Origin of the sequence: Ectopseudomonas khazarica (genome assembly GCF_004521985.1) — a bacterium.
In the GTDB taxonomy this organism is placed as follows: Bacteria; Pseudomonadota; Gammaproteobacteria; order Pseudomonadales; family Pseudomonadaceae; genus Aquipseudomonas; species Aquipseudomonas khazarica.
Window position 1 is genome coordinate 227,222 of sequence record NZ_SBHZ01000001.1, and the last position, 55,928, is coordinate 283,149.

Here is a 55,928-nt window from a genome sequence, read left to right on the forward strand (position 1 = left end):
CCGGTCTTTGCCGGTCTGGACAACCGGAAGACGCCGGTCGCACACGACCTCGCCACGCGCTCGTTTAACCTGCCCAGTTACCACGACTTGAGCGTGGAGGATCAGCAGTATGTCATCGCCACAGTTGTGGCTGCCGTGCGTGCCGAAGGGGAGAATGCATGATGTCCCGGCTCTTGCTGAGCGACAGTCAGCGTCAAACCTTCGAGCGAGATGGCGTACTGGTGATTCCCGGGTTCTACGACCTTGAGCGTGACATTCTTCCGATTCAGCGTGGGATCTACGACATCATCGGTCTGGTACTGGACAAGTATCGTCTGGCTGTCGAGCGTGCACCGTTCTCCGCCGCCACCTTCGACAGTGGTTACCAGGATTTGATTGCGGCCAATCGGTCGTACGGTGGTGAAGTCTACGATGCGGTCAAACAGATTCCAGCTTTCGTCCGCCTAGTCGTCAACCAGAGGCATGACCAACTGCTCTGTGAGCTGCGCGGGCCTTCTGCGATCCCTGGTGTGGCTGCAGGTGGATACGGCATTCGTATCGACAATCCAGGGGAGGACCGTTTCCGAGCGCACTGGCACCAGGAATACCCGGCTCAGTTGCGTAGCCTAGACGGCTTGGTCTACTGGAGCCCGCTGCTCGTCGTGAGTGAGGAAATGGGACCGGTACGATTCTGCCTGGGCTCTCATCACCTGGGTCCGGTTGCGGTGACCAGCAAAGAGGAGGACGGGCGTAGCGCTGCCTATGCACTGGTTCTGCACCAAGAACAGAAGTGCATTGCACCTTTCACCCAGATCGCCCCGCTGACTTCACCAGGGGATCTGGTCGTGGTGGACTTTCTCGTACTGCATGCCTCTGGCTACAACCGGGCACAACGTTCGCGCTGGTCGATGCAGCTGCGTTACTTCAATTTCAGTGAACCCACTGGGCGAGCCCACGGTTGGAAGGGTTCTTATGCTGCTGGAGTGGATTTTCGCGACGTCCATCCGGAGCTTTTCACAAAGCAGGAGGGGGAATGACTCTGACCCGTTGCCAGGTATGTGGGGGCACTGATCTGGATCTGCTCTACGAGATGAGGTCTGGATTGGCGCTCACCTCCCTTGGCGAGACCTATCCCGCCTCTACGCGCGTGTGGGCATGCGTCGACTGCTCTCACCTGCAGACCGACGAGATGGAGCAGGTCGAGCAATACTATTCCGAGCAGTACAACATCCTCTCCGACAGCGAGGAGGAAGATCAGATCTACGAGGTGCGCGATGGCAAACCGCTGTATCGTACCGAACACCAGTTACGAGTACTGCTGGACAAGCTGCCACTGCCAGCAGGGGCGCGAGTGCTGGACTATGGTTGCGCCAAGAGTTCGACCATGCAGGCGTTGCTCAGGGTGCGTGGCGACCTGCAGGTCCATCTATTCGACGTGAGTGACAACTATCGTCGGTTCTGGGAGCGCTTTTTACCTGAGGAGCGCTGTGCGACCTTCGAGCCACAGAGGCAATGGATCGACAGCTTCGATTTGGTGACGTCTTTCTTCGCCCTTGAGCACATCGTCAAGCCATTGGATGCTCTCCAGGCGATCTTCCGCCAGGTGCGCCCGGGTGGGCACTTCTACTGCGTCGTGCCGGACGTCGAGTCCAACATTGCCGATTTCATCGTTGTGGATCACGTCAACCATTTCACTGAGCTGTCCCTTGCGTATCTCCTGCAGCAGTCCGGTTTCGAGGTGGAGGTGATTGATCGTTCCAGCCATCGTGGTGCATTCGTCGTGCTGGCCCGGCGTCCTCTTTCTGTGCTGCCTCAGGTCGAGCCTGAGGCGGAGAGGGTGGCGGTCCAGCTCCAAGCGTTACGCAGTATCGCCGCGTTCTGGCAGGGGGCAGTTGATCGCGTTACATCGTTTGTCGCCGAGCAGGCGCCGGATCGACCTCTGGCCGTTTATGGGGCTGGTTTCTATGGTTCGTTCTTGACTGCTTGCCTCGGTGGTGCAGACAGGATCAGTTGCTTCGTCGATCAGAACCCCTTCCTCCAGGGGCGAACCCTATTCGGTAAGCCCGTAGTGGCGCCGGCAGACCTCTCACCGCTGATCGATACCCTGCTGGTGGGGCTCAATCCTGCCCATGCGGAGCGGATCATCGCCGAGATTCCAGCATTTCATTCGCGCGCGCTGCGCTGCTTCTTTCTTTGAGGTTCCAATGCTTGAAGGACAAGGTATCGAGTTGCGTGCTTGGCGAGAGAGCGATCTGAATACGCTCTGCGCGCTGCGCAACGATCTGGCATTGCAGGATTTACTGCTGACCCAGGCGCGACCCGGTTCGCTGGAGCGGGTGCGGCGCTGGCTCGTCGACAAGAGTGACCAGGAACAGGTGTTGTTCTTCGTGGTCGGCAGGCAAGGGACGGGCCAGTGCCTGGGCTATATCCAATTGGTGAACCTCCGGGTACTGCACGGTACTGCCGAGCTGGGCATCTGCTTGGCGCCGGAGGCACAGGGTAAGGGGGTCGGACGCGCAGCACTGCAACTGCTGGAAAACTATGCGCAGCAAGTGTTCGCCTTGCGCAAGATCGTCCTGCAGGTTCTGGCGGAGCAGGGTGCGGCCGAGTTCTATCGACGGGTCGGTTACCGGGAGGTTGGGTGTCTGCAAGCCCACGTATTCCAGAATGGCCAGTACCGTGACGTACTCGTCATGGAGAGGCTCCTCGAACCATGAAGGTGGTGATTTCCCAGGCCATGTTCTTTCCCTGGCCGGGCTTCCTTGAGCAACTGTGCCTGGCCGATGTGTTCGTTCATTACAATGACGTGCAGTTCTCCAAGGGCAGCTTTGCCAATCGTGTGCAGGTCAAGACCTCTGCGGGGGTTAGATGGCTCACGGCGCCGCTGTCTGGTCTGGAGTTGGGGCAGCGCATCGAGGACGTGCGCCTGGATACGCGTACTGACTGGCGTGCACGGCACCAGGAACTCATGCGTCAGGCGTATGCCGTCGCCCCCTATCGCGACGATATGCTGGCGTTGCTGGCAGACGTCTATGCCAGCCGATGCGAAACCGTCGCTAGCCTGAGTGACCGCTCACTGAAAGCCCTGTGCGATTACTTCGCCATCGGAAGCCGGACTCGCTTCATGCATGTTGGGGACCTGGGGATTGGTGGGGTTGGCAGCCAGCGCGTGCTGGATATTGTCCTGGCGCTTGGCGGCGATACTTATATAACAGGACTTGGCGCCCGCAATTACCTTGATCATCGAGCCTTCGAGCGCGCCGGGATCGAGGTGCGTTATATGAATTACAGCAAGACGCCCTATGCACAGTTGCATGGTGCTTTCACCCCCTTCGTGTCCAGTCTCGATCTACTCGCCAATTGTGGCCGAGAGGGCAACGGGCTGATTCAACCCAGTACAGTATCCTGGCGGGAGTTCCTTGAAAATGAATGAGCTAGAGCGTTTTGCGGCCGAGGTAGAGGCCAATATCGAGGGGTTGCACAACGATCATGATGTGCAGGCGCTCTCGCGTATCTGGCTACGTGAGATTACCCGGCACAAGTACGCCTACAACTTCCGCTGGATGGGACGGCCGATCATCCAGTTCCCGCAGGACATGATGGCGATGCAGGAACTGATCTGGCAGATCAAACCGGATCTGATTATCGAAACCGGTATCGCCCATGGTGGTTCGGCGCTCTATTACGCTTCCTTGCTGGAATTGGTCGGTGGTGATGGCTATGTCCTGGGGATCGATATCGACATTCGCGAACACAACCGTGCGGAAATCGAGAGCCATCCCATGAGCAAGCGTCTGAAGATGATCCAGGGATCGTCCATTGATTCCGAAACGGTTCGCCAGGTCGCAAGTCATGCGCGTGACAAAGAGCGTGTGCTGGTCATTCTCGATTCCAACCATACTCATGATCACGTACTTGAGGAGCTGCGTGCATACTCCCCGTTCGTAACGTCGGGCAGTTATCTCGTGGTGTACGACACTTTGATCGAGGACATGCCTGAGGACTTGCAATCGTCAGATCGACCGTGGGGGTTGGGCAACAATCCGAAAACAGCTGTCAGAGAGTTTCTTAAGGAAAATGACCGATTCGAGGTGGATCAACGTCTGGTCAATAAGCTGCTCATCACCGTTGCGCCAGAGGGCTATCTGCGCTGTGTAGGTTGATACGTTTGGCGAGAGAGTGCCATCAAGCATTTCGCCAGCAGACCGACAGTGTCTTGCGGCGTACATCACTATTGCGGTTGCGGGGAAGCCCATGTCAAAGCTGGAACACAAAATCGTCGTTACGGTGCCGGTCTACAACGAAGGGCCTTACATCCTGCAGACCCTGGAATCCGTGGCGGCACAAACCTACTCGGACTTTCAGGTTCTGATTGCCGATAACGCGTCCACGGATGAGACGGAGCGCATCTGTCGCGACTTCTGCGCTCGCGATGCCCGCTTTCACTATGCTCGCCATGAGAGCAACCTGGGCGCCACCGCAAACTTCAAGTACTGCTTTGACCACTCGGAGTCAGAGCTCTTCATGTGGCTCGGCGGTCACGACATGCTGCACCCCGAGTTCCTCCAAGAGGCGTGTGCGCGGATGGATGCTGATCCGAGCCTCAGCCTCGTATACAGTCAGACCCAGTGGATCAACGAGCACAATCAGGTGCTTGGGAACACCAATGGCGGCAACTATGTATTTCAGGAACCGCTGACTCCGCACGCGCGCTTTATCAAAATGCTGAATGCGCTGGATCGCTGCGAGGCCATTAATCAGATTATCCGGCGCAAGTTCGTCGACTTGCCATTTCGGCCCATCGTCAGTGCGGATCTGGTTTTCCTTTGCCACCTTGCGGCTCACGGGCCTTTCGCTCGCATAGAACGCCCTCTTTATATCCGACGGGAGATCAGCAAGCGCACGTCCACCATGATGGAGCGCATCACTGGCAAGCGGGTTGCCCCCCAATACGAGGAGTTGGCAGCTTTCTTTACCGAGAGCATTTGCTCCCATCGTGATATCGCACCGGCAGCCAAGCCGGAGTTGATCACGGAAACCTTGACCTGGCTGAACAATCGCTTTTCCATCTTCACCCCTGCGAAAGTAGCGCCGGCAGCCGCCCCGCAGGCTGAAACACCTCCTCCATTCTTCAGCGTGATCATGCCTGTCTACAACCGCGAGCGTTATGTGCGCGAAGCGATCGACTCGGTACTGTTGCAGGACGACGGGGATTTCGAACTGATCGTGGTTGACGATGGCTCGACCGATCGATCCCTTGAGGTTATCTGCTCGATTTCGGATCCGAAAATCCGACTGCTGCATAACGACCACGGTGGAGGTGCTTCGGCGCGTAACTGCGGGCTTTCCGCAGCCCGCGGGCAGTTCGTGGTATGGATCGATAGTGACGATAGGCAGGCCAAGGGGGCGCTCAGCGCAATCCGTCGTAGCATCGCGGCAAACCCTGATGCGGATGTGTTCTATGGCGATCTGGAAATCTTCGACGATCAATCCAGCAACGAAAAAACGCTGCGTACCCACTACCCCGATTACCAGGGGCAGTCGTTACTGCCTTTGCTGATTCAAGGCAACTGCCTGCCCAATCCGGGTACCGCTGTGCGTCGCTCGCTTTATGAAACCTATGGCGGCTACGACCTCGCTTTCACGCGCTGTCATGACTATCAGATTTGGACTCGTCTAGCGGATGCTGCCCAGTTCAAGAAGGTTGATGCAATTCTCTGCCATTGGCGTCAGCACGATGAGAGCTTGTCCAGTGCCAAGACCAAGGCCTTCGAGGCCAAGGTCGTCCTGGATGCCTTTGCCCGCTACCCGGTAAACCGGTTGTTCCCTGATCTGGGGGCAGCTGCGGATGACCAGGCGCAGGCGTGCTGGCGGATTTCACAAATCCTGCGGGCACTGGGGGAGCACTCGACAGCACTACGTGTCGCCTACAAGGCAAGTGCGTTGGGGAATGTGAGTGTTCAAGCTCTTTCCGAGTTGGAGCAACTAGCTGGGACGGCATACGCACCGCTGTTCTCCATCATCCTCACCACCTACAACCGCGCCGATCTGCTCAAGGATGCCCTGGCCAGCGTCGGCAGCCAGACGCTGCGCGATTTCGAAGTCATCCTGGTCAACGACAATGGCGAGCCGGTCGAGCAGTTGCTGGCGGCCTGCGACTTTCCTGTCACCTATATCCGCCAGGGGCGCAACCAGGGGCTGTCGGCGGCACGCAACGCGGGGCTTGCGCTGGCGCGTGGGCGTTACATCGTCTATCTCGACGACGACGACATCTACCTGCCCAACCACCTGGCCGTGCTGGCCGAGGCCTTCGAGCAGCATCCGGGGAGCGTCATCTATACCGGGGTCGAGTACGTCAACGAGAAGCTGGAGGACGGGCAGCGCATCGAGCTGGAGCGCGGCCAGCCGTTCAAGCACGAGACGTTCGACCGCGACCGGCTGTTCGTGCAGAACTACATCCCGGTGAACACCTGGGCGCATCCGCGCGAGATGCTCGCCACGGTCGGTGAGTTCGACACCGATCTCGCCGCATTCGAAGACTGGGACATGCTGCTGCGCCTGGCCACGCGCTACCCGTTCGTGCATGTCCCCACCGTTACCAGTGAAGTGCATACACGGGCGCCTGGCGCCGGTGGCGACCACATGCTGGGACGTGAGCGCAAGAACTTCCCGGCACTCTACCGAGAACTCTATGGGCGTTATGTCGGCTCCTCCAGTGACGGCTTGCAGCGTGATCGCGAGAAGATGCTGCGCAGCCTCGGCGAACCGGTCAGGAGCGACCTGGCTCAGTGGCTGGCCGAACGCCTGCCAACGGTCAGCGAGAACCGCCAGATCGGCGAGTACCTGCAGCATCATCAGGGCGGGCCGCTGATCGGTGTGGTGGTGGTCGATGCGCAGGGGCAGTCCGAAGCGTTGATGGTGACGCTCAAGAGCCTGATCGGCGAGCACTGCCTGTATGCGACGTTGCGCATTCTGGTGATCACCCCAGCGGACGTGCCGGCCACCTCGGCGACGGACAAGCTGCATTTCCTGCGCATGACCGACGAGCCCCTGGCTGCGCAGGTCAATCGCGCGGTCGAGGCGAGTGACTGCCAGTGGTTCATGCTGGCGAGCGCGGGCGACGAGTTCACCCAGAGCGGGTTGATGGTGGCGGGGCTGGAACTGGCCCGCAATGCGGACTGCCGTGCGGTTTACGGCGACCAGTTGCAGCGCCTGCCGGACGGTAGCCTGGGCGGGGCTTTCCTGCCGGGGTTCAATCTCGATCTGCTGCTCAGCTTCCCCATGGTGATGGCGCGCCACTGGTTGTATCGCCGCGATCTGTTCCTGGCCTGTGGCGGCTTCGACTTGGCGTTCCCTGAGGCCTTCGAGTTCGAGTTGCTGACCCGGCTCATCGAGCAGGAGGGCCTGGCCGGGCTGGGCCATATCGATGAGCCGTTGCTGATCGCTCATGCCCCGGCGCTGCGTGACAACCCGGACGAGCGCAGGGTGATCGAGCGCCATCTGGGCAATCGCGGATATGAGGCCAAGGTACTGCCGGGCCTGCCGGGTCGCTATCGGGTTCACTACGGCCATGCGGCCACGCCGCTGGTGTCTATCATCCTCGGCACGGACGTGCCGCTGGCCGCCCTGCAGCGTTGTATCGAGAGCCTGCTGGAGAAGACCGCTTACGCTCGCTACGAAGTGCTGCTGGCCGATGCCGGCAGCCACCCGGATGTCAGTGCCTGGCTGAGTGAAGTGGCGGCGCTTGGCGATGACAAGGTCCGGGTGATCGCAGGAGGCAGCGGGTTGGCGCAGAATCGGGCGGCGGAGCAGGCGAGGGGAGAGTACCTGTTGCTGCTTTGCGGTGACGCCGCCATCGTCAACGCCGATTGGCTCGACGAATTGCTCAACCATGCCCAGCGTCCCGAAGTCGGAGTGGTGGGCGGCAAGTTGCTGACGCCTGGCGGGCGTATCGCCCAGGCCGGCCTGCTGCTCGGGCTCAATGGTCCGGCAACGCCTGCCTTCGCGGGCGAGTCCATGGAGGCTGCGGGATACCTGCATCGTCTCCAGGTCGATCAGAACTACAGCGCCGTTGGCGAAGCCTGCCTGATGGTTCGCGCGGAGCTCTTCCAGCAGCTGGGTGGCCTCGATGCACAGCTGGCCGCCTTCCGCGATGTGGACCTGTGCCTGCGGGTTCGCGCGGCAGGCTACCTGACGGTGTGGGCCGCGAATGCGATCGTGCTGCATGAGGCCGAACAGGTGCGAGCAGGCGCCGCTGCGGAGGATCAGCTGTACGAGCGTTACCTGCCGCAGCTGGCTAACGATCCGGCCTACAACCGCAACCTGGCGTTGAGCGGGCGTGGTTTCGATCTGGAGAGCGACGTGTCGCTCACCTGGCGCCCCTTGAGCTGGCGGCCCTCGCCCGTGGTGCTGGCGCATCCGGCCGATCCCTGGGGGTGTGGCCACTACCGGGTGATCCAGCCCTTGGCGGCGCTCAAGGCGCAAGGTCTGGCCGATGGCACCCTGTCCATGGGGCTGCTCTCGGTGACCGACTTCGAACGCTACGACCCCGACGTCGTGGTGCTGCAGCGGCAGATCGGCGACGAGCGTCTGGAGGCCATGCGTCGCATCCAGCGGTTCTCGCGTGCATTCAAGATCTACGAGCTGGACGACTACCTGCCCAACCTGCCACTAAAGAGCGTGCACCGCGCGCACATGCCGCGTGACATCCTCAAGTCGCTGCGTCGCGGGCTGGAGTTCGTCGATCGCTTCGTGGTCTCCACGGCGCCGCTGGCCGATGCATTCGCCGGGCTGCATGGCGATATCCGGGTGATCGAGAATCGTCTGCCGGTGAAATGGTGGAAGGGCTTGGAGAGCCAGCGCCGGCGTGGACGCAAGCCGCGTGTCGGCTGGGCGGGCGGGGTCAGCCATACCGGTGACCTGGACCTGATCGTCGATGTCGTGCGCGAACTGGCGGGCGAGGTCGAGTGGGTGTTCATGGGCATGTGCCCGGACGTGATCCGGCCGTTCGTTAATGAAATCCACGCGGGTGTCGATATCGAGTCTTACCCGGCTGCTCTGGCTGGTCTGGATCTGGACCTGGCCCTGGCGCCCGTGGAGCAGAACCTGTTCAACGAGTGCAAGAGCAATCTGCGTCTCCTCGAATATGGCGCCTGTGGTTTCCCGGTGGTGTGCAGCGACCTGGTGTGCTACCGCGGCGACCTGCCGGTGACCCGGGTGAAGAATCGCTTCCGTGACTGGGTCGACGCCATCCGCATGCACATCAACGATCTCGATGCGGCAGCGGTTGCGGGGGATCGTTTGCGTGACGCGGTCTACCGCGACTGGATGCTAGATGGAGAGAATCTGCAGCGTTGGCGCCAGGCCTGGACGCCTGATTGATGCGCAAATGGGCCGTCGGACCCCTCGCTTGGTCCGACGGTTTTCAGTCAAAGCCGGCCTTTGGCTATCAAGGATCGGTTAAGTGACTGAGTAGAAAGAATAAAAAAAAGCTGAAAATTGTCTCTAAAGCTCCTTAGGCAAGCGCCGATAAAGAGATCGAATGCGAACTCTCTGGGCGTCTGAGCATGCAGGCCCGAGCTCGCAAGCTCAGACAAACGGTTCTACGGTCATCTGGAGGCAATACCATGGCCCTTACAGTCAACACCAACGTTGCGTCCCTCAACACTCAACGTAACCTGAACAGCTCGTCCAAAGGCCTGGATACTTCCCTCCAGCGCCTGTCCACCGGCTATCGCATCAACAGCGCCAAAGACGACGCTGCCGGCCTGCAGATCGCCAACCGCCTGACCAGCCAGATCACCGGCCTGGGCGTCGCGACCCGTAACGCCAACGACGGTATCTCCCTGGCGCAGACCGCTGAAGGTGCTCTGCAGCAGTCCACCGGCATCCTGCAGCGTATGCGTGACCTGGCGCTGCAATCCGCCAACGGCTCCAACGGCGCTACCGAACGTGCTGCACTGCAGGGCGAAGTCGCCCAGCTGCAACAGGAACTGAACCGTATCGCCGACACCACCAGCTTCGGTGGTCGCAAGATCCTCGACGGCAGCTTCGGTTCGCAGAGCTTCCAGGTCGGTGCCAATGCCTACGAAACCATCAGCGTTTCCATCGGCTCGGCCGCTACCGATCGCATCGGTATCAACCGCTTCACCACCGACGGTGGTGCCGCTCAGGCCATCGCTTCCGGTGCCGCGTTCAGCGCCACCTCGGGCAGCGCCTACGGCAGCTCCTCGTTCAACATCAACTCCAAGCTGTCCGACGGCAACGTCGCCATCTCGGGCGCGGCCAGCGGTGCCGCCAGCGAAGTGGCTCGCGCTGTCAACGCGAAGAGCGATGAAACCGGCGTGACCGCCAACGCACGTACCGTTGCCGAGCTGGGTGGTATCACCGTTTCGGGTACTGTGTCCTTCGACCTCACCGGCCTGACCAGCAAGTCGCTGTCCACCGATGCTGTCAGCATCTCGGCAGTGGTGACTGACCTGACCGACCTGTCTTCCCTGGCAGATGCGATCAACCGTGAAACCGGCAAAACTGGTATCTCGGCTGTATCCAAGGGCGACACCATCGAACTGGTCAGCTCTCGCGGTGATGCGATCCAGGTCTCCAACTACGCGGGCTCCGGTGGTGCGACTCTGCAGGCCAAGAGCTTCGACGGCGAGACTACCGTCGGCACTGCAGCTACCATCGCTGTTGGCGGCGGTGCGCGGGCTGATGGCCAGGTGCAGCTGGAAGCAGCCGACGCCTTCCAGGTTAGCGGTCTGACCGGTGGTCTGGGTACCGACGGCTTCAGTGAGCTCGATGCGGTGAACACGATCGATATCAGTACCGCGACGGGGGCTCAGGATGCACTGGGTATCATCAACGGTGCGATCTCCAACATCGACAGCCAGCGTGCTCAGCTCGGTGCCGTGCAGAACCGCTTCGAGAACACCATCTCGAACCTGCAGAACATCGCTGAGAACTCCTCCGCTGCTCGTAGCCGGATTCGTGACACCGACTTCGCTGCCGAAACTTCGGAACTGACCAAGAATCAGATCCTGCAGCAGGCCGGTACCGCAATCCTGGCTCAGGCCAACCAGTTGCCGCAGGCAGTACTCAGCCTGCTGGGTTAAGGCCAAAGGCGCTAGACTACGGGGGGAAGGGCCAGGCTCTTTCCCCCGTTACCTCATTGTGAGGAGAAATTTATGGACGTCAGCTCAATCAAGCCTCAGGTCAGCTCCACGGTTGTCCGCGATGGTGGCGTCTCCAACGCTGCTGATTCACGCCCGAAACAGGGTCTCGCCGGTGTCGCTGCGGCTAGCGTGACTGACGAACAGTCAACCGCTCGCCCCGTACCACCCGCTCAGGATGTCAGTCGTGAGCAGGTCGAGGACGCGGTGGCGACCATTCAGGAATTCGTCCAGTCGGTCCGTCGCAATATCAACTTCGCGGTGGACGATGGTTCCGGACGAGTCGTGGTCAAGGTGACGGATTCCGGGTCCGGTGATGTCATCCGGCAGATTCCGTCCGAGGAAGCGCTCAAGCTGGCAGAGAATCTGTCGGAGGTGCGCAGTCTGTTATTCAAGGCCGAGGCATAGCGTCACGTCTTGGCATGAGTTTTGACTGTATTCCCTTATCGATAGGATGCAGTCGAATTTTTGACGAGGTACAGGATCATGGTAGGTATCACTGGGCTCGGTTCGGGGATTGACATCGACTCAATCGTCAAGACTCTGGTCAATGCCGAAAAAGCACCGAAAACCAACCAGCTTGACCTTCTCGAGAAGCAGACCACCACGCGCATCTCGGCATTGGGCACGCTCACCGGGGCGCTGAACACGTTCAAGACGGCGATCGATGCGCTCAACAAACCTGCCTTGTTCGAGTCGCGCACGGCCAGTTCGTCGAGCAGCAGTGTGCTCAAGGCAACCGCCACCACTACTGCCTCGGCGGGCACCTACAGTGTTCAGGTCCAGCAGCTGGCGGCCAGCAGCAAGGTCGCGCTGCAGTCAGTGTCTGCGTCCGGCAGCACGCCGGCCACGTTCAATAGCGGCACGCTGGAGATCTCGGCGGGCACCAGCAGTATCAGCGTCGACATTACCGAGGCCAACAACACCTTGGCCGGTATGCGCGATGCCATCAACGAGGCCGGCAAGACTAGCGGCATCAGCGCGGCCATCATCACCGATGACTCGGGCTCGCGCCTGGTACTCAGCTCGACCAAGACCGGCGCGGGCAACGATATCCAGGTGGCGGTCACCGAGGATGGTGTTACCACCGGCAGTAACGCGCTGACCAGCCAGGCCTTTACGCCGACGGTCGATCCCGGAAACGCCGATGCGTTTCTCAAGCCCAGTTCCGATACCGGTGCAGGTGGTGTGATCACTCAGGCCAAGTCCGCCAAACTGACCATCGACGGTCTGCAACTGGTGCGCAACAGCAACAAGATCGAGGATGCGCTCGAGGGCGTGACGATCGATCTGGTTTCGGCCCAGAGCGCTACCGACCTGACCGATGGCAAGACCATCAGCCTCACGGTGGGGGTCGACAAGGCCAGTGTCAAAAGCAACCTGCAGAAATTCGTCGACGCCTACAACGCCCTGATTTCGTCGTCTGCGCAGTTGACCGCAGTCGTCGAGGTAGAGGGCTCCGATCCGGTGGCAGGGCCGCTGGTGGGGGACTCCACGGTGCGTAGCGTGATGTCCGGGCTGCGCAACGAAATCGTGAAGATGACCGGTGGCAGCGAGGACAGCGTCAAGGCGCTGGCCAGTCTCGGCATCACCACCGACGAAGATGGCAAGCTGTCTATCGACGACACCCTGCTGACGACCGCGCTCGACAGCAATTTCGACCAGGTCGGCAGCTATCTCACGGGCGAAGACGGTCTGATGGGGCGCCTGTCGGGCTTCGTTTCGGGCTATGTGGCGACCGATGGCGTACTGAAGCAGCGTGACAGCGCCCTGCGTGGCACCTTGCAGAACATCGACAAGCAGCGCGAGTCGCTGGACAAGCGTGTGGAGAGCCTGCAAACGCGCCTCTACGCTCAATACAACGCCATGGATTCCCTGGTGGGGCAGCTCTCGCGAACCAGTGAAAGCCTGGGCAGCATGCTGGCCAACCTGCCTGGTTTCGTGAAGAAGGACAGCTAAACGATGAGCAAGAATCCGATTGATGCCTACAAGCAGGTCAAGACCAGCCAGGAGGTATCACCTTACCGCACGGTGCAGCTGTTGCTCGAAGGTGCGCTGCAGCGCGTGATGCTGGCCAAGCAGGCCCTGGCCGAAGGCGATACCGAGATCCGCGGGATGGCCGTGGGCAGCACCATCACCATCCTGGGCGTGCTGCAGGCTGCGCTCGACAAGGAGCTGGGCGGGGAAATCGCCGAGAACCTGGATGCGCTCTATGACTACATGACGCGCCGTCTGGCAGGTGTCGCCCTGGATGACACGCCGCGTACCCTCGATGAAGTTCAGGCACTGCTGGGTGACATCAAGGGTGCCTGGGATGCCATCGGCCCGGAAGTCGAGCCCGCCCCGGCAAGTTGAGATTGCGGCTAAAGCTTTTCTCGCCAGCGCCGATACCTTAGGTATCAGCCCATCGGTAGAGCGAGAGCAACTATGAACGCAATGGCGGCCCTCAGGCAGTATCAGACCGTCAACAACCAGGCCCAGGCTGCGGAAGCCAGCCCTCATCGTCTGATCCAGATGTTGATGGAAGGTGGCCTGTCTCGTATTGCCCAGGCGCGCGGCGCCATGGAGCGTGGCCAGACCTCCCTGAAGGGCGAGCTGATCGGCAAGAGCATTGCCATCATCTCGGGGCTGCGCGAAAGTCTCGATCATCAACAGGGTGGCGAGCTGGCGGGTAATCTCGACAACCTGTACGAGTACATGATTTCCCGTTTGACCGAGGCCAACGTCAGCAATGAGCCCGAGCTCCTCGAAGAGGTGTCGGGATTGCTGCGCAACGTCAAACAGGGTTGGGATGCCATCGCCCAGTAGTGGCCGGCATCGGAGGAGAAGCGAATGAGTTCATCCGTTCAGCGTTTGCAGGCGACCGGCTCGGCCATGCGTGACGCCCTGGCCAAGCAGGACTGGGCTGCCATCGGCGAGCTTGACCTGCAATGCCGCATGGCGGTCGATGCGGCGATGATCGACAGCCGCGACGAAGAGGAGCTGCGTGTCAGCATGGAAAACCTGCTCGGCCTGTACCGTGAGCTGGTTGCCGTCTGTCAGGCGGAGCAGCGCCGTCTCGCGGGTGAGCTGGTGCAGCTCAATCAGTCCCACCAGGGCGCCAAGGTCTATCAGCTTTTCGGTTGATTTCCCGGTGTTACCGAGTTTAACCAGCAGGTTCGACTCGGTTTGCCTCTTTCCGCTTTTCCTGCCTCTCTCTGTTTCATCGGTTGCCACTACCCGGCTTCGCCGGCAAGTGCTTAGCTAGAGCCAGGCGCGAGTGAAAAAAGTTACGTCATAAAATTGACTGGCTTCAATTTTTTGACTTTACTAGTGGCCAATTGCCGGATCGCGCCGGGCATCTGGCGCGTCGTTCCCTACACTCTTCGGGTCAGACAAACACAAGATGTGGCGTGAAACCAAAATCCTGTTGATCGATGACAACGCTGCGCGTCGTCATGAGTTGGCGATCATCCTGAATTTCCTCGGTGAAGAGCACCTGGCCTGTACGAGCCTGGATTGGCGCAGCGCCGTTGCGGACCTCGACTCCAGCCGTGAGGTGCTCAGCGTGTTGCTGGGTGACGTCGAGGCCAAGGGCGGCGCGCTCGAGCTGACCAAGCAGATCGTCGGCTGGGACGAGTTCCTGCCGTTGCTGACGGTCGGGGAATCGTCGATCGGCGAGTGGCCGGAGGACCTGCGCAGGCGCGTGCTGGCCAGCCTGGAAACCCCGTTGAGCTACAACAAGCTGCTCGACTCTCTGCATCGCGCCCAGGTCTACCGGGAAATGTACGATCAGGCCCGTGATCGCGGGCGTCAGCGCGAGCCCAACCTGTTCCGCAGCCTGGTCGGCACCAGTCGCGCCATTCAGCAGGTGCGGCAGATGATGCAGCAGGTCGCCGATACCGAAGCGAGCGTGCTGATTCTGGGCGAATCGGGTACCGGCAAGGAGGTGGTGGCGCGCAACCTGCACTACCACTCCAAGCGCCGTGAGGCTCCTTTCGTGCCGGTCAACTGCGGGGCCATTCCGGCCGAGTTGCTGGAGAGCGAGCTGTTCGGTCATGAGAAGGGGGCGTTCACCGGCGCCATCACCAGCCGGGCAGGGCGCTTCGAGCTGGCCAACGGCGGTACCCTGTTCCTCGACGAGATCGGCGACATGCCGCTGCCGATGCAGGTCAAGCTGCTGCGTGTGCTGCAGGAGCGCACCTTCGAGCGTGTGGGCAGCAACAAGACCCAGACTGCCGATGTGCGCATCATCGCGGCCACGCATAAGAACCTGGAGAAGATGATCGAGGATGGCAGTTTCCGTGAGGATCTGTACTACCGCCTCAACGTCTTCCCCATCGAGATGGCACCGCTGCGCGAGCGCATCGAAGACATCCCGCTGCTGATGAACGAGCTGATCTCGCGCATGGAGCACGAGAAGCGTGGCTCGATCCGCTTCAACTCGGCGGCCATCATGTCGCTGTGTCGCCATGACTGGGCGGGCAACGTGCGCGAGCTGGCCAACCTGGTCGAGCGCATGGCGATCATGCATCCCTATGGCGTGATCGGCGTTGGCGAGCTGCCGAAGAAGTTCCGTCACGTGGATGACGAGGACGAGCAACTGGCCGCCACCCTGCGCGATGAAATGGAAGAGCGCGCCGCGATCATGGCCGGGTTGCCGGGGCTCGACACGCCGGCCATGCTGCCGCCCGAGGGCCTGGACCTGAAGGACTACCTCGGCAACCTCGAGCAGGGGTTGATCCAGCAGGCGCTGGATGATGCCGGCGGCGTCGTCGCGCGGGCGGCCGAGCGCCTGCGCATTCGTCGTACCACGCTGGTGGAGAAGATGCGCAAGTACGGCATGAGTCGTCGTGAAGAGGAAGGTCAGGACGACGACTGAGGCGTCATCGATACGTCCATTGATGCAGGCGTTTCATCCAATAAAGCCGGGGCTTTGACACAGCACCCGGCTTTATTTTTCAAGTTATTGAAAAATAAGAACAAAAAAATAGGCACAGGGATTGCTAGGTCTCCTGCATCTGACCGTCTTCTGACGGTGCGTCATGCGAGAGAAGCAGATGGAAGCCAACCGCCGTCCCACCGAATCCACCGAGCCCAGCCTGTCGGCGCCGCTCGAGCAGGCCAGTCGTGCCGGTCTGGAACAGGCCTTTGCCCTGTTCAACCAGATGTCCAGCCAGCTCAGCGAGTCGTACAGCCTGCTCGAGGCGCGGGTCAACGAGCTCAAGGGCCAGCTGGCATTGGTCAGCGCCCAGCGCATGCAGGAACTGGCGGAGAAAGAGCGCCTGGCGCATCGCCTGCAGAGCCTGCTCGATCTGCTGCCGGGTGGCGTGATCGTGATCGATGGGCAGGGCGTGGTGCGCGAGGCCAACCCCGTGGCCCGGGCACTGCTGGGACAGCCCCTGGTCGGCATGCTCTGGCGCCAGGTGATCGCGCGCAACTTCGCCCCGCGTGAAGACGATGGCCACGAGATTTCCATGCGCGATGGCCGACGCCTGTCGATCGCCACGCGGTCGTTGCACGGCGAGCCCGGTCAGTTGGTGCTGCTGACCGACCTGACGGAAACCCGTCGCCTGCAGGATCAGCTTTCCCGTCACGAGCGACTCTCCGCGCTGGGGCGCATGGTGGCCTCGCTGGCGCATCAGATTCGCACGCCGCTGTCCGCGGCGCTGCTGTATGCCAGTCACCTGAACGAGCAGGTCCTGCCCGCCGAGCAGCAGCAGCGCTTCGCCGGGCGTCTCAAGGAGCGTCTGCACGAGCTGGAGAACCAGGTGCGCGACATGCTGATCTTCGCCCGCGGTGAGTTGCCGCTGCCGGATCGTCTGTCGCCCGCCGAGCTGTTCGCTGCCCTGCGCGCGGCCGCCGAGGCCCATGTCGGCGACATGGCGGTCCGTTGGCAGTGCGACGTCCGCGAGGGTGAGCTGCTGTGCAATCGCGACACCCTGGTCGGCACGGTGCTCAACCTGATCGACAACGCCATCCAGGCCGGCGGGCGCGATGCTCGTCTGAAGATCCATCTGTATCGTCGTGATGGCCAGCTGCGCCTGTGCGTCAGCGACAACGGCCCGGGCATGTCACGCGAAACGCTGGCGCGCCTGGGCGAGCCCTTCTTTACCACCAAGACCACCGGAACCGGCCTGGGGCTGGCGGTGGTCAAGGCCGTGGCGCGTGCCCACCAGGGCCAGCTGCTGCTGCAATCGCGTGCGGGTCGTGGAACCTGCGCCATCGTTTCCCTGCCGCTGCTCAACGCGGCACCTCATTCGAAACAGGAGTAACCCATGGCTGCCAAAGTCCTGCTGGTTGAAGACGATCGCGCCCTGCGCGAAGCCCTGGCCGATACCCTGTGCCTGGGCGGGCACGACTATCGTGCGGTCGATTGCGCCGAAGCGGCGCTGGTCGCACTGAGCGAGGAGCCGTTCGGCCTGGTGGTCAGCGACGTCAACATGCCGGGGATGGACGGGCATCAGTTGCTGGCGCAGATCCGCACTCGCCACCCGCAGCTGCCGGTGCTGTTGATGACCGCGTTCGGCGCGGTGGAACGTGCGGTCGATGCGATCCGTCAGGGCGCCGCCGATTACCTGGTCAAGCCCTTCGAGCCGCGCACCCTGCTGGAGCTGGTCGCCAAGCATGCGCTGGGCAAGCTGCCGGCCGGCGATCGCGACGGCCCGGTGGCGCTGGAACCGGCCAGCGTGCAGTTGCTCGAGCTGGCGGCCCGCGTCGCGCAGAGCGATTCGACGGTGATGATCACCGGCGAGTCCGGCACCGGCAAGGAGGTGCTGGCGCGCTACATCCATCAGCAGTCGCCGCGCGGCAATGGCCCGTTCATCGCGATCAACTGCGCGGCGATTCCCGACAACATGCTCGAGGCCACCCTGTTCGGTCACGAGAAGGGTGCCTTCACCGGCGCCGTCACGGCCCAGCCAGGCAAGTTCGAGCTGGCGGATGGCGGCACCATCCTGCTCGACGAGATTTCCGAGATGCCGCTGGGGCTGCAGGCGAAGTTGCTGCGCGTGCTGCAGGAGCGCGAAGTGGAGCGGGTCGGGGCGCGCAAGCCCGTCAGCCTGGATATTCGCGTGCTGGCGACCAGCAACCGCGATCTGGCCGGCGAAGTGGCGGCCGGGCGTTTCCGTGAGGATCTCTACTATCGCCTGTCGGTGTTCCCGCTGGCCTGGCGTCCGCTGCGCGAGCGACCTGCCGACATCCTGCCGCTCGCCGAGCGGTTGCTGGCCAAGCACGTCAAAAAAATGAATCAGTCTCCGGTGCGTCTCTCCGAGTCGGCGGCGCAGAGCCTGGTACAGCATCAATGGCCCGGCAACGTGCGGGAACTGGACAACGCCATCCAGCGCGCCCTGATCCTGCAGCAAGGCGGGGTGATCCAGGCGCAGGACCTGTGCCTGAACGCCTCCATCGGCCAGTCCGTGCAGAGCGCCGCGCCGCGCCTGGCCGTGGTGCCCAGTGCGCCGGCGGCCGTGGTCCCGGCGGACGAAGCGCTGGGCAGCGGTGACGGTGGCGCGCTGGGGGAAGACCTGCGGCGTCGCGAATTCCAGGTCATCATCGACACCCTGCGTGCCGAACGTGGCCGCCGCAAGGAGGCCGCCGAGCGCCTGGGCATCAGCCCGCGCACGCTGCGTTACAAGCTGGCGCAGATGCGTGATGCCGGCATGGATGTCGAGGCCTATCTCTACGCCAGTTGATTCCTGGTACCACCGCGTTCGCCATCGCCTGGCTCCTCGTGCAGGAGCCTTTCATTCGCGATTCCGGCGGGCGCGGTGCTGTCTCTTTTCGCGGATGAATCCGCTCCTGCCGGCCATACCTCCCCGTCGCCCGCTCTTGCTCTTGCTCTTGCTCTTGCTCTTGCTTGAAGCTGCTCTCTTGGCACCCTTGTTGCAGATACCCCTGCAAAGCACCGCTAGCGTCAAAAAGCGGGCAGTGGAGGATGTCATGAGTCAGGGTGTTGAATTCAATCGCTTGATGCTGGAAATGCGTGCCATGCAGGCCGAGGCTATGGCCCGGCAGAAGCCTGCTGTCAGCGAGCCAGTGGCCGGGGCGCCGAGCTTCTCGGAAATGCTTGGCCAGGCGGTGAGCAAGGTCAACGAAACCCAGCAGGCTTCCAACAAGCTGGCTACCGCTTTCGAGATGGGCCAGAGCGGGGTCGACCTGACCGACGTGATGATCGCCTCGCAGAAAGCCAGCGTATCCTTCCAGGCCATGACCCAGGTGCGTAACAAGCTGGTCCAGGCTTATCAAGACATCATGCAGATGCCGGTCTGAGGGTTGATTCATGGCTGAAGCAGCAGTAGCAAACGTCCCGGCCAAGGCTGACGCAGGCGAGCCCAAGAAGCCGCTGCTGGGTCTTAGCTTCCTGGAAAACCTCGCGGAAATGTCGGTGCTGCGCCAGCTCGGCCTGCTGGTCGGCCTGGCCGCCAGCGTGGCGATCGGCTTTGCCGTGGTGCTCTGGTCGCAGCAGCCGGACTATCGTCCGCTGTACGGCAGCCTGAACGGGATGGACGCCACCCAGGTGGTCGACACGCTGGCGGCGTCCGGCATCGACTACACCATCGAACCCAACTCCGGCGCACTGCTGGTCAAGGCCGACGATCTGGCGCGTGCGCGCATGCGCCTTGCCGCCGCCGGAGTGGCGCCGACCGACACCAGCGTCGGCTTCGAGATTCTCGACCGTGAGCAGGGCCTGGGCACCAGCCAGTTCATGGAAGCGACCCGTTACCGCCGTGGCCTCGAGGGCGAACTGGCGCGCACCGTGGCCAGCCTCAACAACGTCAAGGCTGCGCGCGTGCACCTGGCCATGCCCAAGGCCTCGGTGTTCGTGCGTGACGAGCGCAAGCCTTCCGCCTCGGTTCTGGTGGAGCTGTACCCGGGCCGCGCGCTGGAGCCCAGCCAGGTCATGGCCATCGTCAACCTGGTCGCCACCAGCGTGCCGGAACTGGACAAGGGCCAGGTCACCGTGGTCGACCAGAAGGGCAATCTGCTCTCCGACCAGCAGGAGCTGTCCGAGCTGACCATGGCGGGCAAGCAGTTCGACTACACCCGTCGTATGGAAACGCTGTTCACCCAGCGCGTGCACAACATCCTGCAGCCGGTGCTGGGCACCGGGCGCTACAAGGCCGAAGTGTCTGCCGACGTGGATTTCAGTGCGGTCGAGTCCACCTCCGAGATGTTCAACCCGGACCAGCCGGCCCTGCGCAGCGAACAGCAGGTCAACGAACAGCGCCAGAGCAGCCTGCCGCCGCAGGGCGTGCCGGGCGCACTGTCCAATCAGCCGCCGGGTCCGGCTGCCGCGCCGCAGCAGGCCGCTGCCGCCGCTGCACCTGCCGGGCCGGTAGCCGCCGGGCAGCCGCTGGTGGATGCCAATGGCCAGCAGATCACCGATCCGGCCACCGGCCAGCCGATGCTGGCGCCTTACCCGGCGGACAAGCGCGAGCAGTCCACGCGCAATTTCGAGCTGGATCGTTCGGTCAGCTACACCAAGCAGCAGCAGGGGCGCCTGCGTCGCCTGTCGGTCGCGGTGGTGGTGGATGACCAGGTGCGTGTCGACCCGGCGACGGGCGAGACCACCCGCGTTCCGTGGAGTGCCGACGACCTGGCGCGTTTCACCCGTCTCGTGCAGGACTCGGTCGGCTTCGATGCCAGCCGCGGGGACAGCGTCAGCGTGATCAACACCGCGTTCACCGCGTCCATCGGCGAAGAGATTCCGGATATCCCGTTCTACACCCAGCCCTGGTTCTGGGACATCGTCAAGCAGGTGCTCGGCGTACTGTTCATCCTGGTCCTGGTATTCGGCGTGCTGCGCCCGGTGCTGAACAACATCACCGGCGGCGGCAAGGGCGGCGAGCAGGGCAAGGGCGGCGACGTGGAACTGGGCGAGATGGCCGGGCTGGATGGCGAGCTGTCCGACGACCGTGTCAGCCTGGGCGGGCCGCAGAGCATAATGCTCCCCAGTCCCAGTGAGGGGTATGATGCACAACTGAACGCCATCAAGAGCCTGGTGGCGGAAGATCCGGGCCGCGTTGCCCAGGTAGTGAAAGAGTGGATCAACGCCGATGAGTGACAATCGTACCGCTACCAAGCTGACCAAGGTCGACAAGGCCGCGATCCTGCTGCTGTCGCTGGGTGAGACCGATGCCGCGCAGGTGCTGCGCCATCTCGGGCCCAAGGAAGTGCAGCGCGTCGGCGTGGCCATGGCCGGCATGCGCAACATCCACCGCGAGCAGGTCGAACAGGTGATGGGCGAGTTCGTCGAGATCGTCGGCGACCAGACCAGCCTGGGCGTCGGTTCCGACGGCTACATCCGCAAGATGCTCACCGCGGCACTGGGCGAGGACAAGGCCGGCAACCTGATCGACCGCATCCTGCTCGGCGGCAGCACCAGTGGCCTGGACAGCCTCAAGTGGATGGAGCCGCGTGCGGTGGCGGACGTGATCCGCTACGAGCACCCGCAGATCCAGGCCATCGTCGTCGCCTACCTCGACCCGGACCAGGCCGGCGAAGTGCTCAGCCACTTCGATCACAAGGTGCGCCTGGACATCATCCTGCGCGTGTCCTCGCTCAACACCGTGCAGCCTTCGGCGCTCAAGGAACTCAACCAGATTCTCGAGAAGCAGTTCTCCGGCAGCGCCAATACCTCGCGCGCCACCATGGGCGGGGTCAAGCGTGCGGCGGACATCATGAACTTCCTCGACAGCTCGGTGGAAGGCCAGCTGATGGACTCGATCCGCGAGGTGGACGAAGACCTGTCGACGCAGATCGAGGACCTCATGTTCGTGTTCGACAACCTGGCGGACGTCGACGACCGCGGCATCCAGGCGCTGATGCGCGAGGTGTCGTCCGAGGTGCTGGTACTGGCCCTCAAGGGCGCCGACGATGCGATCAAGGAAAAGGTCTTCAAGAACATGTCCAAGCGCGCCGCGGAACTGCTGCGCGACGACCTGGAGGCCAAGGGGCCGGTACGCGTCAGCGACGTCGAAGCGGCGCAGAAGGAAATCCTCACCATCGCTCGCCGTATGGCCGAAGCCGGCGAGATCGTGCTCGGCGGCAAGGGCGGCGAGGAAATGGTCTAAGCCATGTCGGTGACCAAGGAGCCGGAGAGCGAGCTGATTCGTGCCAAGGATCTTGGCACGTTCGACCGTTGGGCATTGCCCAGTTTCGACCCGCCCGGAGATGCGCAGGCCGAAGCCGAGCCAGCCGTCGAAGAGCCGGCGCCGGCTGCCGAAGCGGACGTGGACGAGGCGGCGCAGGTCGAAGAGGTGGCGCTCGAGGATGTCAAACCCCTGACGCTCGACGAGGTGGAGGCGATCCGCCAGGACGCCTACAACGAAGGGTTCGCCACCGGCGAGAAGGACGGTTTTCATGCCGGCCAGCTCAAGGCCAAGCAGGAGGCCGACGCCGCCCTGGCGCTCAAGCTCGACGGCCTCGAGAAACTCATGCAACAGTTGCTGGAGCCGATCGCCGAGCAGGACCAGCAGGTCGAGGTCGCCCTGGTGCGCCTGGTCAGCCACATGGTGCGCGAGGTGATCCAGCGCGAGCTGAACACCGATTCCAGCCAGATTCGCCAGGTGTTGCGCGAGGCGCTCAAGCTGCTGCCAATGGGCGCGGACAACATCCGTATCCAGATCAACCCGCAGGACTTCGAGACGATCAAGGCCCTGCGCGAGCGCCATGAAGAAGACTGGCGCATTCTCGAGGACGATGGCCTGCTGCCTGGCGGCTGCCGCATCGAGTCCGAGCACAGCCAGATCGACGCCAGCGTCGAAACGCGCATGGCACAGGCGCTCAAGCAGCTGTTCGAGCAACAGCGTGCACAGGCGACCCAGCCGCCCGAGGCGGACATCAACCTGGACCTGGACAACCCCGATGCGCCTTGACCGGGTGAGCTTCGCGCGGCGCCTGGAGGGCTACAGCGACGCCATCAACCTGCCCAGTCAGCCGATCCTCGAAGGCCGCCTGCTGCGCATGGTCGGCCTGACGCTGGAGGCCGAGGGGCTGCGCTCGGCAATCGGCAGCCGCTGCCTGGTGATCAACGATGACAGCTACCACCCGGTGCAGGTCGAGGCCGAGGTCATGGGCTTCTCCGGCGGCAAGATCTACCTGATGCCGGTCGGCAGTCTGGCCGGCATCGCGCCGGGCGCACGTGTCGTGCCGCTGCCGGATGCGGGCCGCCTGCCGATGGGCATGTCGATGCTCGGCCGGGTGCTCGATGGTGCCGGCAGGGCCCTGGACGGCAAGGGCGGCATGAAAGCCGAGGACTGGGTGCCGATGGATGGCCCCATGATCAACCCGCTCAACCGTGACCCCATCAGCCAGCCACTGGATGTCGGCATCCGCACCATCAACGGCCTGCTGACCGTCGGGCGTGGCCAGCGCCTGGGCCTGTTCGCCGGTACCGGCGTGGGCAAGTCGGTGTTGCTCGGGATGATGACCCGCTTCACCGAAGCCGAGATCATCGTCGTCGGCCTGATCGGCGAACGTGGGCGCGAGGTGAAGGAGTTCATCGACGAAATCCTCGGCGAGGAGGGGCTCAAGCGTTCCGTCGTGGTCGCCTCGCCTGCCGACGATGCGCCGCTGATGCGCCTGCGTGCGGCGCAGTACTGCACGCGTATCGCCGAGTACTTTCGCGACAAGGGCAAGAACGTGCTGCTGCTGATGGATTCGCTGACCCGCTATGCCCAGGCCCAGCGGGAGATCGCCCTGGCCATCGGCGAGCCGCCCGCGACCAAGGGCTATCCACCGTCGGTGTTCGCCAAGCTGCCCAAGCTGGTCGAGCGTGCCGGCAATGCCGAGGCCGGCGGTGGTTCGATCACCGCGTTCTACACCGTGCTGAGCGAAGGCGATGACCAGCAGGACCCCATCGCCGATGCGGCGCGCGGTGTGCTCGACGGGCACTTCGTCCTGTCCCGCCGGCTGGCCGAGGAGGGGCATTATCCGGCCATCGACATCGAGTCCTCCATCAGCCGGGTGATGCCGCAGGTGGTGCCCGCCGAGCAGCTCAAGCAGGCGCAGCGCTTCAAACAGCTGTGGTCGCGCTTCCAGCAGAGCCGCGACCTGATCAGCGTCGGTGCCTACGTCCCTGGTGGCGACGCCGATACCGACCTGGCCATCGCGCGGCAGCCGCAGATGGCCCAGTACCTGCGTCAGGGGCTCGGCGAGAGCGTCGGCATGGCGCAGAGTCGCGAACAACTGGCCGGTGTGCTGGGGCAGTGACGGGGCAAGACATGGTTCCTGAGCCGACGCTGCGCCGCCTGGACGCTGCCGCAGGGGGCGCTGCGGCATGAGCCTGAGTCGGGCCAAGCGCCTGCAGCCGGTGGTCGACATGGCGGAGAAGGCCGAGCGCGAGGCCGCCCGCCAGCTGGGACACTGCCGGGGCCTGGTCGGCCAGGCCGAAGCCAAGCTGGGCGAGCTGGAGCGCTTTCGTGGCGATTACCAGCAGCAGTGGATCAGCGAAGGCAGCAAGGGCGTCTCCGGGCAGTGGCTGATGAACTATCAGCGCTTTCTCTCGCAGCTGGAGACGGCCGTCGGGCAGCAGCAGCAGAGTCTCGAATGGCACCGCGCCAACATGGAGAAGGCTCGGGCGCTCTGGCAGCAGCGCTACGCGCGGCTGGAAGGGCTGCGCAAGCTGGTCCAGCGCTACATCGATGAGGCGCGTCTGGCCGAGGATCGACGCGAGCAGAAGCTGCTCGATGAGCTGGCGCAGCGCCTGATCGATCGCGGCGAACCCTGAACGGAGTTGTTTCGGCGCCGGGCAGGTGCTACACCTTGAGACGTGAACCACCTTATCTGGCAGAGTCTCGACAAAGGAGTAGACATGGCCATTACCTCGCAACCGTCCGCGGACGGGCAAGAGCTGACCATCGTGATTCGAGGACGCTTCGACTTCGCCTCCCACCAGGAATTCCGTGACGCCTACGAGCGCGTCAACATCACGCCCAAGCGCTATCAGGTCGACCTGCGCGACACCAGCTACCTGGACAGCTCGGCGCTGGGCATGCTCCTGCTGCTGCGCGACCATGCCGGTGGCGATGCTGCGGAGATCCGCCTGCTCAACTGCAGTAGCGATGTTCGCAAGATCCTCGCTATTTCCAACTTCGAGCAGTTGTTCCAGATCACCTGAGCATGCCTGATCGTCTGTCGATCCTGATTGCCGAGGACAACGCGGCCGATCGCATGCTGCTGTCGACCATCGTCAGTCGCCAGGGGCATCGCGTGACGACCGCCAGCAATGGCCTCGAGGCGGTCGCCCTGTTCGAGCTGGAACGTCCGCACCTGGTGCTGATGGACGCGCTGATGCCGGTGATGGATGGCTTCGAGGCGGCCCGGCGGATCAAGCAGAAGACCGGCGAGGCGCTGGTTCCGATCATCTTTCTCACCTCGCTGACCGAGGGCGAGGCGCTGGTTCGCTGCCTGGAGGCCGGTGGCGACGATTTTCTCGCCAAGCCCTACAACCGGGTGATCCTGGAGGCCAAGATCGGCGCCATGGATCGCCTGCGCCGCCTGCACGACACGGTGTTGCAGCAGCGCGACCTGATCGCCCGGCACAACGAGCACCTGCTGCGCGAGCAGCACGTGGCCAAGGCGGTGTTCGACAAGGTGGCGCACTCCGGCTGCCTGGCCGCGCCGAACATACGCTACCTGCAATCGCCCTACGCGCTGTTCAACGGTGACCTGCTGCTGGCGGCCTACAAGCCGTCGGGCGGCATGCACGTGATGCTTGGCGATTTCACCGGCCACGGATTGCCGGCGGCCATCGGTGCGATGCCGCTGGCCGAGGTGTTCTATGGCATGACCGCCAAGGGCCATGCGCTCGCCGAGATCCTTCGCGAGATCAACGCCAAGCTCAAGCGCATCCTGCCGGTGGGGGTGTTCTGTTGCGCCACCATGCTCAACATCAGCAGCAAGCGCGGTCTGCTGGAGGTGTGGAACGGCGGCCTGCCCGACGGCTACCTGCTGCATGCCGATGGCCGGCCGCGGCAGCCGCTGGTATCGCGCCACCTGCCGCTGGGCATTCTCGACCCCGCCGCGTTCAGCGATCGTTGCGAGGTCTATCCGCTGGAGCTGGGCGATCGGGTCTTCCTGCTCAGCGACGGCGTGCTGGAGGCCTGCGATCAGCAGGGCGAGCTGTTCGGCGAGCAGCGCCTGCTCGAGCTGCTGGACGCCAACCGCCAGCCACCGGCGTTGTTCGAGGAAATCCAGCGGGCGCTGGTGGCGTTTCGTGGCGAGCAGCAGGACGACGTCAGCATGGTTCAGGTCGGGATGCCCGAGGATGACGGGCGCCCCCGGCCGCTGGCGTTCGCCGACAGTGGCTTGAGCAGTGCGCAGGACTGGTCCGCGACTTTCGAGTTTCGGGCGCACAGCCTGCGGCATTTCAATCCCTTGCCGTACCTGCTGCAGCTGCTGCTCGACGTGCAGGCGCTGAGGCCGCGTGGTGGCGAGCTGTACACCGTGCTTGCCGAGCTCTACTCCAACGCGCTGGAGCATGGCGTGATGGGCCTGGACTCCTCGTTGAAGCGCGATGCCAGCGGTTTTGCCGAATACTACCGCGAGCGCCGCCTGCGCCTGGGCGCGCTGCAGGATGGCTACGTGCGTTTTCACCTGCAGATGCTGCCCGAAGGGGCCGGTGGTCGGCTGATCATCCGGGTCGAGGACAGCGGGCCGGGATTCGACCCGGACGAGGTCGATGCGGCCGGTGATGAAGCCCTGTGTGGGCGCGGTCTGGGCCTGGTTCGCCAGCTCAGTGATGGTTTTGGCCTTTGCGCGGATGGCCGGGGCGTCAGCGTGGAGTTTTGCTGGTCTGCTGAGGCATAATGCCAGTCCTGTCGTTCAGGGAGTGACCCGTTGTCCGATATCCATCTCGACGATGCCGTCCTGGCAGCCCTGCAGGACGTTATGGAAGCCGAATATCCGGCGTTGCTCGATACCTTCGTGGCTGACTCCGAGGAGCGCGTGCGCCTGCTGCGCGAGGCCGAGGCGCAGGGCGACCCGCAGGGGCTGCGCCTGGCTGCGCACAGCTTCAAGGGCAGCTGCAGCAACATGGGCGCGGTGATGCTGTCCGGCCTGTGCAAGGAGCTCGAAGACGCCGGGCGGCGCGAGGCGATGGAGCTGGCGCCGGCCTTGATCGAGCAGATCGAGCGCGAGTTCGCCATCGTCCGCATCCTGCTCAAATCCGAGCGCCAGCGTTATCGCGTCTAGGCGATTGCACGAGTTGGCCCGTCCTTTGCTCTGATACCGTCACGACCCATTAGACGGAGAGCGTCCATGTCCGCGTTGCCCGATCTGCGCCTGCAGGCCACGCCTGAGGTTAAGAGCAAAGCGAAGCAGCCGGCTAAAGCGCCGGAGCCCAGCAAGAACGGTGCTTCCAGCTTTGCCGAGGTATATGCCAAGGAGCGCCAGGCCAAGCCTGGCGAGCGTGCTGGCAATGCCGAGAAGCCCAAGCAAGAGCAGAGCAACGGCCCGGCTACGGCCGAGGCCGACGCTGCCACGGCTGCCGCTGAGCAGCCGGAGGTTGCCGCCTCCGGCAATTCCTTGCCGAGTGAGGAAACCGGGGAGGAGGAACTCGACCCGTTGCTGGCGATGGCCCTGGGCGGTATGCAGCCGCAAACCGAGGAGGCCGCGCTCCCCGATGAGGAGCTGGAGCCCGCGGCGCTGGTGATAACCGGTGCCGCCGCCGCTGCCGCTGGCGAAGAGGCCGGGCCGGTGACGGAGGAAGAGGGGCTCGACCCGCTGGCGCTGCTCGATTCGCAGCCGGAGGAACTGGCGGTCAAGCCTACGCCGGTGCAGGAGGCTGTCAGCAAGAGCACCAAGACCGTGGCCAGTGCCGATTTCGCCGCCGCCATGGCCGCCATGGGCAAGGGCGAGGAGTCGACCACGACGACTGACGAGTCCACCCTGGACCTGCCGCTGGAGAGCCTGGCCAAGGATGTCCAGGACAGCCTGAAGGACAGCGTCCAGCCCAATCGTCCGGATCAGTTCGTCAGCAAGCTCAGTGCGCTGACCCAGGCCCTCAACCAGCAGACCAACGCTGCGCAGCGTCTGCCGCTGGTACCCGGCCAGCCGGTGGCCATGCAGCAGGCCGGCTGGAGCGAGGCGGTGGTCGATCGGGTCATGTGGCTGTCCAGCCAGAACCTCAAGTCTGCCGAGATCCAGCTCGACCCGGCGGACCTGGGGCGCCTCGAAGTGCGGGTGCACATGACTCAGGACCAGGCCCAGGTCACCTTCGCCAGCCCCAACGCCGGTGTGCGTGATGCGCTGGAAGGGCAGATGCATCGCTTGCGCGAGATGTTCGCGCAACAGGGCATGAACCTGGCCGATGCCAACGTTTCCGACCAGTCGCTGAACCGTGGCTGGCAGGGGCAAGGCCAGGGCGAGGGCGGGCGCGGCGGTTCCGGCGCGCGCGATGGCCTGTTTGGCGGTGACGAGGGGCAGGCCGTCGGTCATCAGGAAATCCGCAGCGATCGCCTGAGCAGTGGTCGGGGGCTCGTCGATTACTACGCGTGATACGTAGCCGAAACGCTGCGGTCCTGGCCCGCTGCGCGGCAGCGGCGGCCGCCTGGCGGGAGCGAAACGAGCGCCACGCCACAAACCGCCGGCTCCGATGTTCGGCGTGACTCCGCTAGACTTGCAATCGCCCGGGTAGCCATTCAGGCAACCCGGGCGATTGCATTTGAGGTGACAGCAAGAGGCTGGCGCTGTTAAATCCGCAGCCCGGAGTTAGACAAGCCTGCTCATATGCTGGCATAACACTTGCTCTTAACCCTTTGAAAGCGGACAAAACTCCGACAAGTGACGGATTATTGGCATGGCTAAGAAAGAAGCGGCACCTGCGGCCGAGGGACAACCCGCCGGCAAGAGCAAGCTCAAACTCATCATTCTCATCGTGGTGGGCCTGTTGCTGGCTGTCGGCCTGTCCGTTGGCGGTACCTGGTTCATTCTCAGCAAGGGCGACAAGTCCGAGGAGCATGCGGCCAGCGAAGCCGAGGCGCCTGCCGCCCCGGGGCACCAGCCGGCGCTGTATCAGGACCTGATGCCGGCCTTCGTCGTCAACTTCAACTACCAGGGGCGCACCCGCTACCTGCAGCTCAGCATGGCGCTGATGGGGCGCGACGCTGCCGGGATGGAGAAGCTCAAGGTGCACATGCCGGTGCTGCGCAACCAGTTGGTGATGCTGCTCGCCGGTCAGGATTTCGCCGCGTTGCAGACGCCGCTGGGCAAGGAGATGCTCCTGCAGCAGGCGCTGGCCAGCGTACAGGAGCTGGCCCAGAAGGAAACCGGCAGCACTGTGGTCGAGCAGGTGCTGTTCACCAATTTCGTGTTGCAGTAGCGGGAGCCGAACATGGCCGTGCAAGACCTGCTTTCCCAGGACGAGATCGATGCGCTGCTGCATGGCGTCGACGACGGGTTGGTCGAGACCGAAGACTCCGCCGATCCGACGAGCGTCAAGCAGTATGACCTGACCAGTCAGGACCGTATCGTCCGTGGGCGCATGCCGACCCTGGAGATGATCAACGAGCGCTTCGCCCGTTACACCCGCATCAGCATGTTCAACCTGCTGCGGCGCTCCGCCGACGTCGCCGTGGGTGGCGTGCAGGTGATGAAGTTCGGTGAGTACGTGCATTCGCTGTACGTGCCGACCAGCCTCAACCTGGTGAAGATGAAGCCGCTGCGTGGCACCGGGCTGTTCATCCTCGATGCCAAGCTGGTGTTCAAGCTGGTGGACAACTTCTTCGGCGGCGACGGTCGCCACGCCAAGATCGAGGGACGCGAGTTCACCCCGACCGAACTGCGCGTGGTGCGCATGGTGCTGGATCAGGCCTTCGTCGATCTGCGCGAAGCCTGGCACGCGGTGATGGATATCAACTTCGAGTACGTCAACTCGGAGGTCAACCCGGCGCTGGCCAATATCGTCAGCCCCAGTGAGGTGGTGGTGGTCTCCACCTTCCACATCGAGCTGGACGGCGGTGGCGGCGACCTGCACATCACCATGCCGTATTCGATGATCGAGCCGATCCGCGAGATGCTCGACGCCGGCTTCCAGTCCGATGTCGACGATCAGGACGAGCGCTGGATCAAGGCCCTGCGCGAAGACATCCTCGATGTCAGCGTGCCCCTGTCCGCGACGGTGGCGCGTCGTCAGCTGAAGCTGCGCGACATCCTGCACATGCAGCCGGGAGACGTGATCCCGGTGGAGCTGCCGGACAACGTGATCATGCGCGCCAATGGCGTGCCGACCTTCAAGGTCAAGCTGGGGGCCCACAAGGGCAACCTGGCCTTGCAGGTGCTGGACCCGATCGAACGCCAGCGCTGAAGCGCCGGCAACCCTGTGGGCCGGTTGGCCCGATGCGAACGAATAGCTGAAGCCAGGCGAGGAAAGACGATGGCAGACGAAGAAAACACTTCCCCCGAGGAACAGGCACTGGCCGACGAGTGGGCTGCTGCGCTGGCCGAGGCCGGTGAAGACGCCGGGCAGGACGACATCGACGCCATGCTGGCCGGGCAGGAGGCCGCACAACCTGCGCAGCCCGCCGCGCCGCGTGCGCCGATGGAGGAGTTCGGCAGCGCACCGCCGTCGCCCAACCTGCCGGTCAACCTGGAAGGGCCCAACCTGGATGTGATTCTGGATATTCCGGTGTCCATCTCCATGGAGGTCGGCAACACCGACATCACCATCCGCAACCTGCTGCAGCTCAACCAGGGTTCGGTGATCGAGCTCGATCGCCTGGCCGGCGAGCCGCTGGACGTGCTGGTCAACGGTACGCTGATCGCCCATGGCGAAGTGGTCGTGGTCAACGAAAAGTTCGGCATCCGCCTGACCGACGTGATCAGCCCCAGCGAACGCATCAAGAAGCTGCGCTGACATGAGCCGAATCCTTGCGTTGCTGTTGGCGCTGCCTGGCGTCGTTGTCGCCGCCGAGCCTGCCGGCAAGGCCGCGACGCCGATGGCCAGCAGCGATGTGGCCGGCCAGCTCGGCCAGTTGCTGCTGGGGCTGTTGCTGGTCATCGGCCTGATCTTCCTGCTGGCCTGGCTGCTGCGCCGTGTGCAGCAGCTGGCACCGCGTGGTGGCCAGGTGATCAAGCTGCTGGCGACCCAGCCGCTCGGGCCGCGCGATCGCCTGGTGCTGGTGCAGGTGGGCAACGAGCAGATCCTCCTGGGCCTGTCCGCCGGGCGCATCGCGCCGCTGCATGTGCTCAAGGAGCCGGTGCACCTGGGCGATGCCGAGCCCGCCACCCCCGAGTTCGCCCAGCGCCTGATGGAGCTGCTGGGCAAGGATCAGAAGGATAAATCCTGATGCTGCGTCTGTTGCTGGTGCTGGTGCTTAGCCTGGCCACTTCGCTGGCGTTCGCCGAGGATCCGCCCACGGGCAATAGCCTGATCCAGCAGGGCAGCAGCCCGCTGTCGATCCCGGCCATCACCCTGTCCACGGACGCGGACGGCCAGCAGGAGTACTCGGTCAGCCTGCAGATCCTGCTGATCATGACCGCGCTGAGCTTCATCCCGGCGTTCGTCATGCTGATGACCAGCTTCACCCGGATCATCATCGTGTTCTCCATCCTGCGGCAGGCGCTCGGCCTGCAGCAGACGCCCTCGAACCAGATTCTGGTGGGGTTGGCGCTGTTTCTCACGATGTTCATCATGGCGCCGGTGTTCGACCGCATCAACAGCGACGCCCTGCAGCCCTATCTCAACGAGGAGATCGTCGCCCAGGAGGCGCTGACGCGTGCCGAGGGGCCGATCCGCGACTTCATGCTGGCGCAGACCCGCGAGAGCGATCTGGAGCTGTTCGTGCGCCTGTCCAAGCGTACCGACCTGGCCGGTGTCGAGGACGTGCCGCTGACCATCCTGGTGCCGGCCTTCGTGACGTCCGAGCTGAAGACGGCCTTCCAGATCGGCTTCATGATCTTCATCCCGTTCCTGATCATCGACATGGTGGTCGCCAGTATCCTCATGGCCATGGGCATGATGATGCTGTCGCCGCTGATCATCTCGCTGCCGTTCAAGATCATGCTGTTCGTGCTGGTCGATGGCTGGGCGCTGATCATGGGCACCCTGGCCGCCAGCTTCGGCACCTTATAGCGAGGCGCACATGACCCCCGAGATTGCGGTTGACCTGTTTCGCGAAGCGCTCTGGCTGATCGTCCTGATCGTCGGCCTGGCGGTGGTGCCGAGCCTGGTGGTCGGCCTGATCGTGGCGATGTTCCAGGCGGCCACGCAGATCAACGAACAGACCCTGAGTTTCCTGCCGCGCCTGATGGTGATGCTGATCACCCTGATCTGGGCCGGTCCCTGGTTGGTGAGTCAGCTGATGGAGTACACCCAGACGCTGATTCAGAACATTCCCTACCTGATCGGTTGAGGGCAGGGGGCGATGCTGGAGTTGAGCAATGCGCAGATCAGCGGCTGGGTCGGCCAGTTCCTGCTGCCGTTGTTCCGTATCGCGGCGATGCTGATGGTGATGCCGATCATCGGTACGCAGCTGGTGCCGACCCGCGTGCGCCTGTACCTGGCGCTGGCCATCAGCGTGGTGCTGGTGCCGACCCTGCCGCCGATGCCGCAGGTGGACGCATTGAGCCTGCGCAGCCTGCTGCTGATCGTCGAGCAGGTGCTGATCGGTGCCATGCTGGGCTTCGTCCTGCAGCTGTTCTTCCACCTCTTCATCGTCGCGGGGCAGATCATCGCCATGCAGATGGGCCTGGGTTTCGCCTCGATGGTCGACCCAACCAACGGCGTCTCGGTGCCGGTGCTCGGGCAGTTCATGCTGATGCTGGTGACCCTGCTGTTCCTGGCGATCAACGGGCACCTGGTGGCGCTGGAGGTGCTGGCCGAGAGCTTCGTCACCTTGCCTTACGGGCAGGGGCTGATGGTCGATCACTACTGGACCCTGGCGGGCAAGCTCGGCTGGGTCATCGGTGCCGGGCTGCTGCTGACGCTGCCGGCGGTCACCGCCCTGCTGGTGATCAACCTGGCCTTTGGCGTGATGACCCGCGCCGCGCCGCAGCTGAACATCTTCTCCATCGGTTTCCCGCTGACCCTGGCCATGGGCCTGGTGATCTTCTGGGTCAGCCTTTCCGACTTTGGCAGCCTGTTCCAGGCGCTGGCCAGCGACGCCCTGCAGCAGCTGGGCGAATTCGCCGAAACGCGATGAGGAGTCCGCATGGCTGAAAGCGAAAGCGGCGCCGACAAGAGCGAGGAACCCACAGGCAAGCGGCTCGAGGAGTCGCGGAAAAAAGGCCAGATCGCTCGCTCCAAGGAACTCAACACGCTGGCGGTGACGCTCACCGGCACCGTGGCGCTGATCAGCTTTGGCGCCTACATGGGCAACACCCTGATAGGGGTGATGCGCGGCAACTTCAGCCTGCCGCGCGACGTGCTGATGAACGAAGGCAGCATGGCCCTGCACCTGCTGGCCTCCGGCAAGGCCGCCCTGGTGGCGGTGCAGCCGTTCTTCATCGCCTTGCTGATCGCCTCGGTGGTCGGCCCGATCGCGCTGGGCGGCTGGCTGTTCTCTGCCGAGGCCCTGCAGCCCAAGGCCAGCCGGATGAATCCGCTGGCGGGGCTCAAGCGTATGTTCTCCGTGCAGGCGCTGGTCGAGCTGCTCAAGGCGCTGGCCAAGTTCCTGGTGATCCTGGCCGTGGCGCTGCTGGTGTTGTCGGTCGACCAGGACGATCTACTGTCGATTGCCAACGAGCCGCTCGAGCCGGCGATCCTGCACAGCCTCAAGGTCGTCGGCTGGAGCGCTTTCTGGCTGTCCTGCGGGCTGATCCTGATCGCGGCGGTGGATGTGCCGTTTCAGCTCTGGAGTCACAAGCAGAAGCTGATGATGACCAAGCAGGAAGTGCGTGACGAATACAAGGACACCGAAGGCAAGCCCGAGGTCAAGGGCCGCATCCGCCAGTTGCAGCGGGAAATGGCCGAGCGGCGGATGATGCAGTCGGTGCCGCAGGCCGACGTGGTGATCACCAACCCGACCCACTTCGCGGTGGCGCTGAAATACGACCCGGAAAAGGGTGGGGCGCCGATGTTGCTGGCCAAGGGTGGCGACTTCCTGGCGCTGAAGATCCGTGAAATCGCCCAGGAGCACCAGGTGATGGTGCTGGAGTCGCCGGCACTGGCGCGGGCGGTGTACTACTCCACCGAGCTGGACCAGGAGATTCCTGCCGGTCTGTACCTGGCGGTGGCCCAGGTGCTGGCCTACGTCTACCAGCTGCGTCAGTACCGCGCCGGCAAGGGCAAGCGCCCCGGACCGCTGCCGGATCTGCCCATCCCGCCGGACCTGCGTCGCGACACGTAAGCGGCGTCGTACGCGGCTTCGGCATTTGTGGAACGCTTCTTGCCATTACCCCTCTAGGACGCAGTCTCGCGTCAAAAGATTGAATGGTTGGGGTAGGGCACGTGGCAGTAGATCGAGCACAGTTAATCGGTGAAGTGCGCAGCAACCTGGCAGGCTTGCGCCATGGCAACCTGGGCATTCCGCTGTTGCTGCTGGTCATGCTCGGCATGGTCATGCTGCCGATCCCGGCGTTCCTGCTCGATGTGCTGTTCACCTTCAGCATCGCCCTGTCGATCGTCGTCCTGCTGGTCAGCATCTACGCCCTGCGACCGCTGGATTTCGCCGTGTTCCCCACCATCCTGCTGGCGGCGACGCTGCTGCGCCTGGCGCTGAACGTGGCGTCCACGCGCGTGGTGCTGCTCAACGGTCACGAGGGGCATGGCGCGGCGGGGCAGGTGATCCAGGCCTTCGGCGAGGTGGTGATCGGCGGCAACTACGTGGTCGGTATCGTGGTGTTCGCCATCCTCATGATCATCAACTTCGTGGTGGTCACCAAGGGTGCCGGGCGCATCTCCGAAGTGAGCGCGCGTTTCACCCTGGATGCCATGCCCGGCAAGCAGATGGCCATCGACGCCGACCTCAACGCCGGCCTCATCGACCAGGTCGAGGCCAAGAAGCGCCGCAGCGAAGTGGCGCAGGAAGCTGACTTCTACGGTTCCATGGACGGTGCCAGCAAGTTCGTCCGCGGTGACGCCATCGCCGGCTTGCTGATCCTGTTCATCAACCTCATCGGCGGTATCGCCATCGGCGTGCTGCAGCACAGCCTGGCCTTCTCCGACGCCGGCAAGGTCTACACCCTGCTGACCATCGGTGACGGCCTGGTGGCGCAGATTCCTTCCCTGTTGCTGTCCACGGCGGCGGCGGTGATGGTGACCCGCGTGTCCACCTCCGAGGACATGGGCGCGCAGGTCAACCGGCAGATGTTCGCCTCGCCGCGTGCGCTGGCCGTGGCCGCAGCGATCATGATCGCCATGGGCCTGGTGCCGGGCATGCCGCACTTTTCCTTCATCGGCCTGGGCCTGATCGCCGCCGGTGGCGCGTACTGGATCGCCCATCGCCAGCGCAAGGCCAAGGAAGAGGAGGTCAAGGAGGTCCAGCGTCAGCAGGAGCTGCTGCCGGCGCAGAAGGCCCAGGAGGTCAAGGAACTGGGCTGGGATGACGTCACCCCGGTGGACATGGTCGGCCTGGAGGTGGGCTATCGCCTGATTCCGCTGGTCGATCGCAACCAGGGCGGCCAACTGCTGGCGCGGATCAAGGGCGTGCGCAAGAAGCTCTCGCAGGAAATGGGCTTTCTCATGCCCTCGGTGCACATCCGCGATAACCTCGACCTGGCGCCCAACGCCTATCGCCTGACGCTGATGGGCGTCAGCGTCGCCGAGGCGGAGGTCTATCCCGACCGGGAACTGGCGATCAACCCCGGCCAGGTGTTCGGCCCGCTCAATGGGATCGCCGCCAAGGATCCGGCGTTCGGCCTGGAGGCGGTATGGATCGACCCCAGCCAGCGTGATCAGGCGCAATCGCTCGGCTACACCGTGGTCGACGCCAGTACGGTGGTCGCGACTCACCTCAACCAGATCCTGCACAAGCACGCCCACGAGTTGCTCGGTCACGAGGAAGTGCAACAGCTCATGCAGTTGCTGGCCAAGAGCTCGCCCAAGCTGGCCGAGGAGCTGGTGCCGGGGCTGGTGTCGCTGTCGACCCTGCTCAAGGTGTTGCAGGCACTGCTGCAGGAGCAGGTGCCGGTACGCGATATCCGCACCATCGCCGAGGCGATCGCCAACGTCGCGCCGAAGAGTCAAGATCCCGCCGCGATGGTCGCCGCAGTCCGCGTGTCGCTGGCCCGCGCAATCGTGCAAAGCATTGTGGGACTAGAGCCGGAGCTGCCTGTGATCACCCTGGAGCCAAGGTTGGAACAGATATTGCTGAACAGTCTGCAGAAGGCCGGTCAGGGCAGCGAGGATGGCATCCTCCTCGAGCCCGGCATGGCTGAAAAGCTGCAGCGTTCCCTGGTGGATGCGGCGCAGCGCCAGGAAATGCTCGGCAAACCGGTGATCCTGCTGGTGGCCGGTCCGATCCGGGCGATGCTCTCGCGCTTCGCGCGGCTGGCGGTACCCAGCATGCACGTGCTGGCGTACCAGGAAATTCCGGACAACAAGCAGGTCACCATAGTCGCTACGGTTGGCCAGAACTGAGGTAAAGGGTCATGCAGGTCAAACGCTTCTTCGCCGCCGATATGCGGACCGCCATGAAACTGGTGCGTGACGAACTGGGCGCCGATGCCTCGATCATCGGCAACCGCCGCGTGGCTGGCGGTGTGGAGCTGACGGCTGCACTGGATTACCAGGCGCCGGCCCCGGCACGCCCGAACCCGGCGCTGGAAGCCGAATTGCGCAAGACCCAGGCGCGCATCGCCAGCGCCCAGGCCGAGCTGACCACCCGTGCCGAACAGGATGCCGGCAAGGATCGCCAGTTGTTCGCCAACGAGTCGCTGCTGGCGCCCGAGCTGCCGGCGACGCCGGTCAAGCCGCAGCGCCCGCTCGAGGCGCCTGTCGCCGCTGCACCTGCGGTCGATCCCCGGGCTCTGGACGCGATGCGCTTCGAGCTGCATGGTCTGCGTGAGCTGATCGAAGTCCAGCTGGGGTCCATCGCCTGGGGGCAGCTGCAGAATCGTCGTCCGCAGCAGGCCAACCTCTGGCGCCGCCTGCAGCGCATGGGCCTGTCGGCCGAGCTGTCGCAAGCCCTGCTGAGCAAGGTGGCCGGTGTGGCCGAGCCGCGTCAGGCCTGGCGCATGCTGCTGGCCCACCTGGCTCACGCGATCAGAACGCCCAAGGTCGAGCCGCTGGAAGAGGGTGGGGTGATCGCCCTGGTCGGTCCGGCCGGCATGGGCAAGACCACCACGCTGGCCAAGCTGGCTGCGCGCTACGTGCTTAAGTACGGCGCGCAGCAGGTCGCTCTGGTGAGCATGGACAGCTATCGTATTGGCGCACAGGAGCAACTGAAGACGCTTGGGCGTATCCTTGGCGTATCGGTGACCCAGGTCGATCCCGGTCAGTCTCTGCTGCAGGCTCTGACGCCGCTGGCCAAGAAACGCGTGGTGCTGGTCGACACAGCAGGCCTGCCGGGTAACGATCCGGCACTGCGCCTGCAGCTGGAGAGCCTGGCGTCGCCACGCATCAAGTCGAAGAATTATCTGGTTTTGGCGGCAACGAGTCAGAACCAAGTGCTCAAGGCGGCCTACCATAGTTACAAGCGCTGCGGACTTTCTGGTTGCATACTGACCAAGCTGGACGAGGCTGCGAGCCTGGGCGAGGTATTGGGTCTGGCTATAGGCCAGCATCTGCCGGTAGCCTATGTGACAGACGGGCCGCGCATTCCGGATGACCTGCAGGTACCGCGCAGCCACCAGCTGGTCAGCCGCGCAGTGGGCCTGCAGTCTGCGGAGGAGCCGAGTGAGGACGCCATGGCGCAGTTGTTCGCCGGGCTCTATCACCAGCCCGCGCAGCGCGCCGGCTGAACGGCGACAATGTTGCACCCTCTCGCGCATGAGCGCGGGAGTGAACGGCCTGATGGTCAAGTCGAAGTTAGACAAGGTGTAGAAAGAACATGGGTATGCATCCCGTACAGGTGATTGCGGTGACCGGCGGCAAGGGTGGCGTCGGCAAGACCAATGTGTCGGTGAATCTGTCCATGGCCCTGGCCGACCTCGGTCGGCGGGTGATGCTGATGGACGCCGACCTGGGGCTGGCCAACGTCGACGTGCTGCTGGGGCTCACACCCAAGCGCACCCTGGCCGATGTGATCGCCGGCGAGTGCGATCTGCGTGACGTGCTGCTGCAGGGGCCGGGCGGCATTCGCATCGTGCCGGCCGCGTCGGGCACGCAGAGCATGGTCAGCCTCACGCCGATGCAGCATGCCGGGCTGATCCAGGCATTCAGCGACATCAGCGAAAACCTCGATGTCCTGGTGATCGACACCGCCGCCGGTATCGGCGACGCGGTGGTCAGCTTCGTCCGGGCGGCGCAGGAAATCCTCGTGGTGGTGTGCGACGAACCGACCTCCATCACCGATGCCTACGCCCTGATCAAGCTGCTCAACCGTGACCATGGCATCAGCCGTTTCCGCGTCCTGGCCAACATGGCTCACAGTCCGCAGGAAGGGCGCAATCTCTTTGCTAAGCTGACCAAGGTGACGGATCGTTTTCTTGATGTCGCCCTGCAGTATGTCGGCGCCGTGCCCTACGACGAGTGCGTGCGCAAGGCCGTGCAGAAACAGCGTGCCGTCTATGAGGCGTTCCCACGATCCAAGTGCGCCCTGGCGTTCAAGGCGATTGCTCAGAAGGTCGACACCTGGCCGTTGCCGGCCAACCCCCGCGGCCATCTGGAGTTCTTCGTCGAGCGTCTGGTGCAGCAACCGACGGCTGACAGTGCCGTATGACAGCAGCTTCTGGACTTCGTATGTACAACAAGGCGCAGGCGCAGGACTCCCAGCACCAGTTGATCGAGCGCTATGCCTCCCTGGTCAAGCGCATCGCCTACCACCTGCTGGCACGCCTGCCAGCCAGCGTGCAGGTCGATGATCTGATCCAGGCGGGGATGATCGGGCTGCTCGAGGCCTCGCGCAAATACGACTCCAGCAAGGGTGCCAGTTTCGAAACCTTCGCCGGCATCCGCATTCGCGGTGCCATGCTCGACGAGGTACGCAAGGGCGATTGGGCGCCGCGTTCCGTGCACCGTAACAGCCGTATGGTCAGCGATGCGATTCGTGCAGTCGAAGCCCGAACCGGGCGCGACGCTAAAGATCACGAGGTTGCTGCCGAACTCCAATTGAGTCTGGAGGATTACTACGGCATTCTTGGCGACACTTTGGGCAGCCGCCTGTTCAGCTTCGACGACCTCTTGCAGGATGGCGAGCACGGCGGGTTGCACGAAGACGCCGGGCACACCCACCTCGAACCTTCGCGGGACCTCGAAGACGAACGCTTTCAGGCGGCTTTGGCCGAGGCCATCGCCGGTTTGCCCGAGCGTGAACGTCTCGTGCTGGCGCTGTATTACGATGAAGAACTGAACTTGAAAGAAATCGGTGAAGTGCTGGGGGTTAGCGAGTCACGTGTGAGCCAACTGCACAGTCAGTGCGCGGCACGCCTGCGCTCGCGACTGAGTGAATGGCGCGCAGGCTGAACAGCGGCGTACTCGCAGGCGGAAGCGGTTTCTCGATTAAAGGACGTAGTTGCAAGCGCAATACGTTTGGGACTGTACGGAGGTCGACTTGGACAAGAACATGAAAATCCTCATCGTTGACGATTTCTCGACGATGCGACGGATCATCAAGAACCTCTTGCGGGACTTGGGTTTCACCAACACCGCAGAAGCCGATGACGGCACGTCGGCGCTGCCGATGCTGCAGAGCGGCAGCTTCGACTTTCTGGTGACCGACTGGAACATGCCCGGCATGACCGGTATCGACTTGCTGCGCGCCGTTCGCGCCGACGAGCGTCTCAAGCACCTGCCGGTGCTGATGGTGACCGCCGAAGCCAAGCGCGACCAGATCATCGAGGCGGCTCAGGCCGGCGTGAATGGCTACGTGGTCAAACCCTTCACCGCCCAGGTGCTGAAGGAAAAGATCGAGAAGATCTTCGAGCGAGTCAACGGCTGATGTCGGCCGCGAGGGTGCTATGGAACATGATGACTCCACGATGGGTGACCTCGAGTCGACCCTGAAAAACAACGCCCGTGACCTGGTCGATAGCCTCGAACAAGGCAATTTCGGCGCCGCGGTGCAACTGATCAACGAACTCAACAAGGTCCGTGATCGCGGGCTCTATCACGAGGTCGGCAAGCTGACCCGTGAGTTGCACAACGCCATCGTCAACTTTCAGATCGACCCGCGCATGCCGCATGCGCAGGAGCTGTCGCAGATCGCCGATGCGACCGAACGCCTGAACTACGTCGTTACCCAGACCGAGAGGGCGGCCAACCGCACCATGGACCTGGTGGAGCAGAGCGCTCCGCTGGTCAATGACCTGAGCGATGAGGCGCAGAGCCTGAGCGCCGAATGGGGCCGTTTCATGCGTCGCGAGATGGGCGCCGAAGGGTTCCGCGAGCTGGCCAAGCGCGTCGAGCTGTTCCTCGCGCGCAGCGAGCGTGACGGCGCCAAACTGTCCAATCACCTCAACGACATTCTGCTGGCGCAGGACTATCAGGACCTCACCGGGCAGGTGATCAAGCGGGTCACCCAGCTGGTGACCGAGGTGGAAGGCAACCTGCTCAAGCTGATGCTGATGGCCAGCCAGGTCGACCGTTTTGCCGGCATTCAGCATGATCACGAAGCGTTGCGTGCCGAACAGGAAAAAATAAAAGAGCCATCGCGGGGTGAAGGTCCGCAGATTCATGCCGATAAGCGTGATGACGTTGCCTCCAGTCAGGACGATGTCGACGACCTGCTGTCCAGCCTAGGGTTCTAAGGAGCACACAATATGAGCTTCGGCGCCGATGAAGAGATCCTCCAGGACTTCCTGGTAGAGGCCGGCGAGATTCTCGAACAGTTGTCCGAGCAGTTGGTCGAGCTGGAAAGCCGGCCGGACGACATGAACCTGCTCAACGCCATCTTTCGCGGTTTCCATACCGTCAAGGGCGGAGCGGGCTTCCTCCAGCTCAACGAGCTGGTGGAGTGCTGCCACATAGCCGAGAACGTGTTCGACATCCTGCGCAAGGGTGAGCGTCGCGTCGACTCGGAGCTGATGGACGTGGTGCTCGAGGCTCTTGATGCAGTCAACGGCATGTTCGGCGAGGTGCGCGAGCGCCGCGAGCCGACGCCTGCCACGCCGGAACTGCTGGCCGCGCTGGCGCGCCTGGCTGAACCGGCTGGTGCCGAGCCGGCGCCTGCGCCGGTCGTGGCAGCCGCGCCGGAACCCGAGCCGGAGCCTGAGCCGGTTGCTGCGGCGTCCGGTGACATCACCGACAGCGAGTTCGAACAGCTGCTCGACGCCCTGGGCGATGCCCCGGCCGTGGAAGCGGCAGCGCCTGCCAGTGACGACATCACCGACGACGAGTTCGAGTCGCTGCTCGACCAGTTGCATGGCAAGGGGCAGTTCAGTGGCCCGGTCGAGACGCCTGCCAGCACCGCCAGTGCTGCCGCACCGGCGCCGGCGCCTGCCAGTGACGACATCACCGACGATGAATTCGAGGCGTTGCTCGACCAGCTGCACGGCAAAGGGCAGTTCTCCGGCCCGGCCGAAACCGCCGCGCCAGCCGTCGCTGCCAGTGAACCGCCGGCGCCTGCCGGTGACGACATCACCGACGACGAGTTCGAGTCGCTGCTCGATCAGTTGCACGGCAAGGGCAAGTTCGTGCCGCCGAGTGAGCCGGCTGCTCCTGCTCCGGCAGCGAAACCGGCTGCACCTGCAGCCAAGCCCGCCGCAGCGGCCAAGGCTGCTGCACCTGCTGCGCCCGCCAAGCCGGCCGCTCCGGCCAAGGCCGAGCCCGCTGCTGGCCGCGCCGCAGCCGCGCCGGCACCTGCTGGTGACAAGGCACCGGCGGCGAGCGAAGCGGAAACCACCGTACGCGTCGACACCGCGCGCCTCGACGAGATCATGAACATGGTCGGCGAGCTGGTGCTGGTGCGTAACCGCCTGGTGCGCCTGGGTCTCAACAGCGGCGACGAGGCGATGTCCAAGGCGGTGTCGAACCTCGACGTGGTCACTGCGGACCTGCAGACCTCGGTGATGAAGACCCGCATGCAGCCGATCAAGAAGGTGTTCGGCCGCTTCCCGCGTCTGGTCCGCGATCTGGCGCGCAACCTGAAGAAAGAGATCAACCTCGAGCTGGTGGGCGAAGAGACCGACCTCGACAAGAACCTCGTCGAGGCCCTGGCCGACCCGCTGGTGCACTTGGTGCGCAACGCCGTCGACCATGGGGTGGAAACGCCGGAGGAGCGCGAGAAGGCCGGCAAGGCCCGTGCCGGTCGCGTGGTGCTGTCCGCCGAGCAGGAAGGGGATCACATCCTGCTGTCGATCACCGACGACGGCAAGGGCATGGATGCCGACGTGCTGCGCGCCAAGGCCGTGGAAAAGGGCCTGCTGGACAAGGACGCGGCGGATCGCCTGAACGAGTTCGAATGCTACAACCTGATCTTCGCCCCGGGCTTCTCGACCAAGACCGAGATTTCCGACGTGTCCGGCCGTGGTGTCGGCATGGATGTGGTCAAGACCAAGATCACCCAGCTCAACGGCACGGTGAACGTGTTCTCGCAGAAGGGCCAGGGCTCGAAGATCATCATCAAGGTGCCGCTGACCCTGGCGATCATGCCCACGCTGATGGTGATGCTGGAAAACCAGGCATTCGCCTTCCCGCTGGTCAACGTCAACGAGATCTTCCACCTCGACCTGTCGCGTACCAACGTGGTCGATGGCCAGGAAGTGGTGATCGTGCGTGACAAGGCGCTGCCACTGTTCTATCTCAAGCGTTGGCTGGTACCGCAGGCCTTCCAGGAGGAACAGCGCGAAGGTCACGTGGTGATCCTCACCGTGGGCAGCCAGCGCATCGGTTTTGTCGTCGATCAATTGGTGGGTCAGGAAGAAGTGGTAATCAAGCCACTGGGCAAGATGCTGCAGGGCACTCCGGGCATGTCCGGGGCGACCATCACCGGCGACGGTCGCATCGCGCTGATTCTCGACGTACCGAGCATGCTCAAGCGCTACGCTCGGCGTTTCTGATGGTTTTGCGGCACGGGCCGAAGCCCGTGCCGTCTAGGAGTGTTTATGACTGTCAAGGTCTTGGTGGTGGACGATTCCGGCTTCTTCCGCCGGCGTGTTTCGGAAATTCTGTCTGCCGATTCCAGTATTCAGGTGGGAGGGACGGCCACCAACGGACGTGAAGCCATCGATCAGGCATTGGCGCTCAAGCCCGATGTGATCACCATGGATTACGAGATGCCGATGATGGACGGCATCACCGCGGTGAGGAACATCATGCAGCGCTGCCCGACGCCGGTGCTGATGTTCTCCTCGCTCACCCACGAGGGCGCCCGTGTCACGCTCGACGCGCTGGACGCCGGTGCCGTGGACTTCCTGCCGAAGAACTTCGAGGACATCTCGCGCAACCCCGAGAAGGTCAAGCAGATGCTGTGCGAGAAGGTGCACAGCATTGCGCGCAGTAACCGCCGTTTCAGTTCGGCCGCGGTGGCTCCGGCGCCGACAGCGGCCAGTCCGACGGCAGCGCCGGTTAGTCGCCCGGCCGCACCGGCACGGCCCGCTGTGGCCAGCCCGGCTGCGCGCAGCGCAGCGCCGTCCAGCAGCGCCTCGGCAGCACCCAAGCGCAAGGCCTACAAGCTGGTGGCCATCGGCACCTCGACCGGCGGCCCGGTGGCCCTGCAGCGGGTCCTGACCCAGTTGCCAGGCAATTTCCCGGCGCCTCTGGTGCTGATCCAGCACATGCCGGCGGCGTTCACCAAGGCCTTTGCCGAGCGTCTGGACAAGCTGTGCCGGATCCAGGTCAAGGAAGCCGAGGATGGCGACGTGCTGCGCCCCGGGCTGGCGCTGCTGGCGCCGGGCGGCAAGCAGATGATGGTCGATTCGCGCGGCGTGGTGAAAATCCTCCCGGGTGACGAGCGTCTGAACTACAAGCCCTGTGTCGACATCACCTTCGGTTCCGCCGCCAAGTCCTATGGCGACAAGGTGCTGGCGGTGGTGCTGACCGGCATGGGCGCGGACGGCCGCGAGGGCGCGCGCCTGCTCAAGCAGGGCGGCAGCCAGGTGTGGGCACAGGACGAGGCCAGCTGCGTGATCTATGGCATGCCCATGGCCGTGGTGAAGGCCAACCTGGCCGATGCCGTCTATGGCCTGGATGACATCGGTCGTCACCTGACCGAGGCCTGCCAGTGACCAACGCTAATGCGGATGCCTGCCAATGGATGTACTGAGCCTCATCGGCGTCATTCTGGCGTTCGTGGCGATACTCGGCGGCAACTACCTCGAAGGCGGCAATGCCGGCGCGCTGCTCAACGGGCCGGCCGCATTGATCGTGCTGGGTGGCACCGTGGGCGCTGCTTTCCTGCAGACGCCGGTGACCGTGTTCAAGCGTTCGATGGTCGTCGTGCGCTGGATCTTCTTTCCGCCGCGTATCGACCTGGTTGGCGGCATCAACCGGGTCGTCGGCTGGAGCATGGTAGCGCGCAAGGAAGGCCTGCTGGGGCTGGAGGCTGTCGCCGACGCCGAGCCTGACCCGTACGCGCGCAAGGGCCTGCAGCTGCTGGTCGACGGCGCCGAGCCGGAGTCGATCCGCAGCATCCTCGAGGTCGACCTCTACACCCAGGAAGCACGCGACATCCAGGCTGCCAAGGTGTTCGAGAGCATGGGCGGCTATGCGCCGACCATCGGCATCATCGGCGCGGTGATGGGGCTGATCCACGTGATGGGCAACCTGGCCGACCCGAGCATGCTCGGCAGCGGCATTGCCGTGGCGTTCGTCGCCACCATCTACGGCGTGGGTTTTGCCAACCTGCTGCTGTTGCCGGCCGGCAACAAGCTCAAATCCATCGCGCTGCGCCAGTCGCGTTACCGCGAGATGCTGCTCGAGGGCATCCTGTCCATCGCCGAGGGTGAGAATCCGCGTTCCATCGAGCTGAAGCTGCAAGGCTTCATGGACTGATGGGGGGATGGCAGCATGGCGCGCAGGCGGCACCAGGAAGAACACGAGAATCATGAGCGTTGGCTGGTCTCTTACGCCGACTTCATCACCCTGCTGTTCGCCTTTTTCGTGGTGATGTATTCGATTTCGTCGATCAACGAAGGCAAGTACAAGATTCTCTCCGAGTCGCTGACGGGAGTGTTCAATCAGCCGGATCGTTCGATCAAGCCGATCCCGGTGGGTGAAGAAAGGCCGCGTACCAGCGAGCCTGACGACACCACGCACGACGATCCCAGCTCCGATTCCACCCTGCAGAGTATCGCCTCGAGCGTGCGCGAAGTGTTCGGCGAGCTGATCCAGAGCGATCAGCTGACGGTGCGGGGCAACGAGATGTGGATCGAGATCGAACTCAGTTCCAGTCTGCTGTTCCCAAGTGGAGACGCCATCCCGAACAACCAGGCGTTTTCCATCATCGAGAAGGTCGCCAAGATTCTGGCGCCCTATCAGAACCCGGTCAAGGTGGAGGGCTTCACCGACAACCTGCCGATCCAGACCGCTCAGTACCCGACCAACTGGGAGTTGTCGTCGGCACGGGCGTCGAGCATCGTGCGTATGCTGGCCATGGATGGTGTCGACCCTTCGCGCCTGGCGGCGGTAGGCTACGGCGAGTTTCAGCCGATAGCGGACAACGCCTCGGCGGAGGGCAGGGCGCGCAATCGCCGGGTGGTGCTGGTGATTTCGCGCAATCTCGATACCCGTCGCGGTGCAGGCAGTACCTCGACTCGACAGTCCGGCGCTGGCACGCAACCTGCACCGGCGTCTGCGTCGGGGGTTCCGCAATCGTGACCTGTCAAATCCCAGTCGCCTGCCGCGTGCAGGTGACAGCCATTCTCGGCCTGAGCGCTGCGTGCCGGGAGGATGAGAGAAAATGAAAGTCTGGGCAGTAGCCAATCAGAAAGGTGGTGTCGGCAAGACCACTACGTCCATCGCCCTGGCAGGCCTCCTGGCCGATGCAGGCAAACGTGTGGTGGTGGTCGACCTCGACCCGCATGGGTCGATGACCAGTTATTTCGGGCATGACCCGGATACCCTGGAGCACAGCTGCTTCGACCTGTTCCTGCATCAGGGCAACGTGCCCCAGGGCCTGCCGAAGCAACTGCTGCATGGCACCAGCCACGAGAACATCTCGCTGCTGCCGTCGAGCACCGCACTGGCCACCCTGGAGCGCCAGTCTCCGGGGCAGAGCGGCCTGGGCCTGGTGATCGCCAAGAGCCTGGCGCAGCTGTGGGAGGATTTCGACCACGCGATCATCGACAGCCCGCCACTGCTTGGCGTGCTGATGGTCAACGCCCTGGCGGCCAGCCAGCAGCTGGTGATCCCGGTGCAGACCGAGTTCCTCGCGGTCAAGGGGCTCGAGCGGATGATCAGCACGCTGACCATGATCAACCGTTCGCGCAAGCAGGCGTTGCCTTACACCATCGTGCCGACCCTGTTCGATCGCCGTACCCAGGCATCGATGAGCACGTTGCGCGTTCTGCGCAATACTTATCCCGAGCACCTCTGGCCAGCCTACATTCCGGTCGACACGCGCCTGCGCGATGCCAGCCGGGCCGGGCGCACCCCGTCGCAGTTCGACGCGGGCAGCCGTGGCGTGATTGCCTACCGTGCCTTGCTCAAGCATCTGCTCAGCCACCAGCCAGCGGCGCAGGTGGCCTGAGATGAACGCTTGTGTTGAACTGCGCCACTCAAGTCGGAGCAGGCTGCAGCCGATAGACTGTAAAGATATCGTTTCGGGTTCCAGTCATGAGTCGTAACCTCGCCACCGCCACGCGTTCCCAGTTGGCCCTGCAGTCCTATCTCGATGGGCTGTTGCAGGAGGCTGTTGCCGAGCTGGAAGAGTCCGTCAGCCTCGATGAATTCGAGGCCGCGGTGCTCGAGGAGCAGGTGCGTGATGCGCGTCTGCTCGAACCCGTGAGCGTGGTTGCCGTGGCCGAGGCGCCCGCGCCAGCTCCGGTGCAGGCAGCGGTGCTGGTGGAAGCGCCGCCCGTGGCGTTGCGGGTGCCGGTGCAGACGCCAGTCATCGATGAGGCGCCTCCCGCCCTCGACCTCGATCTGGAGGTCGCGGCGCAACCGGCCGGGCTGCTGGCGGATGGTCGTCCGGCCTGGGCAGAAGAGCCGTTCGAGTGCCTGCTGTTCGACGTCGCCGGGCTGACGCTCGCCGTGCCGCTGATCTGCCTGGGCTCCATCTACCCGCTGGAGGGGCAGGAGCTGACGCCGTTGTTCGGCCAGCCAGACTGGTTTCTCGGTATCCTGCCGAGCCAGGCCGGTAACCTGAAGGTGCTGGACACCGCGCGCTGGGTGATGCCGGACCGCTACCGCGAGGACTTCCGCGAGGGCCTGCAGTACGTGATTTCGGTGCAGGGCTACGAGTGGGGGCTTGCCGTTCACCAGGTCAGCCGCTCGATTCGCCTGGACCCCAGCGAGGTCAAATGGCGCAGCCAGCGCACCCAGCGGCCATGGCTGGCCGGTACGGTGATCGAGCATATGTGCGCGCTGCTGGACGTCGCGGCACTGGCCGAATTGATCGCCAGCGGTGGCGCGAAACGGCTGAACGGTGGAAAACTGCATTGATAATTGGTGAGTTCGTGGTCACGGGCTCTATAGTTGAATGACAAGCGGGCTGACCCGCGAACGCCGCACTGGGCGGTTTCTGACGAGGCTAGGGACATGAAGAAAAGTTCTGCACAAGGTGCCGAAGATCCGATTCTGCAGTGGGTGACCTTTCGCCTGGACAACGAGACCTATGGCATCAACGTGATGCAGGTGCAGGAAGTCCTGCGCTACACCGAGATCGCTCCGGTCCCGGGTGCACCGAGTTACGTGCTGGGCATCATCAACCTGCGCGGCAACGTGGTGACCGTGATCGATACCCGCCAGCGCTTCGGCCTGGGGTCGGCGCCGGTGACCGACAACACCCGTATCGTCATCATCGAGGCGGACAAGCAGGTCGTCGGCATTCTCGTCGACAGCGTGGCCGAAGTGGTCTACCTGCGTCAGTCCGAGATCGAGACCGCGCCGAACGTCGGTAACGATGAATCGGCCAAGTTCATCCAGGGCGTCTGCAACAAGAACGGCGAGCTGCTGATCCTGGTCGAGCTGGACAAGCTGATGTCCGAGGAAGAGTGGTCGGAGCTGGAGAGCATCTGAGCCATGTCCGAGTTTGCCATGCTCGCTGCGGCCCTGGCCTTCCTGGCGCTGGTCTGCGTGGCACTGGGCATCGTCTGCAACGGCCTGCATCGCAACCAGCAGCGCCTGCTCGCCGAGCAGGCCAAGCACGATGCACTGCGTGATGCGCGGATCAAGGAGCTGGGCAAGCGGCTCGATGCCTACCTGACCGGCAGCATTCGCATGGGCGAAGAGCTGCACGAGCTGCGCCGCGTGGTGGCGCCGCTGCCGGACAAGGTCAGTCAGATCGAGCAGCGCGACCCCAGCAGCCTGTCCTTCACCCAGGCTGCACGCCTGGTCGGCATGGGTGCCAGCGTCGACGACCTGACCCAGTCCTGCGGGCTGAGCAAGGCGGAAGCCGAGCTGATCAGCCGCCTGCACAAGCCCAGGGCGGGGCAGCCGCAATAGCTGTCACTGATAGTCGGCAGCGTTCTTAGCAGGTCCACGGGCCTGCCCAATCAGTCCTAGCGCCTGTTTCATCCCATCTAAGCTGAAAGAAGGTTCTCGTGCGGCATTCGGAGGGGGATGATCATGCGTCGTCTGCTCGTTCTGTTCGCCAGCTGCTTGCTCTGCCAGCCGCTGATGGCCCAGGAAGCGCCTTTGCAGGTGTCCGGCGCCATCACCGTCAACGTCATGCAGGCCAAGCACCTGCATGACCATGGCGCGCTGTTCATCGATGTACGCCCGGCGCGCGAGTGGGGCTGGGGACATGTGCAGGGCGCCGTGCACCTGGACCTGCACGGTCGTTTTCCCGGCCTCGCCGAGGCATCCCTGCCGCGCGAGACGCCCCTGGTGATCTACTGCGACAGCGAGGTATGCGCGCAGAGCGCCGTGGCCGTCGAGCAGGCGGTGCGCTGGGGCTACACCCGGGTGTTCTATTTCCGTGGTGGCTACTTCGTCTGGCAGCTGTTCGACCTGCCCAGCAGCAAGGAGGCCGCCGACCAGCGCCTGGCGGTCAGTTCGCCGGCCCCTTGAGCAGGGGCAGCGGTGGCGTGACGTCGCGTTCGGCATCCGGGTCGAAGCCTGCGGGTGTCTTGCCCTGCAGGTACCAGGCGAAGGCGATGATCTCGGCGATGCAGCGATACAGCGTCTCGGGAATGGCGTCCCCCAGCTCCAGGCGCGCGAGCAGGCGCACCAGTTCGGCATTCTCGTAGATCGGCACTTCGTATTCGCGGGCGATGGCGAGTATGGCTTCGGCCAGCTCGTCGTCGCCTTTGGCGCTGAGCACGGGGGCGCTCTGTCCGTCGTAGTTGAGGGCGATCGCCTGGCGCGGCTCGGGCTGTGTCTTGCGGCTCATGCGGTTTCATCCACCCAGCGTTGTTCCAGCGAGGTTTTCGGGCCTTGTGGCGGCATGCCCTGGCTGCAGGCCAGTTCGCCGACCTCCAGGCCGGCGGCCTGCAGGCGCTCACGCAGATGGCCAAGTTCGGCGTTGATCAGCTGGGTGGTGTCGACGCGTTCGGCCCACAGCTGGCTGGACAGGCTGCCGCGCAGCAACTGTGCACGTACCTGCAGCGGGCCGAGGTGGTCCAGCTCGAACGCCAGCTCGACCTTCCACAGGGTGTCCTTCTGCTCGGCTTTCTCCGCTTTGCCGCTGTCCTCGCGCTGCAACTTGACCTGCAACGGGATCACCTCCTGCTGGTGGCGCATGGGCAGCTCCAGCTGCCAGGTGGTGACCAGGTTGCCGTTGGCGTCCACCTGGGTCTGCGCCAGGCTCGACAGCTGGTGCGTCTGCAGCCGCGATACGGCGGCAGCGGCGAGTTTCAACAGGGTTTCCAGATCGGCCTCGCCGTCCATGTTCTGCAGCAGGCGCGAGGGCAGGGGGAAGGTCAGCGCCTGCTGCCGTGCGGAGCCGCCGGTGGCGTTCACGCCAAGCAGCTGTCGGGCCAAAGTGGGCAGGTTCTGGTTGAGGGCGTTCTGCAGGCCGGCCAGCGCGCCTGCGCCGCCTGGCAGCTGCGGCATGAGCTGGGCGATCAGGCGCAGCAGGTTGGCCTTGAGGTCCTGGGGCAGGGCGGCGGTCTGGCCTTGCAGCAGCTTGGCTTCAAGCAGTACGCCGCTGCTTTCCAGTGCCTGTGCCAGGCCCTTGGCGGTGCTCAGCTGACTGCTGTCGGGGAGGGCGCCGAGCAGTTTGTCGATGCTGCCGCGCAGGGCGTCGTCCCCGGCGCTGAGGTTCTGCAGGCCTTTGAACAGGCCTTCCAGGGACGCCTGGCGGTTCTGCTGCGCGGCCAGCTGCTGGCCCAGCACCAGCTGGTCCAGGCGGCCGCTCAGCGGCAGGAAGGCCAGATTCTGGCTGCCCTGTACCTGGGCGCTGAGCAGGCTGCCGAGGGGCAGCTCCAGCGGGCTGTCCAGGGCCAGCTGGCTGCCAGCCAGCGGTGTGTTGAGCAGGTTCACCAGCAGGCGATAGACCGGCTGGGCGTTCTGCGTCGGCAGCGCGTCGCGGCTGACGACCTTGCCCTGCACCAGCGTGCCCAGGGGCAGCTGCTGCAGGTCCAGGCTGGTCAGCGGTTTGTCGCCGCCGGCCTGCAGCGCCAGGGCCAGGCGGGTGTCCGACAGCGCCGTCACCAGCAGCGCGCTGCCCTGCGCCAGTGGCCGTGGGCTTTCCGCCTGCAGGGTGGTCTGCTTGCCGCCATCGAGCGTCAGCTTGAGCAGCAGCTGGAAGCTCTGCGCCTGCTCACGGATGGCGACCACCTCGGCCTTGGCGCTTTCGCCTGCGGCCAGCATGCCCTCCAGCGGCTGCAGCAGGCGCACGGCCAGGTCAGCGGCCGTCACCGTGCTGCGAATCACCGGTGGCGAGGAGGGAAGCGGACGTGGGCTGCTGATTTCGCTCATCTGGGCTCTTGGTCGAAAGTCTGTTAACAACCTGTCGAAAATGCTGACTGCGGGGACAGTGATGCGACATGTATAATGCCGCCCCGTTCCGCACCGTACTTCCGGCTCGCGTCAGTATAGCGGCCTGGACTCTGCCTACTTTAACCCTGCCAGGTATCGATGACCCGTACCGTTCCCTTCCTCGAAGCCGTAGCGCTCAGCTGTGAGCGGGATTGGCGCATGTTGTTCGAGCATCTGGATTTCGCCCTGCAGGCCGGGGACATGCTGCAGATCAGCGGCCCCAACGGCAGCGGCAAGACCAGCCTGCTGCGCCTGCTGGCCGGCCTGCGGCAGCCGACGGCGGGCGACATCCTGTTGCAGGGGCGGGCGCTGGCGCAGCAACGCAGCGAGCTGGCGCATGACCTGCTGTGGATCGGCCACGCGGCCGGTATCAAGGGCCTGCTGACTGCCGAGGAGAACCTGGCCTGGCTGTGCGCCCTGCATCGTGCGGCCGACCGCGAGGCGATCTGGCAGGCGCTGGAGGCGGTAGGCCTGCGTGGTTTCGAGGACGTGCCCTGCCACACCCTGTCCGCCGGGCAGCAGCGCCGCGTCGCCCTGGCCCGGCTGTATCTGCCCGACACGCCACCGCTGTGGGTGCTCGACGAGCCGTTCACCGCCCTGGACAAGCATGGCGTGGCGCAACTGGAGGCGCATCTGGCGCGCCACTGCGAGCAGGGTGGCGTGGTGGTGCTGACTACCCACCACAGCCTCGCGCACAAGCCGGCTACCTACCGCGAACTCGATCTGGGGCAGCACGCCGCATGAGCAACGTCTTCACGCAACTGCTCAGCCGCGAGATGCGCCTGCTGGCCCGTCGCCCATCCGACCTGGCCAACCCGTTGGTGTTCTTCGCCATCGTCATCGCCCTGTTCCCCCTGGCGGTCGGGCCGGAGACGCAATTGTTGCAAACCCTTTCTCCCGGCCTGCTCTGGGTAGCGGCGCTACTGGCCGTGCTGCTCTCGCTGGACGGGCTGTTCCGCAGTGATTTCGAGGACGGCTCGCTGGAGCAGTGGGTCCTTTCGTCGCACCCCCTGCCTCTTCTGGTGTTGGCCAAGGTGCTGGCACACTGGCTGTTTAGCGGCCTGGCGCTGGTGTTGCTGGCGCCCCTGCTGGCCCTGATGCTCGGTTTGCCCGGGCGCTGCCTGCCGGTCCTGCTGCTGTCGTTGTTGCTCGGCACGCCGGTGCTGAGCCTGCTCGGCGCGGTGGGCGCAGCCCTCACCGTAGGTCTCAAGCGCGGCGGGTTGTTGCTGGCGCTGCTGATTCTGCCGCTGTACATCCCGGTGCTGATTCTCGGCAGCGGGGCTCTGCAGGCGGCCTTGCAAGGATTGCCGGCTGGCGGCCACCTGTTGTGGCTGGCCAGCCTCACTGCCCTGGCGGTGACGCTGACACCTTTTGCAATTGCCGCTGGCCTGACCATCAGCGTCGGCGAATAAGAACGAACCGTGATGCGTAGCCCGGATACAGTCCGGGCCACGTTACAGATGATGAGTCGACTGAATGAACTGGACGTGGTTTCACAAGTGGGGTTCGCCCAAGTGGTTCTATGAGATGAGCGGCCGCTGGCTGCCCTGGCTGAGCGTCGCGGCGCTGCTGCTGATCGCTGTCGGCCTGGTTTGGGGCCTGGCCTTCGCGCCGCCGGACTACCAGCAGGGCAACAGCTTCCGCATCATCTATATCCACGTTCCCGCGGCCTTCCTGGCCCAGTCCATCTACGTCATGCTGGCCGTCGCCGGCCTGGTCGGGCTGGTCTGGAAGATGAAGCTGGCCGATGTCGCCCTGCAACAGGCCGCGCCGGTCGGCGCCTGGATGACGGCGATCGCGCTGGTCACCGGCGCCATCTGGGGCAAGCCGACCTGGGGCACCTACTGGGTCTGGGACGCGCGCCTGACGTCGATGCTGATCCTGCTGTTCCTCTACTTCGGCGTCATCGCCCTGGGCAACGCCATCAGCAACCGCGACAGCGCCGCCAAGGCCTGTGCCGTGCTGGCCATCGTCGGCGTGGTCAACATTCCGATCATCAAGTACTCGGTCGAGTGGTGGAACTCGCTGCACCAGAGCGCGACCTTCAAGATCACCGAGAAACCGGCGATGCCAGTCGAGATGTGGCTGCCGCTGCTGCTCGCGGTGCTGGGTTTCTACTGTTTCTTCGGCGCCGTGCTGCTCTATCGCATGCGCCTGGAAGTGCTCAAACGCGAGGCCCGCAGCAGTTGGGTCAAGGCTGAAGTGCAGGCGCTGGTGGAGGGCAAGGCATGAGTTTCGCGTCGTTCTCCGAGTTTCTCGCCATGGGCACCCATGGCGCCTACGTCTGGAGCGCCTATGGCATCAGCCTGGTCGTCCTGGCGTTGAATGTGGTGCTGCCGATCCTGGCACGCCGCCGTTATCTGCAAGACGAGGCGCGCCGTTTGCGCCGGGAGAAGTCGAAGTGAATCCGGTTCGCAAGAAACGCCTGTACATCGTCCTGGCCATTCTCTGTGGCGTCAGCATCGCCGTTGCCCTGGCACTGAGCGCGCTGCAGCAGAACATCAACCTGTTCTACACGCCGACGCAGATCGCGGCCGGCGAGGCGCCGGTCGATACCCGCATCCGCGCCGGTGGTCTGGTGGAAGAGGGCTCGGTGAAGCGTTCGGCGGATTCGCTGCAAGTGGACTTCGTCGTCACTGACGGCGCTCACGGCGTGACCATCCGCTACCACGGCATCCTGCCGGACCTGTTCCGTGAAGGGCAGGGCATCGTCGCCCTGGGTCGGGTCAACGAAGACGGCGTGCTGGTGGCTGACGAGGTGCTGGCCAAGCACGACGAGAACTACATGCCGCCTGAAGTCATGCAGGCGCTGGAAAAGAGCGGGATGATGCAGAAACACGATGAGGCCAAGGCCGCCAAGCAGGGCTATCAGCAGGAGCGTGCGCAATGATCCCCGAGCTCGGCCATCTGGCGATGATCCTGGCGCTGTGCCTGTGCCTGGTGCAGGCGACGCTGCCGCTGATCGGCGCCTGGCGTGGTGACCACCAGTGGATGAGCCTGGCGCAGCCGGCTGCCTGGGGGCAGTTCGCCTTCCTGCTGTTCTCCTTCCTGTGCCTGACCTACGCCTTCATGGTCGACGACTTCTCCGTCGCCTACGTCGCCAGCAACTCCAACACCGCGCTGCCCTGGTACTACAAGTTCAGTGCCGTATGGGGCGCTCACGAGGGTTCCCTGCTGCTGTGGGCGCTGATCCTCGCTGGCTGGACCTTCGCCGTATCGATCTTCTCGCGGCATCTGCCGGAGGAGATGCTCGCCCGCGTGCTGGCCGTGATGGGCATGATCAGTGTCGGCTTCCTGCTGTTCCTGATCATCACCTCCAACCCCTTCGAGCGCCTGCTGCCGAACGCACCGATCGACGGCCGCGACCTCAACCCGTTGCTGCAGGACTTCGGCCTGATCGTGCATCCGCCGATGCTGTACATGGGCTACGTCGGTTTCTCGGTGGCCTTCGCCTTCGCCATCGCCGCGCTGCTCGGCGGCAAGCTGGACGCGGCCTGGGCACGCTGGTCGCGGCCCTGGACCATCGTTGCCTGGGCCTTCCTCGGCATCGGTATCGCTCTGGGCAGCTGGTGGGCCTACTACGAACTGGGCTGGGGCGGCTGGTGGTTCTGGGACCCGGTGGAAAACGCCTCCTTCATGCCCTGGCTGGTGGGCACCGCACTGATCCACTCGCTGGCGGTGACCGAGAAACGTGGCGTGTTCAAGAGCTGGACGGTGCTGCTGGCCATCGCGGCCTTCTCCCTGAGCCTGCTGGGGACCTTCCTGGTGCGCTCCGGTGTACTGACTTCGGTGCACGCCTTCGCCACCGACCCGGAGCGGGGTGTGTTCATCCTCGCCTTCCTGCTGGTGGTGGTCGGCGGATCGCTGGCGCTGTTCGCCGTGCGCGCGCCGGTGGTCAAGAGCCAGGTCGGCTTCGGCCTGTGGTCGCGCGAGACGCTGCTGCTGGTCAACAACATCGTGCTGGTGGTATCCGCCGCGATGATCCTGCTCGGTACGCTGTACCCGCTGGTGCTCGATGCCCTGACCGGCGCCAAGCTGTCGGTCGGCCCGCCGTATTTCAACGCACTGTTCCTGCCGCTGATGGCGCTGCTGATGGCGGTGATCAGCGTCGGCGTGCTGGTGCGCTGGAAGGATACGCCGCTGAAGTGGCTGGGCAGCATGCTGACCCCGGTGCTGGTGGCCAGCGTGGTGCTGGCGGCCATTGCCACCTTCGTCCACGGCGATTTCCACTGGGCGGTGCTGGCTGTGTGCGTGCTGGCCTTCTGGGTGATCCTCGCGGGGTTGCGCGACATCCTCGACAAGACCCGCCACAAGGGCCTGCTCAAGGGCCTGCCGAGCCTGGGCCGCAGCTACTGGGGCATGCAGCTGGCGCATTTCGGTTTCGCCGTATGCGCCCTCGGTGTGGTGCTGACCAGCCTGGGCAGCTACGAGCGTGACCTGCGCATGGCGCCGGGTGACTCGGTGGAGCTGGCCGGCTACCGCTTCCAGTTCGACGGTGCCGTGCATCATGAGGGTCCGAACTTCATCTCCGACAAGGGCACGGTGCGCGTCTTCGACGGCGAGCGCGAGGTCAAGGTGCTGTACCCCGAGAAGCGTCTGTACACCGTGCAGCAGGCGACCATGACCGAGGCCGGCATCGATGCCGGGTTCACCCGCGATCTCTTCGTCGCCCTCGGCGAGCCGCTGGAGCAGGGCGCCTGGGCCGTTCGCGTGCACATCAAGCCGTTCGTGCGCTGGAT

Annotated in this window: 57 protein-coding genes (2 of these 57 running past the window's edge); 55 read left to right on the top strand and 2 right to left on the bottom strand. The window is 64.0% G+C overall.

From position 1 onward, the window contains the following. The 49 genes from EPK82_RS00925 to EPK82_RS01165 form a co-directional block, all read left to right on the top strand. Window positions 1-162, top strand: the end of a protein-coding gene (locus EPK82_RS00925) for a DegT/DnrJ/EryC1/StrS family aminotransferase (protein ID WP_134675520.1). The gene continues 969 nt to the left of window position 1, outside the view; only the last 162 of its 1,131 coding nucleotides appear in the window; the start codon falls outside the window, past its left edge; it ends in the stop codon at window positions 160-162. After that, window positions 162-1,016, top strand: coding sequence for a phytanoyl-CoA dioxygenase family protein (locus EPK82_RS00930; RefSeq protein ID WP_134675521.1), 855 nt, complete (start codon window positions 162-164; stop codon window positions 1,014-1,016). The genes EPK82_RS00925 and EPK82_RS00930 overlap by 1 nt, the downstream gene beginning before the upstream one ends. Next, a complete protein-coding gene (locus EPK82_RS00935) occupies window positions 1,013-2,176 on the top strand; it encodes a class I SAM-dependent methyltransferase (RefSeq protein WP_134675522.1) in 1,164 nt (387 codons plus the stop codon). The genes EPK82_RS00930 and EPK82_RS00935 overlap by 4 nt, the downstream gene beginning before the upstream one ends. A 7-nt stretch (window positions 2,177-2,183) precedes the next feature. Next, entirely contained in the window at window positions 2,184-2,696 is a 513-nt protein-coding gene (locus EPK82_RS00940; RefSeq protein ID WP_167494314.1) for a GNAT family N-acetyltransferase, read from the top strand. Further along, window positions 2,693-3,412, top strand: a complete 720-nt coding sequence (locus EPK82_RS00945) for a WbqC family protein (protein ID WP_134675524.1) — start codon at window positions 2,693-2,695, stop codon at window positions 3,410-3,412. The genes EPK82_RS00940 and EPK82_RS00945 overlap by 4 nt, the downstream gene beginning before the upstream one ends. Next, window positions 3,405-4,142: a cephalosporin hydroxylase family protein gene (locus EPK82_RS00950; RefSeq protein WP_134675525.1), complete on the top strand. Its 738-nt coding sequence runs from the start codon at window positions 3,405-3,407 to the stop codon at window positions 4,140-4,142. Before EPK82_RS00945 ends, EPK82_RS00950 begins: the two co-directional genes overlap by 8 nt. Before the next feature lie 91 nt (window positions 4,143-4,233). Further along, window positions 4,234-9,360, top strand: coding sequence for a glycosyltransferase (locus EPK82_RS00955; RefSeq protein WP_134675526.1), 5,127 nt, complete (start codon window positions 4,234-4,236; stop codon window positions 9,358-9,360). Window positions 9,361-9,605: 245 nt separating this feature from the next. Continuing rightward, window positions 9,606-11,090, top strand: a complete 1,485-nt coding sequence (locus EPK82_RS00960; protein WP_037050397.1) for a flagellin — start codon at window positions 9,606-9,608, stop codon at window positions 11,088-11,090. Window positions 11,091-11,162: 72 nt separating this feature from the next. After that, window positions 11,163-11,555 carry a flagellar protein FlaG gene (locus EPK82_RS00965; protein ID WP_037050398.1) on the top strand — a complete coding sequence of 131 codons (393 nt, stop codon included), beginning with the start codon at window positions 11,163-11,165 and terminating at the stop codon, window positions 11,553-11,555. Window positions 11,556-11,633: 78 nt separating this feature from the next. Beyond that, window positions 11,634-13,106, top strand: coding sequence for a flagellar filament capping protein FliD (gene fliD, locus EPK82_RS00970; RefSeq protein ID WP_134675527.1), 1,473 nt, complete (start codon window positions 11,634-11,636; stop codon window positions 13,104-13,106). A 3-nt stretch (window positions 13,107-13,109) separates the two neighbouring features. After that, window positions 13,110-13,502 (top strand): flagellar export chaperone FliS, encoded by a 393-nt coding sequence (fliS, locus tag EPK82_RS00975; RefSeq protein ID WP_047586157.1) that lies wholly within the window; start codon window positions 13,110-13,112, stop codon window positions 13,500-13,502. 72 nt (window positions 13,503-13,574) lie between these two features. After that, on the top strand, window positions 13,575-13,955 hold the full coding sequence (fliS, locus tag EPK82_RS00980) for a flagellar export chaperone FliS (protein ID WP_037050404.1): 381 nt from the start codon (window positions 13,575-13,577) through the stop codon (window positions 13,953-13,955). A 24-nt stretch (window positions 13,956-13,979) separates the two neighbouring features. Continuing rightward, window positions 13,980-14,273 carry a flagellar protein FliT gene (locus EPK82_RS00985; protein WP_134675528.1) on the top strand — a complete coding sequence of 98 codons (294 nt, stop codon included), beginning with the start codon at window positions 13,980-13,982 and terminating at the stop codon, window positions 14,271-14,273. Between the two features lie 259 nt (window positions 14,274-14,532). Beyond that, a complete protein-coding gene (locus EPK82_RS00990) occupies window positions 14,533-16,008 on the top strand; it encodes a sigma-54 dependent transcriptional regulator (RefSeq protein ID WP_037050409.1) in 1,476 nt (491 codons plus the stop codon). Window positions 16,009-16,186: 178 nt separating this feature from the next. Continuing rightward, a complete protein-coding gene (locus EPK82_RS00995) occupies window positions 16,187-17,401 on the top strand; it encodes a sensor histidine kinase (RefSeq protein WP_037050411.1) in 1,215 nt (404 codons plus the stop codon). A 3-nt stretch (window positions 17,402-17,404) separates the two neighbouring features. Further along, window positions 17,405-18,820, top strand: coding sequence for a sigma-54-dependent response regulator transcription factor FleR (gene fleR / locus EPK82_RS01000; RefSeq protein WP_134675529.1), 1,416 nt, complete (start codon window positions 17,405-17,407; stop codon window positions 18,818-18,820). 247 nt (window positions 18,821-19,067) lie between these two features. Further along, window positions 19,068-19,397, top strand: a complete 330-nt coding sequence (fliE, locus tag EPK82_RS01005; protein ID WP_134675530.1) for a flagellar hook-basal body complex protein FliE — start codon at window positions 19,068-19,070, stop codon at window positions 19,395-19,397. Between the two features lie 10 nt (window positions 19,398-19,407). After that, window positions 19,408-21,192 (top strand): flagellar basal-body MS-ring/collar protein FliF, encoded by a 1,785-nt coding sequence (gene fliF / locus EPK82_RS01010; RefSeq protein ID WP_037050418.1) that lies wholly within the window; start codon window positions 19,408-19,410, stop codon window positions 21,190-21,192. Further along, on the top strand, window positions 21,185-22,201 hold the full coding sequence (gene fliG / locus EPK82_RS01015) for a flagellar motor switch protein FliG (protein ID WP_037050420.1): 1,017 nt from the start codon (window positions 21,185-21,187) through the stop codon (window positions 22,199-22,201). Before fliF ends, fliG begins: the two co-directional genes overlap by 8 nt. A gap of 3 nt (window positions 22,202-22,204) precedes the next feature. Further along, window positions 22,205-23,005: a flagellar assembly protein FliH gene (gene fliH, locus EPK82_RS01020; protein WP_134675531.1), complete on the top strand. Its 801-nt coding sequence runs from the start codon at window positions 22,205-22,207 to the stop codon at window positions 23,003-23,005. Beyond that, window positions 22,995-24,341 (top strand): flagellar protein export ATPase FliI, encoded by a 1,347-nt coding sequence (gene fliI / locus EPK82_RS01025; RefSeq protein WP_134675532.1) that lies wholly within the window; start codon window positions 22,995-22,997, stop codon window positions 24,339-24,341. Before fliH ends, fliI begins: the two co-directional genes overlap by 11 nt. Before the next feature lie 67 nt (window positions 24,342-24,408). Beyond that, window positions 24,409-24,858 (top strand): flagellar export protein FliJ, encoded by a 450-nt coding sequence (gene fliJ, locus EPK82_RS01030; RefSeq protein WP_037050425.1) that lies wholly within the window; start codon window positions 24,409-24,411, stop codon window positions 24,856-24,858. A gap of 84 nt (window positions 24,859-24,942) precedes the next feature. Continuing rightward, window positions 24,943-25,248, top strand: coding sequence for an STAS domain-containing protein (locus EPK82_RS01035; protein WP_037050427.1), 306 nt, complete (start codon window positions 24,943-24,945; stop codon window positions 25,246-25,248). Between the two features lie 2 nt (window positions 25,249-25,250). Next, window positions 25,251-26,939, top strand: a complete 1,689-nt coding sequence (locus EPK82_RS01040) for an ATP-binding SpoIIE family protein phosphatase (RefSeq protein WP_037050430.1) — start codon at window positions 25,251-25,253, stop codon at window positions 26,937-26,939. A gap of 30 nt (window positions 26,940-26,969) precedes the next feature. After that, window positions 26,970-27,323: an Hpt domain-containing protein gene (locus EPK82_RS01045; RefSeq protein WP_037050433.1), complete on the top strand. Its 354-nt coding sequence runs from the start codon at window positions 26,970-26,972 to the stop codon at window positions 27,321-27,323. A 66-nt stretch (window positions 27,324-27,389) separates the two neighbouring features. Beyond that, window positions 27,390-28,628 (top strand): flagellar hook-length control protein FliK, encoded by a 1,239-nt coding sequence (locus EPK82_RS01050; RefSeq protein WP_134675533.1) that lies wholly within the window; start codon window positions 27,390-27,392, stop codon window positions 28,626-28,628. 301 nt (window positions 28,629-28,929) lie between these two features. After that, window positions 28,930-29,451, top strand: a complete 522-nt coding sequence (gene fliL / locus EPK82_RS01055; RefSeq protein ID WP_037050438.1) for a flagellar basal body-associated protein FliL — start codon at window positions 28,930-28,932, stop codon at window positions 29,449-29,451. Between the two features lie 12 nt (window positions 29,452-29,463). After that, window positions 29,464-30,435, top strand: coding sequence for a flagellar motor switch protein FliM (gene fliM, locus EPK82_RS01060; RefSeq protein ID WP_037050440.1), 972 nt, complete (start codon window positions 29,464-29,466; stop codon window positions 30,433-30,435). 69 nt (window positions 30,436-30,504) lie between these two features. Beyond that, entirely contained in the window at window positions 30,505-30,984 is a 480-nt protein-coding gene (gene fliN, locus EPK82_RS01065; protein WP_037050443.1) for a flagellar motor switch protein FliN, read from the top strand. A 1-nt stretch (window position 30,985) separates the two neighbouring features. Next, complete coding sequence (fliO, locus tag EPK82_RS01070) at window positions 30,986-31,417, top strand: flagellar biosynthetic protein FliO (protein WP_037050445.1); 432 nt, start codon at window positions 30,986-30,988, stop codon at window positions 31,415-31,417. Further along, a complete protein-coding gene (gene fliP / locus EPK82_RS01075; RefSeq protein WP_037050447.1) occupies window positions 31,417-32,202 on the top strand; it encodes a flagellar type III secretion system pore protein FliP in 786 nt (261 codons plus the stop codon). Before fliO ends, fliP begins: the two co-directional genes overlap by 1 nt. Before the next feature lie 10 nt (window positions 32,203-32,212). After that, a complete protein-coding gene (fliQ, locus tag EPK82_RS01080; RefSeq protein ID WP_037050449.1) occupies window positions 32,213-32,482 on the top strand; it encodes a flagellar biosynthesis protein FliQ in 270 nt (89 codons plus the stop codon). Window positions 32,483-32,494: 12 nt separating this feature from the next. Beyond that, a complete protein-coding gene (gene fliR / locus EPK82_RS01085; protein ID WP_037050451.1) occupies window positions 32,495-33,271 on the top strand; it encodes a flagellar biosynthetic protein FliR in 777 nt (258 codons plus the stop codon). A 9-nt stretch (window positions 33,272-33,280) separates the two neighbouring features. Then, window positions 33,281-34,417: a flagellar biosynthesis protein FlhB gene (gene flhB, locus EPK82_RS01090; RefSeq protein ID WP_037050454.1), complete on the top strand. Its 1,137-nt coding sequence runs from the start codon at window positions 33,281-33,283 to the stop codon at window positions 34,415-34,417. 83 nt (window positions 34,418-34,500) lie between these two features. Further along, complete coding sequence (gene flhA / locus EPK82_RS01095; RefSeq protein ID WP_037050457.1) at window positions 34,501-36,648, top strand: flagellar biosynthesis protein FlhA; 2,148 nt, start codon at window positions 34,501-34,503, stop codon at window positions 36,646-36,648. A gap of 11 nt (window positions 36,649-36,659) precedes the next feature. Then, window positions 36,660-37,970, top strand: coding sequence for a flagellar biosynthesis protein FlhF (flhF, locus tag EPK82_RS01100; protein ID WP_134675534.1), 1,311 nt, complete (start codon window positions 36,660-36,662; stop codon window positions 37,968-37,970). An 89-nt stretch (window positions 37,971-38,059) separates the two neighbouring features. Further along, window positions 38,060-38,890, top strand: coding sequence for a flagellar synthesis regulator FleN (fleN, locus tag EPK82_RS01105; RefSeq protein ID WP_167494315.1), 831 nt, complete (start codon window positions 38,060-38,062; stop codon window positions 38,888-38,890). Then, entirely contained in the window at window positions 38,887-39,633 is a 747-nt protein-coding gene (gene fliA / locus EPK82_RS01110; RefSeq protein WP_037050464.1) for an RNA polymerase sigma factor FliA, read from the top strand. Before fleN ends, fliA begins: the two co-directional genes overlap by 4 nt. A gap of 100 nt (window positions 39,634-39,733) precedes the next feature. After that, complete coding sequence (locus EPK82_RS01115) at window positions 39,734-40,108, top strand: chemotaxis response regulator CheY (RefSeq protein ID WP_169968482.1); 375 nt, start codon at window positions 39,734-39,736, stop codon at window positions 40,106-40,108. 19 nt (window positions 40,109-40,127) lie between these two features. After that, window positions 40,128-40,916, top strand: a complete 789-nt coding sequence (locus tag EPK82_RS01120) for a protein phosphatase CheZ (RefSeq protein ID WP_037050467.1) — start codon at window positions 40,128-40,130, stop codon at window positions 40,914-40,916. Window positions 40,917-40,928: 12 nt separating this feature from the next. Further along, window positions 40,929-43,166, top strand: coding sequence for a chemotaxis protein CheA (locus tag EPK82_RS01125; protein WP_134675535.1), 2,238 nt, complete (start codon window positions 40,929-40,931; stop codon window positions 43,164-43,166). A 45-nt stretch (window positions 43,167-43,211) separates the two neighbouring features. Continuing rightward, window positions 43,212-44,333 (top strand): protein-glutamate methylesterase/protein-glutamine glutaminase, encoded by a 1,122-nt coding sequence (locus tag EPK82_RS01130; protein ID WP_134675536.1) that lies wholly within the window; start codon window positions 43,212-43,214, stop codon window positions 44,331-44,333. 25 nt (window positions 44,334-44,358) lie between these two features. Next, window positions 44,359-45,099: a flagellar motor protein gene (locus tag EPK82_RS01135; protein ID WP_037050473.1), complete on the top strand. Its 741-nt coding sequence runs from the start codon at window positions 44,359-44,361 to the stop codon at window positions 45,097-45,099. Between the two features lie 15 nt (window positions 45,100-45,114). After that, window positions 45,115-45,924 carry a flagellar motor protein MotD gene (motD, locus tag EPK82_RS01140; protein WP_037050475.1) on the top strand — a complete coding sequence of 270 codons (810 nt, stop codon included), beginning with the start codon at window positions 45,115-45,117 and terminating at the stop codon, window positions 45,922-45,924. Window positions 45,925-46,006: 82 nt separating this feature from the next. Continuing rightward, complete coding sequence (locus tag EPK82_RS01145; protein WP_037050478.1) at window positions 46,007-46,795, top strand: ParA family protein; 789 nt, start codon at window positions 46,007-46,009, stop codon at window positions 46,793-46,795. An 86-nt stretch (window positions 46,796-46,881) separates the two neighbouring features. After that, window positions 46,882-47,709, top strand: coding sequence for a CheW domain-containing protein (locus EPK82_RS01150; RefSeq protein ID WP_134675537.1), 828 nt, complete (start codon window positions 46,882-46,884; stop codon window positions 47,707-47,709). A 96-nt stretch (window positions 47,710-47,805) separates the two neighbouring features. Then, window positions 47,806-48,285, top strand: a complete 480-nt coding sequence (locus EPK82_RS01155; protein ID WP_037050483.1) for a chemotaxis protein CheW — start codon at window positions 47,806-47,808, stop codon at window positions 48,283-48,285. Between the two features lie 3 nt (window positions 48,286-48,288). Further along, on the top strand, window positions 48,289-48,711 hold the full coding sequence (locus EPK82_RS01160) for a DUF2802 domain-containing protein (RefSeq protein WP_134675538.1): 423 nt from the start codon (window positions 48,289-48,291) through the stop codon (window positions 48,709-48,711). Window positions 48,712-48,834: 123 nt separating this feature from the next. Beyond that, on the top strand, window positions 48,835-49,278 hold the full coding sequence (locus EPK82_RS01165; protein ID WP_134675539.1) for a rhodanese-like domain-containing protein: 444 nt from the start codon (window positions 48,835-48,837) through the stop codon (window positions 49,276-49,278). On the opposite strand, the gene EPK82_RS01170 is transcribed toward EPK82_RS01165, so the two are convergent. Further along, a complete protein-coding gene (locus tag EPK82_RS01170) occupies window positions 49,259-49,600 on the bottom strand; it encodes an EscU/YscU/HrcU family type III secretion system export apparatus switch protein (protein ID WP_037050489.1) in 342 nt (113 codons plus the stop codon). The genes EPK82_RS01165 and EPK82_RS01170 overlap by 20 nt on opposite strands. Then, entirely contained in the window at window positions 49,597-51,129 is a 1,533-nt protein-coding gene (fliK, locus tag EPK82_RS01175; RefSeq protein WP_134675540.1) for a flagellar hook-length control protein FliK, read from the bottom strand. Before fliK ends, EPK82_RS01170 begins: the two co-directional genes overlap by 4 nt. A 159-nt stretch (window positions 51,130-51,288) precedes the next feature. Here fliK and ccmA point away from each other — a divergent pair, with 159 nt between their 5' ends. The 6 genes from ccmA to EPK82_RS01205 all read left to right on the top strand — a co-directional run. Beyond that, a complete protein-coding gene (gene ccmA / locus EPK82_RS01180; RefSeq protein WP_134675541.1) occupies window positions 51,289-51,933 on the top strand; it encodes a cytochrome c biogenesis heme-transporting ATPase CcmA in 645 nt (214 codons plus the stop codon). Then, window positions 51,930-52,601, top strand: coding sequence for a heme exporter protein CcmB (gene ccmB / locus EPK82_RS01185; RefSeq protein ID WP_037050495.1), 672 nt, complete (start codon window positions 51,930-51,932; stop codon window positions 52,599-52,601). The genes ccmA and ccmB overlap by 4 nt, the downstream gene beginning before the upstream one ends. 64 nt (window positions 52,602-52,665) lie before the next feature. Further along, a complete protein-coding gene (locus EPK82_RS01190) occupies window positions 52,666-53,421 on the top strand; it encodes a heme ABC transporter permease (protein WP_037050497.1) in 756 nt (251 codons plus the stop codon). Continuing rightward, window positions 53,418-53,594, top strand: coding sequence for a heme exporter protein CcmD (gene ccmD, locus EPK82_RS01195; protein WP_037050499.1), 177 nt, complete (start codon window positions 53,418-53,420; stop codon window positions 53,592-53,594). Before EPK82_RS01190 ends, ccmD begins: the two co-directional genes overlap by 4 nt. After that, window positions 53,591-54,079 (top strand): cytochrome c maturation protein CcmE, encoded by a 489-nt coding sequence (ccmE, locus tag EPK82_RS01200; protein WP_037050501.1) that lies wholly within the window; start codon window positions 53,591-53,593, stop codon window positions 54,077-54,079. The genes ccmD and ccmE overlap by 4 nt, the downstream gene beginning before the upstream one ends. Further along, a protein-coding gene (locus EPK82_RS01205) for a heme lyase CcmF/NrfE family subunit (protein ID WP_134675542.1) crosses the window boundary here: on the top strand, window positions 54,076-55,928 show its 5' portion. Its footprint extends 121 nt past the window's final position; only the first 1,853 of its 1,974 coding nucleotides appear in the window; its start codon is at window positions 54,076-54,078; its stop codon lies off the right edge, out of view. The genes ccmE and EPK82_RS01205 overlap by 4 nt, the downstream gene beginning before the upstream one ends.

Coding starts and splice junctions, on each gene's coding strand:
- EPK82_RS00930 (WP_134675521.1), top strand. CDS start 162: ATGTCCCGGCTCTTGCTGAGCGACAGTCAGCGTCAAACCTTCGAGCGA.
- EPK82_RS00935 (WP_134675522.1), top strand. CDS start 1,013: ATGACTCTGACCCGTTGCCAGGTATGTGGGGGCACTGATCTGGATCTG.
- EPK82_RS00940 (WP_167494314.1), top strand. CDS start 2,184: ATGCTTGAAGGACAAGGTATCGAGTTGCGTGCTTGGCGAGAGAGCGAT.
- EPK82_RS00945 (WP_134675524.1), top strand. CDS start 2,693: ATGAAGGTGGTGATTTCCCAGGCCATGTTCTTTCCCTGGCCGGGCTTC.
- EPK82_RS00950 (WP_134675525.1), top strand. CDS start 3,405: ATGAATGAGCTAGAGCGTTTTGCGGCCGAGGTAGAGGCCAATATCGAG.
- EPK82_RS00955 (WP_134675526.1), top strand. CDS start 4,234: ATGTCAAAGCTGGAACACAAAATCGTCGTTACGGTGCCGGTCTACAAC.
- EPK82_RS00960 (WP_037050397.1), top strand. CDS start 9,606: ATGGCCCTTACAGTCAACACCAACGTTGCGTCCCTCAACACTCAACGT.
- EPK82_RS00965 (WP_037050398.1), top strand. CDS start 11,163: ATGGACGTCAGCTCAATCAAGCCTCAGGTCAGCTCCACGGTTGTCCGC.
- fliD (WP_134675527.1), top strand. CDS start 11,634: ATGGTAGGTATCACTGGGCTCGGTTCGGGGATTGACATCGACTCAATC.
- fliS (WP_047586157.1), top strand. CDS start 13,110: ATGAGCAAGAATCCGATTGATGCCTACAAGCAGGTCAAGACCAGCCAG.
- fliS (WP_037050404.1), top strand. CDS start 13,575: ATGAACGCAATGGCGGCCCTCAGGCAGTATCAGACCGTCAACAACCAG.
- EPK82_RS00985 (WP_134675528.1), top strand. CDS start 13,980: ATGAGTTCATCCGTTCAGCGTTTGCAGGCGACCGGCTCGGCCATGCGT.
- EPK82_RS00990 (WP_037050409.1), top strand. CDS start 14,533: ATGTGGCGTGAAACCAAAATCCTGTTGATCGATGACAACGCTGCGCGT.
- EPK82_RS00995 (WP_037050411.1), top strand. CDS start 16,187: ATGGAAGCCAACCGCCGTCCCACCGAATCCACCGAGCCCAGCCTGTCG.
- fleR (WP_134675529.1), top strand. CDS start 17,405: ATGGCTGCCAAAGTCCTGCTGGTTGAAGACGATCGCGCCCTGCGCGAA.
- fliE (WP_134675530.1), top strand. CDS start 19,068: ATGAGTCAGGGTGTTGAATTCAATCGCTTGATGCTGGAAATGCGTGCC.
- fliF (WP_037050418.1), top strand. CDS start 19,408: ATGGCTGAAGCAGCAGTAGCAAACGTCCCGGCCAAGGCTGACGCAGGC.
- fliG (WP_037050420.1), top strand. CDS start 21,185: ATGAGTGACAATCGTACCGCTACCAAGCTGACCAAGGTCGACAAGGCC.
- fliH (WP_134675531.1), top strand. CDS start 22,205: ATGTCGGTGACCAAGGAGCCGGAGAGCGAGCTGATTCGTGCCAAGGAT.
- fliI (WP_134675532.1), top strand. CDS start 22,995: ATGCGCCTTGACCGGGTGAGCTTCGCGCGGCGCCTGGAGGGCTACAGC.
- fliJ (WP_037050425.1), top strand. CDS start 24,409: ATGAGCCTGAGTCGGGCCAAGCGCCTGCAGCCGGTGGTCGACATGGCG.
- EPK82_RS01035 (WP_037050427.1), top strand. CDS start 24,943: ATGGCCATTACCTCGCAACCGTCCGCGGACGGGCAAGAGCTGACCATC.
- EPK82_RS01040 (WP_037050430.1), top strand. CDS start 25,251: ATGCCTGATCGTCTGTCGATCCTGATTGCCGAGGACAACGCGGCCGAT.
- EPK82_RS01050 (WP_134675533.1), top strand. CDS start 27,390: ATGTCCGCGTTGCCCGATCTGCGCCTGCAGGCCACGCCTGAGGTTAAG.
- fliL (WP_037050438.1), top strand. CDS start 28,930: ATGGCTAAGAAAGAAGCGGCACCTGCGGCCGAGGGACAACCCGCCGGC.
- fliM (WP_037050440.1), top strand. CDS start 29,464: ATGGCCGTGCAAGACCTGCTTTCCCAGGACGAGATCGATGCGCTGCTG.
- fliN (WP_037050443.1), top strand. CDS start 30,505: ATGGCAGACGAAGAAAACACTTCCCCCGAGGAACAGGCACTGGCCGAC.
- fliO (WP_037050445.1), top strand. CDS start 30,986: ATGAGCCGAATCCTTGCGTTGCTGTTGGCGCTGCCTGGCGTCGTTGTC.
- fliP (WP_037050447.1), top strand. CDS start 31,417: ATGCTGCGTCTGTTGCTGGTGCTGGTGCTTAGCCTGGCCACTTCGCTG.
- fliQ (WP_037050449.1), top strand. CDS start 32,213: ATGACCCCCGAGATTGCGGTTGACCTGTTTCGCGAAGCGCTCTGGCTG.
- fliR (WP_037050451.1), top strand. CDS start 32,495: ATGCTGGAGTTGAGCAATGCGCAGATCAGCGGCTGGGTCGGCCAGTTC.
- flhB (WP_037050454.1), top strand. CDS start 33,281: ATGGCTGAAAGCGAAAGCGGCGCCGACAAGAGCGAGGAACCCACAGGC.
- flhA (WP_037050457.1), top strand. CDS start 34,501: ATGGTTGGGGTAGGGCACGTGGCAGTAGATCGAGCACAGTTAATCGGT.
- flhF (WP_134675534.1), top strand. CDS start 36,660: ATGCAGGTCAAACGCTTCTTCGCCGCCGATATGCGGACCGCCATGAAA.
- fleN (WP_167494315.1), top strand. CDS start 38,060: ATGGGTATGCATCCCGTACAGGTGATTGCGGTGACCGGCGGCAAGGGT.
- fliA (WP_037050464.1), top strand. CDS start 38,887: ATGACAGCAGCTTCTGGACTTCGTATGTACAACAAGGCGCAGGCGCAG.
- EPK82_RS01115 (WP_169968482.1), top strand. CDS start 39,734: ATGAAAATCCTCATCGTTGACGATTTCTCGACGATGCGACGGATCATC.
- EPK82_RS01120 (WP_037050467.1), top strand. CDS start 40,128: ATGGAACATGATGACTCCACGATGGGTGACCTCGAGTCGACCCTGAAA.
- EPK82_RS01125 (WP_134675535.1), top strand. CDS start 40,929: ATGAGCTTCGGCGCCGATGAAGAGATCCTCCAGGACTTCCTGGTAGAG.
- EPK82_RS01130 (WP_134675536.1), top strand. CDS start 43,212: ATGACTGTCAAGGTCTTGGTGGTGGACGATTCCGGCTTCTTCCGCCGG.
- EPK82_RS01135 (WP_037050473.1), top strand. CDS start 44,359: ATGGATGTACTGAGCCTCATCGGCGTCATTCTGGCGTTCGTGGCGATA.
- motD (WP_037050475.1), top strand. CDS start 45,115: ATGGCGCGCAGGCGGCACCAGGAAGAACACGAGAATCATGAGCGTTGG.
- EPK82_RS01145 (WP_037050478.1), top strand. CDS start 46,007: ATGAAAGTCTGGGCAGTAGCCAATCAGAAAGGTGGTGTCGGCAAGACC.
- EPK82_RS01150 (WP_134675537.1), top strand. CDS start 46,882: ATGAGTCGTAACCTCGCCACCGCCACGCGTTCCCAGTTGGCCCTGCAG.
- EPK82_RS01155 (WP_037050483.1), top strand. CDS start 47,806: ATGAAGAAAAGTTCTGCACAAGGTGCCGAAGATCCGATTCTGCAGTGG.
- EPK82_RS01160 (WP_134675538.1), top strand. CDS start 48,289: ATGTCCGAGTTTGCCATGCTCGCTGCGGCCCTGGCCTTCCTGGCGCTG.
- EPK82_RS01165 (WP_134675539.1), top strand. CDS start 48,835: ATGCGTCGTCTGCTCGTTCTGTTCGCCAGCTGCTTGCTCTGCCAGCCG.
- EPK82_RS01170 (WP_037050489.1), bottom strand. CDS start 49,600: ATGAGCCGCAAGACACAGCCCGAGCCGCGCCAGGCGATCGCCCTCAAC.
- fliK (WP_134675540.1), bottom strand. CDS start 51,129: ATGAGCGAAATCAGCAGCCCACGTCCGCTTCCCTCCTCGCCACCGGTG.
- ccmA (WP_134675541.1), top strand. CDS start 51,289: ATGACCCGTACCGTTCCCTTCCTCGAAGCCGTAGCGCTCAGCTGTGAG.
- ccmB (WP_037050495.1), top strand. CDS start 51,930: ATGAGCAACGTCTTCACGCAACTGCTCAGCCGCGAGATGCGCCTGCTG.
- EPK82_RS01190 (WP_037050497.1), top strand. CDS start 52,666: ATGAACTGGACGTGGTTTCACAAGTGGGGTTCGCCCAAGTGGTTCTAT.
- ccmD (WP_037050499.1), top strand. CDS start 53,418: ATGAGTTTCGCGTCGTTCTCCGAGTTTCTCGCCATGGGCACCCATGGC.